Consider the following 55217-nt stretch of genomic DNA (forward strand, 5'->3'; position numbering starts at 1 on the left):
CGTCCTGCGAGGCATGCCGTGCCCAGGCGCCTGCAAGCAGCAGCAGCCCGAGGAGGATGGGTGTGTAGATCGGGATGACGGACATGCGTCCTCGTTCGCGCTGTCGCATGGATCAGCGGGTCCTTGCTTCTGGGTTGGGAATGGGGGCGCGCGGCCGGCGTCAGTCCGTGAGCGTCATCGCGATGAGCCGCTCTCGCAGCCCCGCCGCATCCGGAACGGCGGCGCCGTCTTCCCGCATGAGGTGGGCGAGCCAAGCCCCGTCGGCGGCCATGCGCACGATCTCAAGGATCGGCGCGTCGTCGGTCGCCCGGTGACGCGCCAACCGCGTCGTGAACCAATCCGCCCACATGCGGAGCACGGTTGGCTCCGCCAGAGCGGACACGTAGAGGGCCGCCGCCGGGTTCCCCTGGCCTTGGGGCAGGTCGTCGAAGGTCGCTCTGACGTAGGCTCGGGTGAAGCTGCCGCGTGGCCACGGATCCTCGGCGATGGCCGCGTCGATGTCGGCGTCGAGCTTCTCCACCAGATCGGCGAAGAGGCCCTCGACCAGGGCCTGCTTGCTCGGGAAATGATGGAAGAGACCGCCCTTGGTGACGCCGGATGCCTCGGCGACGGCCTGGACCGTGATGCCGGCCGGTCCATGCTCCAAGGCCAGCCGCATGGCGCAATCGAGGAGCGTGCGACGGACCAGTTCGGGATCCTTCTTGCGTTGGGAGGCGGTCTTCATGGCCGGTGCCCCGTCACGGTGGAGAACGCCTGCATCACCACGATGCCGCCGACGATCATGCCGATGCCGACCAGCGCCGGCAGGTCGAGGACCTGCTTGAACAGCGTGCTGCCGACGACCGCGGTGAGCACGACGCCGACGCCGCTCCAGAGGGCGTAGACGACGCCGAGGGGCATGGTCTTCAGCGCGTGCGTGAGGAAGTAGAAGGCGGCGGCGTAGAACGCCGCCATGGCGAGGGTGGGCACGAGCCTCGTGAACTGCTCGGACAACTGCAGCAGGGTCGTGCCGGCGACCTCGCAGGCGATGGCGAGGACGAGGGCGACGTAGGCGACGGTGGGACTGGGCATGCTCGCACGCTCGAATCTGTCCTCACAACATACCGACCAAAAGGTATGTTTCAAGCGTTTTTTGCGGGCCGATTATTGCGGTGCGCAGACTGGATGCGCTCACATGCGGCGAAGGGGTATCGCTGCCGTGGCGGCTTAACGCTAACTGGGAGTGGTGCTCGATCCCGACGCGGTGGCGCAGATTTGAAGGACGTTCAGACGAAGTCTGCAGCAACCGAACAGCGAGCTGGCGCCCTGATTGGGCGCTCCTGACGGTCGATCCTGTATCGAAAGATCTGGAGATAAGGCCTTCAACCTTGATCGACAGGATGTGCGCTTTTGGGCTTCTCAACTGAAGCGTTGAACATCCGAACGGGGCCGCTAACTGCTTTGTTATTCAAGGCTCGCGATCCTAGACTGCGGATTTCGCGCCCTTGTCCTGCATCCTCGTCACCAGGGCCACGATCTGTTTGGCGTTAGCCCTGTAACCTCCGTCGCCTTCGATCTGTCGGAAGCCGTGAGATTCTGCGGCCTCGATAATGTTGTTGGCGGCTTCAGTTCCGAGAGCAGGTGGCATCAGTGGAGTTCGTCCCTCATCTCGCGAGTGCCGGGCTTGGCGCAGCCCGTCGTAAATTTGCTCGATCAGGACGTGGCCACTCCAATCGTCGGCGATCTTGATGACAGCATCGCCGTGGTGGATCTCGAACAGGGGAGTCGGGGTATCAGCGCTTTTGCTCATACCCGCTGATGCCACAGCAGCCCTGCTGACGGGAAGCGTGACCTGCCCCTATGCGGTGGTCCGAGTTCAAAGTTAGTGCAGGGTCGGCCTCTGCTCTACGGGTAGCTTGGCCGACGGAGCCGGTCGGGCGAGCGCAGTCGGCCAAGCGGTCATGGCTGGCACGAACACTTCCGGCGCTGGTGGCTTGTAGCCAAGCGCACCGTGTGGGCGGATCGTGTTGTAGTGCCGACGCCAGCTTTCGATGATGATCTGCGCCTCCTTCAGGGTGTAGAAAATCTCGCCGTTCAGGAGTTCATCCCGCAATCGCGCGTTGAAGCTTTCGACAAAGCCGTTCTCCCACGGTGAGCCCGGCGCGATGTAGGTAGCCTTCGCGCCAATAGCCGCAATCCAGGACTGCACCGACTTGGCGATGAACTCGGGCCCGTTGTCGGAGCGAACGTGCTCGGGCACGCCGCGCAGGATAAACAGCTCCGAGAGCACGTCGATCACGTCAGCTCCCTTCAGCTTGCGCGCAACGCGGATCGCCAGACATTCGCGGGTGAACTCGTCGACGACGTTGAGCATCCGGAACTTGCGCCCGTCATGCGTGCGCGCCTCGACGAAGTCGTAGGCCCAGACGTGGTCGCGCCGCTCCGGTTTGAGCCGGATGCAGGATCCATCCCCGTCCCACAGCCGGCCCTTCTTCTGCTGCCGGCTGGGCACCTTGAGCCCTTCGCGCCGCCAGATCCGCTCAACCCGCTTGTCGTTGACCAACCACCCGGCCGCCTTCAGCAGCGCGCCGATCTTGCGGTAGCCGTAGCGCCCGTACCGGCGCGCCAGTTCCACGAGATCGGCGGTCAGCGCCGCCTCATCGTCTCTGCCCCGCGGCACCTTGCGCTGCGTCGAACGATGCTGGCCGAGCGCACGGCACGCGCGGCGCTCGGAGACGTCCAGGACGTCCATCACATGCTCAATGCAGGCGCGTCGGCGCGCGGGGCTGGTCAGTTTCCCCGGGCAGCCTCCTGCAGGATCAGCTTGTCGAGCGTGAGATCCGCGATCGCCTTCCGGAGCCGCTGGTTCTCGGTCTCCAGGTCCTTCATGCGCCGGACCTGGTCGCTCTTCAGGCCGCCGTACTCCTTGCGCCAGCGATAGTACGTCACCTCCGTCACGCCGATCGTGCGGATCGCGTCCCCAACGCTCTGGCCCTGCGAGACCAGCACATCCACCTGCCGCAGCTTGGCGACGACATCCTCCGGCTTGTGCCGCTTCGTTCCCATCTGTCCGTCCTCGTCCTGGCCCGAAAGCCATACCTCAGGGCGGACCACTTCATTGGGGGCGGATCACGGCGAAATCTCCGAAATTCCATTTCTTATAACATATTTGATGCCTTTGGAACGGAACCTCCAAATATGTGTCGGGATGGGTCGCGCGACTTCAAGTGTTTCTGCCTGGAAACATCAACAGTCTAAATTTGGGTGATCGGCGAGAAATATTGCGCCTCACCACATCGACCGGTTCCGGCCGCAGTGACCTCTCGTCGGCACTCGTCTGTCACGGTGAGTCGCGACAGGATCAGATGCGAGACGCGGGTCGATGGTACCTCGAACCTTCCGCGACGGCGGGGATGCTAGAGACTGACCGAGCAGGACGACGCCAACGGTTCTCTCTCGGTGAGCTGTGTCCGAGTTCGTGCCCGTTGGAAGAAGTCCGACGTCGCGGCGTAGGCTGTCCGCTTACATGCCTTTGCCGCCTGCAAGCGGAACAGCTGAAAACCACCCCGAGCAGCCATTCCGCATGCGACCCACTATCGCCATAGGAACGGCACAACTGCCTTCTTGAAAGCGGTCGCTCGAACTCGCGGGATCAGGCCCTTCTACCCGCTTGGTGCCGAGATGCCTGAACGGCGAGCGGTTCGCTCGATCGCATCGGCAATAGCTCGATCCAAGGAGGGTGGCAGATCATGGCCCATCCCGGGGATCAGCATCATCTCCGCATCCGGGATCGAGGCCGCGGTGTCCTCGCCGCAGGCACGAGGAAAGATGGGATCGACAGTCCCGTGAACAACGAGGGTCGGCGCCGTGATCGCGGCGAGCCGTGACCGGCGGTCGCCAGCCACCCCGACCGCTGCGAGCTGGCGTCCGAACCCACCCGGCGCACGGCCTCGCCGAACTTCCTCCCGGAGGAGAGCGCGGCAGGCTTCTTCGTCGAATGGATGAGCCGTGCCCGCGATGCGCCGCGCGAAGGCAACACCGTGATCAAGGAAACCCGCCTCGTCCAATGCAGGATCGGGGGCGGGACGCATCATCATCGTCATGGCGGCGGGTTCGGCCGACGGCATCCCCGGATTGCCCGTGGCCGACATGATCGAGGTGAGCGAGAGAACACGAGACGGGTGTTCGCTCGCCAGGATCTGGGCGATCATGCCGCCCATCGAGCGGCCGACGATGTGGGCTTGGCGGATGGACAGGGCATCGAGCAGACCGAGCGCATCCGAGGCCATGTCATCGAGCGTGTAGGCGAGGTTCGGCCGCCGTCCCTCAGTGAGCGCAGAGGCCAAGGTCGCGAAGTCCATCGCGCCGTGCTCGGTGAAGTAGGTCGACCGTCCTGTGTCCCGGTTATCGAACCGCACGACGCGAAAGCCGCGCGCGCCCAACTCGCCGCAGAAGGGGTCGGTCCAGCGGATCATCTGCGAGCCGAGCCCAGCGATGAGAAGGATCGTCTCGGCCGCCTCGTCGCCGAAGCTGTGGTAGGCCAGGGTGATGCCGTTGGTCGCCACACGGCCAGACGAGTGTTCTGGGCTCATATCCGGATGGCCTGGAGACACTCCGCCCACTGAACGAGATGCTCTTTCATCACCCGGTCGCGGACATACCCGATCTCTTCAGCGTCCAACCGCTCGACGATTTCGAAGCTGAACGCCTCCGCTCCATGCGCAGTCCACGCGCTCTGGAGCGAGCGGTGCGTGTTCGTTCCCTGCCGGAGGGTGAACCAGAGGCGGTTCTGGATTTTGGATAGGTCGGGCGAGCTGCCGACCCAAACCGCACCGGACACCTTGCAGCGGACAGCGTAGATGCCGCTCTCGACTTCCCGTTTCTTGTAGGCGCTCACGGCGGCCTTTCGGTCTTCCGTTCCCATCTCGTGCCCTCACAGATTGGCGGAGACGCTACCGAACGCACCACGTTTACGCAATATCGCCCGGGTAAAATTGACGGCAAGGGCTCACAGCAGCTATGGCAGTCAGCATGGAGGTCTCATGCCAGAAGAACCGATGAGAACGTTCACCGTGTTCGCAGGCGTGCGGCGGCTCGCGAGCGGTCGCTTGATCGACGTGGCTCTCGCCGTGAAGGCGCGGGCGGCGGAAGAAGGCGGTCCGATCCTGACCTTCGACGACAGGTCGGGCTCCGTCATCGACCTCGATCTGCGTGGAACAGAGGCGGACATCACCGCACGGTTCGCCGAACTCGCGAATGCGGGAGACGCCACGAGCAACGTTGAGAGCCGACCGGATCCCGATGGTGCGCCAAGAAGCCGAGGTCGCCCGAAACTCGGGGTCATCGCCCGCGAGGTGACGCTGCTTCCCCGTCAGTGGGAGTGGCTTGCATCCCAGCCAGGAGGTGCATCGCAAGCATTGCGGCGCCTTGTCGACGAAGCGCGGCGGGCAGATGGTGGGCGGACCGGGATGAAGGCAGCGAGAGAGGCCGCCTATCGCTTCCTTTCGGCGTTGGCTGGCGATCTGCCTGGGTTTGAGGAGGTTATCCGGGCGCTTTTCGCCGGGGATACCGACGGCTTTGCAGAACGCATGACAGCATGGCCACCGGACATCCGAGACCATGCGCTGAAGCTCGCAGCCCTCACCTGAGCCAACGACCCGCGGCGGATGGCTGAGGTCCGCCCCGAGCAACGGCAGCTTTGCGAGACCGTCGTCGGAAAGCCGACATTCCGGAAACCACCCTGAGCGGCCAGTCTGTTAGCGACCCAACGCAGACATTCAGGTCGCCGTCCGCGCAACCCAAAAGCAGCCACTTCTTGGTGGTGTAGGGCGCAGCTTGATGGCGTGGCTCGCCCAAGAACAAAGACGAAGTCGCCGTCAGCGTCAGGCTACTGTGCGGGCTGTCCCGCGCGCACGCCCTGGCTTTCATCATATCGGACCCGGGCGCGTTGGATGCTGCCCTGGTTGGTGTTCGCCCAAGTTACGAGGGCCATAACTGGAGTGAACAGGGTCCGCCCCATATCCGTTAATTCATAATCCACGCGCGGCGGAATAGTCGCGAATAGTGTCCGTTTGACCAAACCGTCGCGTTCCAGTCCGCGCAAGGTGATCGTCAGCATCCGTTGCGAGATCCCGTCGATCCGACGCCGCAGCTCATTGAACCGAACCGGTCCATCCTTGAGCGTGGCGATGACATACAGGCTCCATTTATCGGCGACGAGATCGAGGATTTCGCGCACCACCCGGCAATCGTCACCTTCGCCGGGGGTAGGAAAATCGATGTCACTAAGTGTCATAGGAATGCCTTCTTGCGAGGGTCGGAGCGGGCACTTTAATAGGGTCGGTAACAATAAATTACCGTTCTGTTCGTGTCGGAGCAACGATGGCCTCCATACTCCTTGTCACGTCGAGCCCCCGTGGCGCCGATAGCCTCTCCACCCGCTTCGCGACCGAGATCGCCGAAGGCTTGATGGTTCGCACAGGCGGCACCCTCTCGATCCGCGATCTCGCGGCCGCCCCGCTGCCGCATATCGGACAGGCCTACATCCAAGGCCGCGTCGCGCCCCCCGAGGAGCGCACGCCCGAGCAGGCCGAGGCGGTCCGCCTTGCCCAGGAGCTTGTCGACGAGGTGAAGGCCGCCGACTTGATCGTCCTGGGCTCTGGCATGATCAATTTCGGCCCGCCGTCGCAGCTCAAGGCCTGGTTCGATCACATCACTTGGCCGGGCGTTACCTTCGGTTACGGCGAAGGCGGCAGGCCGCGAGGCTTCCTGACCGGCAAAAAGGTCTATCTCGTTGCCGCCGCAGGCGGCGTCTTCTCCGAAGGCGAATGGGCCCCCTTCGATTTCCAGACCGGATATCTGCGCCACCTGCTGGGCTTCATCGGACTGACCGACGTCGAACTCGTCCGGGTGGAAGGCACCGTCTTCGGGCCGGAGGCGGCCCGGGCCGCCATCGACGCCACCGCAGGCCGGGTCCGCTCGGTCCTGGAAACGCTGCATGCGTGATCTGAGTGGTACCCAGTCCCGTCGGCCCGATCAGGGTGATGCCATGACGCTGCCAATCGACCTTTACACCGAGGTCACTTGTCCCTGGTGCATCATCGGACACCATCGTCTCGACAAGGTCTTGGCGGAGCGCTTCCCCGCGCTCGACGTGGACATCCGTCAGCATCCGGTCCTCCTGCTTCCCGATGCGCCCGCGGAGGGCCTGCACATTTCCGACCTTCTCCGCTCGCGCTATGGCGTGACCGACCCGAAAGTGTCGTTCGCCCGGCCCGAGGAGGAGGCGCGGGCGTCCGGCCTCGACCTAGACCTGAGCCGCCAAGCCTGGACCTACAGGACGCAGGCGGCGCACGGGCTGATCCTCGCGGCGCGGGAACGCGGTACGCAGCACCGGCTCGCAGTCGCGATCACCGGTGCCCATTTCCTCGAGGCCAAGAACATCTCGGACGCCGATATCCTCGCCGATATCGCCGTGGCCTACGGGTTCGAGCGTCAGGAAGCCCGCGCGCTGGCGCTCGATCCCGCGCAGCACCGACGCGTCGAGCAGGAGGCGGCCCGGTCGGCAGCCGCCGGGGTCAGATCGGTCCCTCACTTTGTCTTCGGCGGCCGCTTCGCCGTGAGCGGGGGACGCAGTGAGGAGGAGATTGCCTTGGCCATCGATCAGGCCACTGGTGGGCTGCGACCAACCATTAGAGATCGTCCGTATGTTGATATCCCGTGAGCAAATGGATCGAGCGTCGTTCGACTGAATGAGCAAGATCTGCGCCTGTCGACGGTCGGAAGCGGCAGAAAATACAAGGTCCGCTTCTGTCCATTGCTGCTCGGAAGCGGACCGGCGGAAACCCACCTAAAGCAGCCAATTCAGGTGGTTCAATTAGGGGTGGGCATCATGATCGGAGTGGCGCCGGAGCCGTGGTCGGGATAGGCGGATCCTGTTGGCTTGGAAGACCTAACAGGACCCGCCACCTAGAACGCTCTTCGATTACGGCTTGTTGGCTGGAGCCGGGTTTGTCGTCGTTGCCGGAGGCGCAGGGTTTGCCGGCGCCGTGCTGGCAGGAGGCGGAGGCGGCGCAGGATTCTCGGCCTTCTTCTCGTCTTTGCAGGCCGAGAGCGCGAGCAGGCCGACGAGCGGCAGCAGATAGCGAATACGCATGAGCGATCCTCCTGTTTGGCCAGTGTAGGCGATGAGGAACGTCACCCGACCGGTGTTCGATCCAGCGCGCAGCGATCCCGGCCACGAATCTAGAACCGGTTCAGCATCGGTATTGTCGCGGTCAGCGACGGCCATCCGTCGGATCTCGTTGTCGGGTAAGACCATTCAGAGCCGATTTTTCGGCCCGGGCCGATCATAGCAGGCTGGCAGGTCGGAACGACCCGTAGCGGTTATCGGATAAGACCTCTTCTGGTCGGGAACAGTTGCGGCGAGGACGCCCGCTTCCTCAGGTCTTTGCGCGAAGGTGGACCGTCGCGACACCACACAATGGAGACCGTCGGTATCGAGGCCAACATCCTGACGTAGACCGTCCGGCATACCGCGCACCGACCCACTCTCTCGACGCACCGCGGGTCCGGGGACGGATCGCGGGCGTCCCCCGACGGGCCGCACGGCCCACCATCCCCCCTTACGTCCGATGTCGCGCGCCCCGGGGACGGGTCAGCGCCGGCGCGGCCGTGCATCCGAACCGGATCACGCCCCATGACCCAGCATGTCGACGTCCTCGCCCTCCTCAAGGAGGCGCAGTCCAAACCGCTCACCGACCCGATCCTGGCCCAGCTCGGGATCGACCTGCAGAAGTCGACCTTCGCGCAGGGCACCTCGCCCATCTCCGGCCTGACCTTCTACGACCTCGAGCTCGGGGCGAAGTCGCTCTACCCGGTGCTCGCGCCCCTGCGGAACGCGATCCCGCGCGTCTCCGGCAAGGGCGGGATCCAGGCGGCGTGGCGGGCGATCACCGGCATCAACGTCTCCGGGATGCTGGCCCGGTCCGTGGACAAGATCGTCCCGCAGGTGATCGGGCCGAAGGCCTGAGGCCCCGGCGGGACCGGCGCCGTGACGGACGGCACCTCACACCCGGCTCACGGAGCGCGCCCGCAGGCCCGGGCGGCGAGCCGCGGCGCGCGCGGGAGGGATGCGATGGCCGACCACCTGCCCGAGTGGATCGGGCGCCTGATCGAGCGCGTGGAGGCGACCGGACGTCAGATGGACGCGCTCGGGGGCAAGCCCGACCGGATGGACGAGAAGCTGGAGGGCGTGGCCTACCGGCGCGACATCGAGCACTTCGTGGCGCGCGACGAGATCGAGCGGCGGATCGACAAGGCGGTCGACGGCGCGAAGGCGGAGGCGGCCAAGGGACTCGCGGAGGTGGCCGGCCAGGTGCGGGACCTGCGCAAGATCGGCTGGGGCCTGGCCTCGGCGGCGCTGCTGGCCTTCGGGGGGATCGTGCTGGCCAAGGTCGGGCTGGCGGGGCGCTGAGCCGGATCGGCGACTGGAACCGCGCCACCATCCTGCGCGTAGAACGCGCCTCGACATTCCCCCGGCGAGATCACCTCGAACCGCCCGGCTTCGGCCGCAGCGGTTCTTTCGTGCCCGGCGCACCGCTGCAGCACTCGGCTTTCACGCTGACCGAATCCTCTCATGGATTCACTAAGCCCCGCCGGCACTGCCGCGCGGGGCTTTTTCGCATCCTGCTCTGCTCCTCAGATGCGCTCTAATTGCAGGTCAACTTCCGGCCTTCGGCCATCCCGACCTTGCGGTAGTGTTCCAGACCGGACTTGATCGCTCGGCCGATGACCGCCCGTCGTACGTCCGGATTGCAGCGCAGATACTCTTCCTCGTTGAAAGCGTAGTCGCCACGCCCGCCCCGCGAGCCTCGATCATAGTCGCGATCGTAGTCGCGGCGGTCACGGTCGCCGTAGCCGCGATCTCCGTAGCCTCGGTCACGGGGGCCGTAGTCGCCGCGATCGTAGCCGTAGTCGCGTCCGCCGTAGGGCTGTGCCGAGGCCGGGGTCACTCCGCTCAGTAGCGCTAGGCCAAGGACGGTCGCTGAGATCGCCTTCATGTCGTGCTCTCCGTTATTGAGGGGCGTGAACGCTTTCAACGGTGGGTGGTTCGATTTGCCCGGGCGGGTGCCGCGCCGTCGCTCCCTGCATCACTACTGTCAGGGGGCTTTCCTTTCCCTAGGTCTGGCCAACCCTCAGTGCCAGGTTTGGCTGAACTTTCCCCCTTTCGGTGCCTGCCCCGAGATGCCCGCCCGGTCCGCCGGCGCGGGCTTTTTCATGGGCGATCGCGCGCTTTGCAAACGGGACTCGTCAGGTCTATGGCCGAGACAATCTCAGGTCGTGGGCAGGTGCATGGATCATTGTCCTTCAGATCGCCGGCCCTACGCCCTTGTTACCGACGATGACGCCCTCGTCCGCATGACCGCCCTCGACATCTTGGAGGATGCGGGCTTCCGCACCTTCGAGGCCGAGAATGCCGAAGATGCCCTCGTGGTGCTTCGGGAACATCACGCCTCGATCGTCGTCCTCTTCACCGACGTGAACATGCCCGGTCCGATGGATGGCTTCGGGCTCGCGCGCGAGACCGCCCGGGACTGGCCGCACGTGAGCATCCTGGTCGCTTCAGGCCGCCATAAGCCCGGTCCCGGCGAGATGCCGGAAGGGGCGCACTTCGTCGGCAAACCCTTTAGCGCGGAGGTGGTGTACGACAGGCTCAAGCAGATGCTCCCCGACGGTCAGAAGCCCGACCCTCTGAAGGGATGATCACCGATGCCGGCCTCGGGCCTTCTTGTCCCGAGTACCGGTCACCATGACGAACCGTTAGCGCGGCCTCGGGTTTGCGGCGCAGGGGGCCTGACCACGGAGGCGTGAGTGTCACGCTATTTCATCAGCACCGCCAACGGCCACGAAGTCGAAGACGACGAGGGCGTCGAGCTATCCAGCCACGTGGCATTGCGCGCCATGCTCGGGAAGACGCTGACGGCGATCCTCCACGACGAATGCGTGATCGACGGGTCGACCGAGTGCAGCGCCCGAGCCTACGACGAAGATGGCAAGCTCGTGATGCGGGCGCGGGCCACCATCGACATCACGGATCAGTAGGACGCCCCATTCACACTCTGGTGAGATCAGGCGCTTCCCCGCCCCGTGAGCAGATCGGGGCGGGGGAGCGCCGATTATGCCGAGAGCATCCTGTCAGGAAAGCCGCTGGGATGGCGGGCGGTGTCGCGGTGGAGTCAGCCGCCGGTAGCTCGATGCTCACCAGCTGGGGCTGGCCGCTCTGCATTTGAATGCGTCTGATTGCCGGCGCGCTGATGGTCAGCGACAGCAAGGTCGTCGGCGTCGAGCCCGACCGGATCGTGTTTGACCGCCTCGCCGGCTACCGGACGAAGGCCGGGCAGACCTGGGGGCCACCGGCCTGGGAGTTCGCGGCTCGGGTCAGCCGAAGCACCTGACGCGATTCGCCTTTCCGAACGTCATCCACACCGCTCCACCACGATCTCGCGTGCCTCGTCCGGCGGCGGTTGAAGCGCGTCCCCGCCTCAGGCTTGTTCCGCATTCGTTCGCGAGCGGAGAGCCACCAGAATGGGGCGCCTGGGCAATGTGGAGGCCGGTCGGGTCTACGTCGACTGCGCCTCCTGCAAGCGCTCGGGTCGCTACACCGTCGCGACCCTGCTCGAGCAGTACGGACCCGACATCTCGACGGTCGACCTGTTGCGCCACCTGACGGCCTCGTGCCGCTACCAGCGCGCACCTGGGGCACCGGCCGCGCGGAAATACGAGCGCCTCTGCCTCGCCGCGATCACGCTGCCCTCGTACCGGCGGACCAACGCTCCGGTGCCGCCGGGCATCCCCTACACGGTCGAGGTCTGGCGTGAGACGGGCGGCGGCATCGAGCTGCACCTCGCCACGATCTACCCGCTGTCCGTGGCGATCGCCGCGTTCGAGGCGGCGTGCCTGGAGTGGCCGACGCACATGATTACCCTGCGGGATCGCGCTCGGATCGTGCGGAAGCGGGAGCGGCCGCCGCGGAGTGCCACCGGGTGACGTTTCGGCGCAGCTCGCTGATCGCCAGCCTATCGGCTTCCAGGCGCACCAGCGCGCGGGCGGCGTGCATGGCGCGCGCCCGACCGGGGATCCCGGCACGCTCAGCGATCTTGGTAGCGGTCGACGGCTCGTGTGTGAGGGCTGCCAGAACGCGCGGCCGGATGTCCTGGCGCGGCCGGGCGCCTCGAGGCGATGGGACCTTCGGCATGCTGACGGGCTACCGCGAGCCGCCGTCCCCGACCAGCTGGAGGCTCGCGGCCAGGCGCCACAGCTCCCAGTTTTGGCTGAACCCGTAGTCCCGCCCGGTTTCGACCCAACCCGGCCATGCGGGCAGCCGTCAGCACTTCTCAAAAGCGGCCGCTCGTCAGAGCTCCGGCACTTTCGGCTCGGGTGGCAACTGGACCTTGGCCCTTCGTCCCGAAGCGGACGCTGAATTTCCGGCCTGCGGCGGTCGCTGCCCGTTGTCCAAGCATGCGCCGAAGCAGACGTCGTCAGCGCTCGGCCCGCTCCAACAGGGCCGTAATCCTTCACATGGCTGGCCTGATCCTGCCCGCCCTTGAGCGGACATCGGGCGAGCTCGCAATAAGCCTAGTGCTCGCCTCCGCATCTTTGCCGATCGCCCGAGGGCACCAACGCCGTCGGCAAGTGCCGGCCGCCGAATCCTCACCTCGGTGATACCCGAGCTCACTTCCGTCCTCGCGCACATCGCCGCAACTCTCCACTGAACAATGAGTACGCGAATGGCGTTGATCTACGATCCCAAACTTGGGACGATTGAGGAAACCCCTATGCGCATCAAGATGTACGGCCTTGCGGCCACGCTTGCCGTTGCTCTGACCGGCACAGCCTATGCCCAGCAGCCAGCCGGTGGAGGGAGCGCTACGGGCAACATGAACAACCCGGGTTCTGTGAAGAGCGAGGGGCAAAAGGCGGCCGAAGAGACGACAGGTACCAGCACCCGCTCACCCGCAACTGGCGCCGCAGCGGTGCCCGGAACCGGCACCGCGCGTCCTGGCGTCGGTGCAGGCGGGAGCACCACCGCACCCGCACGGTAAAGACCGCGAGCTTACCCGCATCATATGGTCTGTAAGTTCCCGGCAGGGTCGCTTCCAAGGCGGCCCTGCTTACACCGCGCCGTCCTGCAGCAGTTGCATGCATCGCCGGTAGCCACTCGGGTCTTCTACCGACCCAACTCGGTCTGGCCAGTCGCATCGAACGCTTCTGGAAGGCGGACATGGTCGGGCTGGGCTACCGCTCGGTTCCGTCCTGCCCTGCCCTAGGTTGGCTGGAAAGGGAGGCCGACCAAGTGGAGCAGGATAGCAGCGAAGGTGACGGGCGGCCTCCCGCCCCGAGGCGGAAGTCCATTTCCAAACCTCTCGACCTCCTGAACTTCCTGCTGATCGACGTGAATGGGGCAATCAAGCCCTACCTCAACGTCTACCTCTACGTGCATCGCGGGTGGGACGACGCCTCGGTCGGACTGGTCAGCACGGTGTCGGGCATCGTCGGCATCGTCGCGCAGACGCCCATCGGGACCGCCATCGACGCGGTGCGGGACAAGCGCGTCATCCTGCTCGGCGCCCTGGTCGCGCTCTCGCTGGCTACCCTCCTCGTCGCGCTCTTCCCGCAGTTCTGGCCCGTCCTCGCGGCGTCCTGCGTGCTGGCCGCCGTTGGGGGCATGCTGAGCCCAGCCATCGCGACGCTCACGCTCGGCCTGTTCCCGGCCGACAGGATCGCCCGCCGCTTCGGCCGCAACGCGGCCCTGGAGCGGTCCGGGAACGTCGCCATCGCCGTGCTGATCGGGCTCGTCGGCTGGCTGTTCCCGGACCGGGCGGTGTTCCTCCTAGTCCCGGCCTGCGCCATCGTCTCGGCCGCGGCGCTCTACTCCATCCCGCGCGGTGCCATCGACGCGCGCCGGGCCCGCGGCGGCGGCGAGGGTGATGGGGAGAAAGCCCCGGCCGGCTGGCGGACCCTGCTGACCTGCCGGCCGCTCATGATCTTCGCGGCCTGCGTAGGGCTTTTCCATTTCGCCAACGCGCCGCTGCTGACCCTCGTCGCGCAGGAGATCGGGCAGGCGCGCCCTGACTGGTCGTCGGTCATCGTCTCCGTCTGCATCGTCGGCGCGCAGGCGGTGATGGTGCCGATGGGGCTCATCGTCGGCCGCCGGGCCGAGCGCTGGGGCCGCAAGCCCTTGCTCGTGATCGGTTTCGCCGCGCTGCCCGTGCGGGCCTTGCTCTACCTGGTCTGGCGCGACCCGTACTGGCTCATCGCGGTCCAGTGCCTCGACGGCGTCGGCGCCGGCCTGCTCAGTGCGATGAAGCCCCTGGTGATGGCCGATATCACCCGCGGGACCGGCCGCTACAACGCCGCCCACGGCCTGATCGGGACCGTGCAGGGCGCGGGCGCATCGCTGTCGTTCGTCATCGCCGGAACCTTAGTCCAGCAGGCGGGGTTCGATGCCGCCTATCTCGCGTGCGCTGCCGCGGCAGCGGTCGCGCTCGGGGTGCTCGTGACGCTGATGCCGGAGACCGCCCCTGGGCGGCCTCGGAGCGGCCCGGGTGCGTGGCTGCGGGCGGTACGGCCCGGCGTGGCGTGAGGAGGGACGGTGAAACACCTGATGTCCGGCGGGGGGCGTGAGCGGTTCATCGCGCCGCTGGCCGTGCTCCTGTCCCTCGCCCTGCCCGCCGCCGGCGGGACGCTGCACAGCACCTACATCGACCCGCCGGCGATGGCGCTTCAGCGCGTGCTGCCGCCCCCGCCAGAAGCCGGTTCGGAAGCGGCCAAGGCGGACATGCAGACCGTGGAAGCCGCCGTCCGAGCTCGCACACCCACCGACGAGCGCCGCATCACCGCGAACCTGCCCTGCACCCTCGACCGCTTCGGCGGGGTTCTCGGCCCGGCCTTCACCGCGGAGACGATGCCGGTCACCGCGGCACTGATCGAGCGCGTGTTCCAGGACGGCGAACTCGCCGTGCTGGCGGCCAAAGCCGCCATCGCCCGGCCGCGCCCCTACACGCTGAAGCCGGACCTCGCCACGTTCGGGCATCGCTCCGACAGCACGTCCTACCCGAGCGGGCACGCCACGTTCGGGTATCTCGCGGCCACGGTGCTGTCGCGCCTCGTGCCCGAGAAGCGCCAGGCGCTGTTCGCGTTCGCCGCGTCCTACGGGGAGAACCGCATGATCGCCGGCACCCATTTCCCGAGCGACCTCGAAGCCGGGAAGATCGCTGCGGCCGTCATCGCCGAGGCGCTGTTCCACGATCCTCGCTTCGAACGGGATCTCGCCCGGGCGACCGCGGAAATCGCGGCCCAGGGCAGCGCCCCTGGTCGTTGAGGCGAAGGCTACCTCAGGCAGGATCACGAAGGCGGGAGGCGGGCACGTTGGTGATGTCCGCTCCAGTGCATTCGCCTCCTAGAGGGGAACGGCGAAAAACCACCCTTTGCGGACGGTGCAGAGCTTTCGGATTAGAGCGCCAGAGGACCGCAGTGCGGGCGCTGGAGGTCTTCGCCGATCGGCGGCGCCGGCGGCCCGCAGCGCCGTCACCGCCTTCATGATCGGGGCGACGCCGTCGTCCATGCCGCTATCCCAGCGCGATCAGCATCCAGGTGCGCGCCTTCGCCATAAAGTCGACGTCCCCGGCTAGGGGTTCGGACGCAATCCCGCGGTCGATGATCGCGCGCGCGCCCGTGCCGCTCATTCCAATTCCCTGAGCGAAGCCGCTCAACCGCTCCATCAAGCGTTCGACGGTCGCCGCGCGGTCGGCGTCGGGATCGTGCCCACTCATTCCTTCACCGGATGGGCCAGCAGGATCGCGGTCCAGGCCATGGCTCACTCTCAACCCGAAATGAACAGCATCATCATGCGAGCCGCGGCGGCGATCTGCTCGACGGAGGCCTCCGGCATGTCGGCAACCGCCTTCTCGACGACGCTGCGCGCGATCCCCTCATACAGCCCTACGCCGAGCGCAAAGGTGCTGAGCCGAGCCAACACGCTGTCAGCGATCGTCTTCCGCTTCTGATCGGGCACGTCGCTCATTTCGGCACCGGAAAACCCACGATGGCGGCGGTCTTCACCATCGTGCGGCGAAGGCCGGGTGTGGTCGATTCGTCGGCCTGCAGCTTCTTCGCCTGCGGGTGCATCTCAATGGCCTTGGCCAAGTCGACAGTGTGCCCGGAGGTGAAGGCGACCGGCTTCGCGGCCTCGTCCTTCAGGTAGGCGGCCGTGGCCGCTTCGATCTCCTCATCCGTTACCTCGGCCTTGCGGCGCAGGTCGCCGACGGAAGGGATCTCTTTAGCCATTTGGGATTGTGCCGACCCTTGTGCGCCGGAAAAACACCTTCTGTTCCGGTGTGTCCGTTATGTCCTGGTCCAGAAGGTGCTGTTTTGCTTGGAAAATTTGGCTGGGGCGCCAGGATTCGAACCTGGGAATGGCGGTACCAAAAACCGCTGCCTTACCACTTGGCGACGCCCCAAGGTGAGCGGTCGCTGTCTAGACGCCGCGCCCGCCCCTGGCAAGCGGCGGATCGCGGCTGTCCGGCCCCCGCCCGCCGCGGCTCAGCGGCGCTCGGGAGCGCCGTCGATCCGGCGGGGCAGGCCCAGCGGGTTGGCGGCCTGAAGGGCCGCCGGCAGCAGGGCGTCGGGGACGTCCTGATAGCTGACAGGCCGCAGGAATCGGTCGATCGCGAGGCTGCCCACCGAGGTCGTGCGCCCGTCCGAGGTCGCCGGGTAGGGACCGCCATGCACCATGGCGTGCGCCACCTCCACGCCGGTCCCGAACCCGTCCACCAGGATCCGGCCGACGCGGCGCTCCAGGAGCGGCAGCAGGTCCCGGGCGGCCGCGTGATCCTCCGGCGCGAGGTGCAGCGAGGCCGTGAGCTGACCCTCCAGACGCTCCAGGACCGCCCGCATCGCGGCGAAGTCCGCGCAGCGCACCACGAGCCCCGAGGCGCCGAACATCTCCTCCTGCAGCTCGGGATCCGCCAGGAACACGTCCGAGTCCGCGGCGAACAGGGTCGCCCGGCCCTGGGTCGCCCCGCCCTCCGCGCCCTCGGCGATGCGGGTGACGGCGGCGTGGCCGGCCACCCGCGCCACGGCCTCGCGGTACGCGCGCTGGATGCCGGGTGTCAGCATCGTCGCGGCCGGGCTCTCGCGCAGGGCCGCGCCGGCCGCCTCGAGGAAGGCGTCGAGACCCGGACCCGGCAGCGCCAGGATCAGGCCGGGATTGGTGCAGAACTGCCCGGCGCCGAGCGTCAGCGAGGCCGCGAATGCCTTGCCGATCGCGGCACCCCGCGCGGCGAGCGCGCCGGGGAACAGCAGCACCGGGTTGATGCTGCTCATCTCGGCGTAGACCGGGATCGGCGACGGGCGCCCGGCCGCGATCGCCATCAGGGCGGTGCCGCCCCGGCGCGAGCCCGTGAAGCCGACGGCCGCGATCCGGGGATCGGCCACCAGCCCCTGCCCGATCGACTGGCCGGCATCGAACAGCAGCGAGAAGGCCCCCTCCGGCAGGCCGCAGGACGCAACCGCCTTCTGGACGGCGCGGCCGACCAGTTCCGAGGTGCCGGGATGGGCGGGATGGGCCTTGACCACCACCGGGCAGCCCGCCGCCAGGGCCGAGGCGGTGTCGCCCCCCGCCACCGAGAAGGCCAGCGGGAAGTTCGAGGCGCCGAACACCGCCACCGGGCCGACGGCGATCCGGCGCAGGCGCAGGTCCGGCCGGGGCAGCGGCTTGCGGTCCGGAAGGGCCGGGTCGATCCGCGCCTCGACGTAGCTGCCCTCGCGGACGACGCCGGCGAACAGGCGCAGCTGGCCGACCGTCCGGGCGCGCTCGCCCTCGATCCGCGGCCGGGGCAGCCCCGTCTCGGCCATGCAGCGGGTGACGAGGTCGTCCCCGATCTCCAGGATGTTCGCGGCGATCGCCTCCAGGAAGCCGGCCCGCGCCTCCGGGTCGGTCTCCCGGTAGGTGTCGAAGGCGGCCTCGGCGAGCGCACAGGCCCGGTCAAGGTCGCTCCGGCTCGCGCCCGGGAAATCCGGCTCCAGGGCCTGTCCGGTGGCCGCCTCGACGGCCCGGAAGGCCGCCTCGGTGCCGCGCCGCGCCTCGGCGCCGATCAGGTTCTCGCCGCGCAGGGTCATGAGCTGCTCCTCTCGGTGGAGGTGCGGGCGGGCCGCACCGGGACGGCGCGCGTGCGGGCGGTCAGCCCCGCCGCGCCGCCAGGGCCTTCTCGCGGATGGCCGCGAGGGTCATGGTCGGGGTGAGCGCCTCGGGATCGACGAGGCAGTGGATCATCGCCGGCAGCCCGGAGGCGAGGCCGCGCTCGAAGGCGGGGGCGAACTCTTCGGTGCGCTCCACGCGCTCGCCGTGGCCGCCGCAGGTGCGGGCGAGCGCCGCGAAGTCGGGGTTGCGCAGCTCGGTCGCCGAGACGCGGCCGGGATACTCGCGCTCCTGGTGCATCCGGATCGTGCCGTACATGCCGTTGTCGAGCACGACCACCACGACGGCGATCCCGTACTGCACGGCGGTGGCGAATTCCTGCACGGTCATCATCACGTCGCCGTCGCCGGCCAGCGCCACGACGACCCGCTCCGGGTGGCTGCGCTTCGCCATCACGGCGGCGGGCAGGCCGTAGCCCATGGAGCCCGAGGTGGGCGCGAGCTGCGTGCCGAAGGCGCGGAACCGGTAGTAGCGGTGAACCCAGGTGGCGAAGTTGCCGGCGCCGTTGCAGATCACCGCGTCCGGCGGCAGCCGCTCGCGCAGCCACGTGATCGCTTCCCCGTACTGGAACGCGCCGGGCTTCGGCTCCGGGGTCTCGGACCACGCGCGGTAGGCGGCGTGGGCCTCGGCGGCGCGGCCGGCCCCGGTCGCCTCGAAATCCGGCAGGGCCGCGCAGAAGGTCTCGGGCGCCGCCTCGATCGCCAGCGCCGGCTGGTAGACCCGCCCGAGCTCCGCCGCGTCGGCGTGGACGTGGACCAGCGGCAGGCCGGGATTCGGGATGCCGAGGAGGCCGTAGGACTGCGCCGGCATCTCGGAGAGGCGCCCGCCCACCATCAGCAGCAGGTCGGCCTCCCTGATCCGGGCGAGCAGCGCCGGGTTAGGCCCGATCCCGAGCTCGCCCGCGAAGTTCGGGTGGTCGGCGGGGAAGAGCTGCGCCCGCCGGAACGAGACCGCCACCGGCAGATCGTGGCGCTCGGCCCAGGCGGCCAAAGTGGCGACGGCGCCCTGCGTCCAGCGGGAGCCGCCGAGCAGCACCACCGGCCGCCGCGCCTCCGCCAGCATCGCCCGCAGGCGCGCGATGTCGTCCCCGGACGGGGCCGGCGCGGCCGGGACGACGCGCGGCGCGTCGGCGACGGCGGCCTCGTCGTCGAGCATGTCCTCCGGCAGCGCGACCACGACGGGGCCCGGGCGGCCCTGCAGCGCGACCCGGAAGGCACGGGCGAGGATCTCCGGGATCCGCGCCGCGTCGTCGATCTCCACCGCCCACTTGGCGACGCCGCCGAACATCTGCCGGTAATCGACCTCCTGGAAGGCCTCGCGGTCCCGCATCCGCCGGGCGATCTGGCCGACGAACAGGATCATCGGCGTCGAATCCTGGCGGGCGATGTGCACGCCGGCGGAGGCGTTGGTGGCGCCGGGGCCCCGGGTCACGAAGCAGATGCCCGGGCGTCCGGTGAGCTTGCCGGCGGCCTCGGCCATGATCGCCGCGCCGCCCTCCTGCCGGCAGACGAGCACGTCGATGCCGCTGTCGCGCAGGGCATCGAGCACCGCGAGGTAGCTCTCCCCGGGGACGCAGGTCACGCGCTCGACACCCTGCGCCCGGAGCTGGTCGACGAGCACCTGCGCGCCGGTCCGTGGGGGCAATCCGCTCAAGCCGTTCCTCCCTGGCGCTCGGGCCGCATCCGGTGCGTGGCGCCGGGATCGACCGTGGATCCGCCCGCCGCTGAGATGCTTCTGATATCCCAGTTCCAGGATACGGGCGGGTTCGGGGCGGTCAACCTGTCAGACCAGGGGCCGCCGGTCGAGGGCCCGGCGGGTCATCCGGTCGAGAAAGTCGAACAGCGTCGCGATCCCGGCAAGGGCCGCGCCCGCGTCCCGCGCCGCGATGCGCGACACGATCGCCGCGTGGATCGCGGCGCAGTCCGGGAAGCTCGCGGTCGGCTCGTAGGTGTACCAGAACCGGCGCGACTGCGCGTGGAGCGCCGCCATGGTGCCGGTGAGCGTCGGGTTGTAGGCGGCCCCGACCAGGCCCTCGTGCAGGGCGCGCTTGTGCCGGAAATACGCCTCCCGATCGCGGGCCTCCGCGGTGCTGCGCAGCCCGGTGACGCGGTCCAGCAGCCGCGCCAGGTCGTCCTCGGTGCCGCGCGCGATGGCGCAGCGGGCCACGGTCTCGTCGAGGGGGCGCCGCACCTCCAGCAGCTCGAGGTGCTTGATGATGTCGACCCGGGTGACGAGGACGCCGCGGCGCGGATGGACCTCCACGAACCCGATCGTCTTGAGCCGCGCCAGCGCCTCGCGGACCGGGGTGCGGCCGAGGCCCAGCTCCGCGCCGAGCTCGCCCTCGGAGACCATGGCTCCGGGCGCGAGGCGGCGGCTGATGATCATCTGCTCGATGGCGTCGTAGGCGGTCTCGGCGAGCGAGCGCGGCCTCGGCGCGTCCGTCGGCGTCGCGCTCCCGCCGCCCGCAAATCCCAATTCGGCCAAGGGCTTCCCCGTCGATGTCCGACCGTGTCTGTCGCAACCTGCGCCGGTTGACAATGGCGCCGCGCGCCGTGTTACTCAAGATCTGGGATATCAGTCCGCGCGCAGCGCGGACGGGAGCCAAGGCCGGCGCAAGCGACGCGTGATTGTCACCGTTCGCGGGTGCCGAGACCGAGGCCCGGGGAGGAGAAGCGGATGTCCGGGTTGTCCCCTGAGACGCGCGCCAAGCTGAAGACCGTCAGCACGGCGACGCTGATGACCGCCCTCTACAAGCGCGGTTTCCGCAACCAGATGATCCAGGGCGTGCTGCCCCTGAAGGCAGGTGGCCCGACGATGGTCGGCGAGGCGTACACCCTGCGCTACATCCCGGCCCGGGAGGACCTGAACCCGATCACGGTGTTCCGGGGCCGCGCGCACCCGCAGCGCAAGGCCGTGGAGGAGTGCCCGCCCGGCGCCGTGATGGTGATCGACAGCCGCAAGGACGCGCGCGCGGCGTCCGCCGGCTCGATCCTGGCCACGCGGCTGATGGTGCGCGGCTGCGCCGGGCTGGTCACCGACGGGGGCTTCCGCGATGCCGACGAGATCGCCCGGCTCGAGATGCCGAGCTACCACGCGCGCCCGTCGGCACCGACGAACCTCACGATCCACCAGGCGATCGACATCAACGTGCCGATCGGCTGCGGAGACGCGCCCGTCTTTCCCGGGGACGTGATCGTCGGCGACGGCGACGGCGTCGCGGTGATCCCGGCCCACCTCGCCGACGCGGTCGCCGACGAGGCCGTCGAGATGACCGCCTACGAGGACTTCGTCACCGAGGAGGTCCGCAAGGGCCGCACAATCCTCGGCCTCTACCCTGCCACCGACGAGCAGAGCCTCGCCGATTTCGCCGCCTGGCGGACGCGGACCGGCCGCTGAGCGTGCCGTGCCGGCCCGCTCCGACCCGGCCCGCGATCGGCAATGGGCCGGGACGCGTCGGATTCGGCTCGGGGGGACGCCATGGCGGCAGGGTTGCGCGGGGGCGATGCGGCGCCGGAGATCGAGCGACGGACGATCGCCAAGGTGTCGCGGCGACTCCTGCCGCTGATCGTCGTGATCTACTTCGTCGCCTACATGGACCGGACGAATGTGGGCTTCGCCTCGTTCGGCCTGAACCGGGATTTCGGGTTCTCCGCCACGGTCTACGGATGGGCGGCCGGCATCTTCTTCCTCGGCTACGTCATCTTCGAAGTACCGAGCAACGTCCTCCTGGAGCGCGCCGGGGCGCGGCTCTGGATCGCCCGGATCATGGTCACCTGGGGGCTGGTGGCGGGCAGCATGGCCCTCATCACCGGCCCGGCGAGCTTCCTCGCCCTGCGCTTCCTGCTGGGCGTGGCCGAGGCCGGCTTCTTCCCCGGCGTGATTCTCTATTTCACCTACTGGTTCCCGAAACGGTACCGGGCCCGCGTGGTCGCCGCGCTGTTCCTGGCGGTCCCGGGCTCGAACGCCCTCACGGCCGTGATCTCGGGGGCGCTGCTCCAGCTCGACGGGGTGCTGGGCCTGCACGGCTGGCAATGGCTGTTCCTCCTCGAGGCGGCGCCCTCGACCCTGCTGGCCTTCGCGGTCCTGGGGCTGATGACCGACCGGCCCGAGCGGGCGGCGTGGCTCACGCCCGGGGAGCGGCTGTGGCTGGCGACGGAGATCGCGGCGGAGCGGGACGGGACGGTCCGGGTTCACGGGCACCTCACTCTCCGGCAGGTCCTGACCGACCGGCGGGTGCTCGCGCTCGGGGCGATCTACTTCAGCATCGGCACCGCCACCTACGGCATCACCTTCTTCATGCCGCCGATCCTGAAGAGCCTGCACCTCACCGACTGGGAGACGGGCGTCGCCACGGCCGTGCCCTACGCGGTCGGGACGCTGGGCATGATCGCCTGGAGCTGGTCGTCGGACCGGCGCAACGAGCGCCGCTGGCACTTCGTGATCGCCGCGCTGATCGCCGCACTCGGCCTCATCGCCTCCGGACCCATGCTCGGCAGTCTCTGGGCGCTCACGGCGATGTCGCTGGCCACGGTCGGGCTCTACGGGAGCAAGCCCGCCTTCTGGGCGATGCCGGGGGAGTTCCTGGCCGGCCCCGCGGCCGCCGGGGGGATCGCCCTGATCAACGCGATCGGCAATCTCGGCGGCTTCGTCGGCCCCTACGTCCTGGGCTGGCTCAAGGATTACACCGGCACCTACGAGTCCGGCCTTTACTTCCTGGCGGCTTGCGCGCTCGCCTCGGCGGCGATCACGGTCGTCGCGGCCCGGTCAGGCCGCGGCGAGCCGGGTCCGCGGGGCGGCGGCGCTGTCCGCCCGGCCGGACCGAACGCGTGAGATCGGAGACGGAGCGATGAGCGCGCGCAAGAAGAATCTGGACGACCTGCGCAGCCAGCGCTGGTTCGGCGCCACCGACCTGCGCAGCTTCGGCCACCGCTCGCGGATGCTCCAGATGGGCTACGAGCGGGCGGACTTCACCGGCAAGCCGATCGTCGGCATCATCAACACCTGGAGCGACATCAACCCCTGCCACCAGCATTTCCGCGAGCGCGTGGAGCACGTGAAGCGCGGCGTCTGGCAGGCGGGGGGCTTCCCGATCGAGCTGCCGGCGCTCTCGCTGTCGGAGAACTTCGTCAAGCCGACCACGATGCTCTACCGCAACCTCCTGGCCATGGAGGTGGAGGAGCTGCTGCGCCAGCATCCCGTGGACGGCGCGGTGCTGATGGGCGGATGCGACAAGACCACGCCCGGCACCGTGATGGGCGGCATCTCCATGAACCTGCCGATGGTCTTCCTGCCGGCGGGGCCCATGATGCGCGGGCATTTCGGCGGGACGATCCTGGGCTCGGGCTCCGACGTCTGGAAGTACTGGGCCGAGAAGGAGGCCGGCAACATCACCGCGCAGGAGTGGAACGACATGGAGGCGGGCATCGCCCGCTCCGCCGGCACCTGCATGACCATGGGCACGGCCTCGACCATGACGTCGATCACCGAGGCGCTAGGGCTGTCCCTGCCCGGCTCGGCCTCGATCCCGGCGGCCGACGCGGACCATCCGCGCATGGCCGGCGCCTGCGGCCGGCGGATCGTCGAGATGATCTGGGAGGACCTGAAGCCCTCCGACATCCTGGACCGGCGCTCCATCGACAACGCCCTGGTGGTCCACAACGCGCTCGCCGGCTCCACCAACGCGATGATCCACCTCGTGGCCATGGCGGGCCGGGCCGGCATCCCGGTCAAGCTCACCGAGTTCGACGAGTTCGCCCAGAAGGTGCCGGTGATCGCCAATCTCCGGCCCTCGGGGCAGTGGCTGATGGAGGATTTCCACATCGCCGGCGGCATCCGGGCGCTGATGGCGCGCCTGTCCCCCCTCCTCCACCTCGACGCCCGCTCGGTCACCGGCGGCACGATCGGCGACGGGCTCGCCGGCATGAAGGTCTTCAACGACGACGTGATCCGCCCGCTCGACCGGCCGATCGTGGCCTTGGGCGGGACCGCGATCCTGTACGGCAACCTCGCCCCCGACGGCTGCGTGATCAAGCCGCCGGCCGCGGACCCGCGCTTCCTGCAGCATTCCGGTCCCGCGCTGGTCTTCGACAGCTACGACGCGATGAGCGCGGCGGTGAACGACCTCGACCTCGACGTCACCCCCGACCACGTGATGGTCCTGCGCAATGCCGGCCCGATCGGCGGCCCCGGCATGCCGGAATGGGGCATGCTGCCGATCCCCAAGGTCCTGCTCCGGCAGGGCGTGCGCGACATGGTCCGCATCTCGGACGCACGGATGAGCGGCACGAGCTACGGCGCCTGCATCCTGCACGTGGCGCCGGAATCGGCCGCGGGCGGCCCGCTCGCGGCGGTGCGCGACGGCGACCGCATCACGGTGGACGTGCCCGGGCGGCGCATCCACCTGCACCTCGACGCGGCCGAGATCGCCGCCCGGGTGGAGGCCTTCGTGCCGCCGGACCGGGCCTATCCCCGGGGCTACAACCGGCTGTTCGCCCAGCACGTGCGGCAGGCGCACGAGGGCTGCGACTTCGACTTTCTGGAGGGCGCCGGCGGGATCCCGGAACCCGAGATTCACTGACCGGCCCGAGCCGCCGGCAACAGGCGGCGGGCCACATCACAGGGAGGAACCATGGTGATGATCGCACGCAGGGGCCTGCTCGCCGGAGCGGCCCTGCTCGGCGCCGCGCGGGCGGCCGGGGCCGGCTGGGAGCCGTCGCAGCGGGTGCCGGACCCGGCCGTCGAGATCCTCGATCCGGCCTTCGCCAAGTACCGGCTCGCCTCGGCGACGGTGGAGCGGGTCGCCACGGGCTTCCGCTGGGCCGAGGGGCCGGTCTGGTTCGGCGACATGGGATCGCTGCTGTTCAGCGACGTGGTCAACGACCGAATCATGAAGTGGGAGGAGGCGTCCGGCACGCTCTCGGTGTTCCGCAAGCCGTCGAACTACGCCAACGGCAACACCCGCGACCGGCAGGGCCGGCTGGTCACCTGCCAGCACAGGACCCGCAGCGTCACCCGGACCGAGCACGACGGCAGCATCACCACGCTGATGGACCGGTTCGACGGCAAGCCGCTGAACTCGCCCAACGACGTGGTCTGCCATTCCGACGGCGCGATCTGGTTCACCGACCCGGCCTTCGGGCCGAATCCGCACGAATCGATGGCCGCGCCGGAGCTTCCCGGCAACGTCTACCGGATCGATCCGAAGACGGGCCAAGCCAGCGTCGCGGTCGAGGGCGTGGCGGGGCCGAACGGGCTCTGCTTCTCGCCGGACGAGTCCAAGCTCTACCTCATCGAGGCGCGGGCGAAGCCGAACCGCCTGATCCGCGTCTACGACGTGGTCGAGAACGGCACCAAGGCCGCGAACGGCCGCGTCTTCTACGATGCCGGCACCGGCACGCCGGACGGGTTCCGCGTCGATGTCGACGGCAATCTCTGGTGCGGCTGGGGGATGAGCGAGGCCGAGGACGGGGTCATCGTGCTCTCCCCGCAGGCCAAGCTGATCGGCCGGATCCGCCTGCCGGAGCGCTGCGCCAACCTGTGCTTCGGCGGCCTCAACCGCAACCTGCTGCTGATGACGTCCACGCACTCGGTCTATTCACTGTACGTGAACACGCGGGGCGCGGGGACCTGCTGAGGTTGGATCGGCGGCTCGGGCCACCGTGCCGTCCCTGCGAGCGGAGCGAAGCAAGCCAGGGGCGCCACGCCGACCGATGTCGCGCTGGCCTGGGTCGCTTCGCCACGCTCGCGATGACGGCGGTACCCCGCCCCTACTCCGCCGCCTGCGGCAGGTACCGCGCCGGGTCGTAGTTCAGGATCGGCCCGAGCCAGCGCTCGACCTCGCGGACATCCATGCCCTTGCGGGCGGCGTAATCCTCGACCTGATCGCGCTCCACCTTGGCGACGCCGAAATAGTGCGCCTCCGGGTGGGCGATGTAGATCCCCGATACCGACGAACCCGGCCACATCGCGTAGGACTCGGTGAGCTTCACGCCGATCCGGCTCTCGGCCTTCAGGAGGTCGAACAGGGTGGTCTTCTCGGTGTGGTCGGGCTGGGCCGGATAGCCCGGGGCCGGGCGGATGCCGTCGTACTTCTCCAGCACCAGCTCCTCGGGCCCGTAGGCCTCGTCGGACGCGTAGCCCCAGAACTCCTTGCGCACCCGCTCGTGCATCCGCTCGGCGAAGGCCTCGGCGATGCGGTCGGCGAGCGCCTTCACGAGGATCGCCCGGTAATCGTCGTTGGCCCGCTCGAAGCGCTCGGCGATCCGCACTTCCTCCAGGCCCGCCGTGACCACGAAGCCGCCGATATAGTCGGCGATGCCGGTCTCGGCCGGGGCGACGAAGTCCGACAGGCAGGTGTTCGACCGCCCGTCGCGCTTCGAGAGCTGCTGGCGCAGGCCGTGGAAGGTGGCGAGCCGCTCTGACCGGCTCTCGCCGGTGTAGAGCGCGATGTCGTCACCGACGCTGTTGGCCGGCCAGAAGCCGATCACCGCCTTCGGGTTGAACCAGCGCTCCTCAACGATCTGCTTCAGCATCGCCTGCGCGTCCTCGTAGAGGGCGCGGGCGGCCGGGCCCTGCTCGGGATCGTCCAGGATCGCCGGGAAGCGGCCCTTGAACTCGTAGGTCTGCAGGAACGGCGTCCAGTCAATGTAGGGCACGAGGTCGGCGACCTCGTAGGAGCCGTAGACCCGGGTGCCGGTGAAGTTCGGCTTGGCCGGCTTGTAGGACGACCAGTCGATCTTGAAGGCGTTGGTCCGCGCCTTGGCGAGCGGCAGCCGCTGCTTGTCGGCCTCCGAGCGCTTGTGGGCGTCGGCGACCTTGGCGTACTCGGCCCGGACCTTCTCGATCGTCGGCCCACGAGTCTCCTTCGAGATCAGGCTCGACACCACGCCGACCGCGCGGCTCGCGTCGGTGACGTAGACCGCCTGACCCTTGGCGTAGGCCGGGTGGATCTTCACCGCCGTGTGGACGCGGCTCGTGGTGGCACCGCCGATCAGCAGCGGCACGTCGAGCCCCTCGCGCTCCATCTCGCCGGCCACGTGGACCATCTCGTCGAGCGACGGGGTGATCAGGCCCGACAGGCCGACGATGTCGACTTTCTCGGTCTTGGCGGTCTCCAGGATCTTGGCGGCCGGCACCATCACGCCGAGATCGATGATCTCGTAGTTGTTGCAGGCCAGCACGACGCCGACGATGTTCTTGCCGATATCGTGGACGTCGCCCTTAACGGTCGCCATCAGCACCTTGCCGGCGGCCTGGCGCTTGCCGTCGCCGCCGTTGGCGCGCTTCTCCTCCTCCATGAACGGCTCGAGATAGGCGACCGCCTGCTTCATCACGCGGGCTGACTTCACCACCTGCGGCAGGAACATCTTGCCGGAGCCGAACAGGTCGCCGACCACGTTCATGCCGGCCATCAGCGGGCCCTCGATGACGTGGAGCGGGCGCTCGGCTGAGGCCCGCGCCTCCTCGGTGTCGGCCACGATGTACTCGGTGATGCCGTTGACCAGCGCGTGCTCGATCCGCTTCTCGACCGGAGCCTCGCGCCAGGTCAGGTCGGCGGTCTTGGCCTGGGCCGATGCGCCGGTCTTGAAGCGCTCGGCGGCCTCCAGCAGGCGCTCGGTGGAATCCTCGCGGCGGTTGAGGACGACGTCCTCGCACAGCTCGCGCAGCTCCGCCGGGATTTCGTCGTAGACGGCGAGCTGGCCGGCATTGACGATGCCCATGTCCATGCCGGCCTTGATGCAGTGGAACAGGAACACCGCGTGCATGGCCTCGCGCACCGGCTCGTTGCCGCGGAAGGCGAAGCTGAGGTTCGAGACGCCGCCCGAGATGTGGGCGTGCGGCAGGGTCTCGCGGATCGTGCGGGTCGCCTCGATGAAGGCCACGCCGTACGGGTTGTGCTCCTCGATGCCCGTGGCGACCGCGAAGATGTTCGGATCGAAGATGATGTCCTCGGGCGGGAAGCCGACCTGCTCGGTCAGGATCCGGTAGGCCTTGGTGCAGATCTCGACCTTGCGCTCGTAGGAATCCGCCTGCCCCTGCTCGTCGAAGGCCATCACCACCACGGCGGCCCCGTAGGAGCGGCAGACCTTGGCGGCCTCGATGAACTTCTCCTCGCCCTCCTTCATGGAGATCGAGTTCACGATCGGCTTGCCCTGGATGCACTTCAGCCCGGCCTCGATCACCTCGAACTTCGAGGAATCGACCATCACGGGAACGCGCGCGATGTCGGGCTCGGCGGCGACGAGGTTCAGGAACTCGACCATCGCCTTCTGGGAGTCGAGCAGGCCCTCGTCCATGTTGACGTCGATCACCTGGGCGCCGGCCGCGACCTGATCGCGGGCGACGTCCAGCGCCGCCGCGTAATCACCGTTGGTGATGAGCTTGCGGAACTTGGCCGAGCCGGTGACGTTCGTGCGCTCGCCGACGTTCACGAAGGGGATTTCCGGCGTGAGCACGAAGGGCTCGAGGCCCGACAGCCGCATCAGGCGCGGCACCTCGGGGATCGGCCGCGGCGCCTTGCCGGCGACCGCCTCCGCGATGGCGCGGATGTGGTCCGGCGTGGTGCCGCAGCAGCCGCCGACCATGTTGACGAGGCCGGATTCGGCGAACTCGCCGACCAGCTTGCCCATCGCCTCCGGGCTCTCGTCGTAGAGGCCGAACTCGTTCGGCAGGCCGGCATTCGGGTAGGCGCAGACCAGCGTGTCGCAGATCCGCGACAGCTCGGCGATGTGGCCGCGCATTTCGCGGGCGCCGAGCGCGCAGTTGAGGCCGAAGGTCAGCGGCTCGGAGTGCCGCAGCGAGTGCCAGAAGGCCGCCGGGGTCTGGCCCGACAGGGTGCGGCCCGAGAGATCGGTGATCGTGCCGGAGATCTGGATCGGCAGGCGGATGCCGGTCTCGTCGAAGACCTGCCACGCCGCCGCCACCGCGGCCTTGGCGTTCAGCGTGTCGAAGATCGTCTCGATCAGGATCAGCTCGGCGCCGCCGTCGATCAGGCCGCGGACCTGCTCCACGTAGGCCTGCTTGACCTGATCGAAGGTCACCGCCCGGAAGCCCGGGTTGTTCACGTCGGGCGAGATCGACAGGGTGCGGTTCGTCGGCCCGATGGCGCCGGCCACGAAGCGGCGGCGGCCGTCCTTCTGCTCGGCGAGCTTGGCGGCCTCCCGGGCGAGCCTTGCGCCCTCGACGTTCAGCTCGTGGATGATCGATTCCATGCCGTAATCGGCTTGGGCGATGGTGGTGCCCGAGAAGGTGTTGGTCTCGCAGACGTCGGCGCCGGCCAGGAAGTAGTCGAGGTGGATCTGCCGGATCGCGTCGGGCTGGGTCAGGATCAGCAGGTCGTTGTTGCCCTTCTGATCGTGGCCGTGATCCTTGAACCGGTCACCGCGAAAGTCCTCTTCCGAGTACTTGAGCCGCTGGATCACGGTGCCCATCGCCCCGTCGAGGACGAGGATCTTCTCCGCCGCGCGCTGGCGCAGGGCCTTGGCGATCTCGGTGCCGTCGACGGGGGCAAAATCGGTCATCGTGCGTCCTGTCAGATCACCTCATCCCGAGGTGCCGGAGCGAAGCGGAGGCCTCGCAGGAGGCCTCCAGATGTCGTGGCGATCCCTGGAACCCTCCTTCGAGGCCGCTTACGCGGCACCTCAGGATGAGGTGGAGGGTGGGATGGATTAGTGTTTCGGGTCGGTTGCGGTCAGCCCGCCTTCTCCAGAGCGGCGAGTCGCTTCTCGATCGCTTCGAGCCGCTCCTCGACTTCCGCGGCAGCGTAACGGTCCAGGACCGATTCGCCGTTCACGGCTTCACGCAGATTGTCGAACCGGCCTTCCAACCTGTCGAAGCGCGCATTGACCGCTTCGGACTGCTGACGGACGTCAGCAAAGTTCGTCTGCATCTCGGTCCTAATCTCCCGGAGGAGCGGAACAATCATATCCTGCGGTTCAGCCATTGCAGTCACCCCCAGTCGCGCCCGCACCGGGCGCAACTGAAATCTAAGCCGCCGCCTTCGCGGCCGCCAGCTTCGGCGCCTGGGCGCGCAGGCCGAGCAGGTGGCAGATCGCGTAGACCAGATCCGACCGGTTCATCGAGTAGAAGTGGAAGTCGTTGACGCCCTCGTCCACGAGGTCGAGCACCTGCTCGGCCGCTACCGCGGCGGCCACGAGCCGGCGGGTCTCCACGTCGGTCTCCAGTCCCTCGAACCGGGCGGCCAGCCAGTAGGGCACCGAGGCGCCGGTGCGGCGGGCGAAATTCGCCGCCTGCTTGAAGTTCTGCACCGGCAGGATGCCCGGGATGATCGGGATGGTGATCCCGGCGGCCCGGACCTTCTCCAGGTAGCGCAGGTAGATCTCGTTCTCGAAGAAGAACTGGGTGATCGCCTGATCGGCCCCGGCGTCGACCTTGGCCTTCAGGGCGTCGATGTCGGCGTCGAGGGACGCCGCCTCGGGGTGCTTCTCGGGATAGGCCGAGACCGAGACCTTGAAGTCGCCGATCCGCTTGATCCCCTCGACCAGCTCGGCGGTCGAGGCGTAGCCCTCCGGATGCGGCCGGTAGGCGTGGCCGACGCCCTCCGCCGGGTCGCCACGCAGAGCCACGATGTGGCGCACGCCCGCGTCCCAGTAGGACTGGACCACGGCGTCGATCTCCTCGCGGGAGGCGTCCACGCAGGTGAGGTGGGCGGCGGGCTTCAGGCCGGTCTCGCGGACCATCCGGGCGACCGTGTTGTGGGTGCGCTCGCGGGTCGAGCCGCCGGCGCCGTAGGTCACCGAGACGAAGCTCGGCTGGAGCGGCGCGAGGCGCTCGATGGAGGCCCAGAGGATCTTCTCCATCTCGTCGGTCTTCGGCGGGAAGAACTCGATCGAGACGCGGATCGGGTGGTAGCCGTCGCGGCTGGCGCGGTGGGTGGAGCGGCGCATCGGGGTCTCGTCCTCTATGTCGGTCGGTTCAGACGAAGTCTGCGGAGGTTCACTGTCTCAGGCGACGGCGCGCTGAGGCTGTTCTGTCTCGGTGTCGGCCAGGCCGTCCTGAGCCAGCCCGTCCTGGGCCAGCCAGAGGGTGACGGTGAGCTGGCCGGACTCGCGCGGTGCCAGATCGCGGGTGGCGACCGTGGCGAGGCCGGCTTCGGCGAGCCACCCGGAGACCTGCTCGGCCGAGAACCCGAGGCGCCGGTGGGCCTGGCCCGTGCGAAGGAATTCCAGATCGTGCGGCGCGAAATCCACCACCAGCAGGCGGCCGCCGGGCGCCACGAGGCGCGCGGCACCGCGGAGCGCCCGGGCCGGGTCGTCGAGATAGTGCAGCACCTGATGGACCACGACGAGGTCGAAGCTCGCCCGCGCGAAGGGCGGCGCGTGGATGTCGCCCTGCCGCAGATCCACCCGCGCGAGGCCCTGGCGCTCCAGGTTGGCCCGGGCGACGGACAGCATGGCGTGGCTCGAATCGAGCCCGGTAGCGCGGCCGGCCCGGGGCGCCAGCAGGCCGAGCATCCGGCCGGTGCCGGTGCCGAGGTCGATCAGGCTGCCGATCCGGCGGTCGCCCAAGGCGTCGAGCACCGCGGCCTCCACGATCGCCTCGGGCACGTGCAGGGACCGCAGCTCGTCCCATTTGGGCGCGAGGCGCGCGAAGAACGTTGTGGCCGCCTCGGCCCGCTGCGCCCGGACGGCGTCGAGCCGCGCGCGGTCCTCCGACAGGGGCGGGGCGGTCCGGTCGAGCCCGGACAGGAGCGGGTCCGCCAAGCCGGCGCGGGCGTCGGACAGCCGGAAGAACGCCCAGGCCCCCTCGCGGTGGCGCTCGACCAGCCCGGCCTCCACCAGGAGCTTGAGATGGCGGGAGATCCGCGGCTGCGACTGACCGAGGATGTCGGTGAGGTCGGAGACCGAGAGCTCCCCCTCGGCGAGCAGCGCCAGGATGCGCAGGCGCGTCTCCTCCGCGGCGGCACGCAGGACGCCCAGGGCTTCCGGAAAGGGGATCGACCCCGCCTCTTGCCTGCGCTCGATAGACATAAAGATATGTTTATGTCCGTTTCGGCGCGGGCGCAAGCGCGATCTTGAGACGGTCGAGACGTCTCGAACCGGCTTTGCCGAGCCGATGAGACCGTAGCGCGGCGGCCGCGTTGACGGCAGGGTGGATCGCGGGCGCGGCCGGCGCGCCCGGGAGGCGCGCATCATGTCGGAGAGCCCGTTCCCGCAGATCACGCTGGTCCGCCACGGCGAGACGGCCTGGAGCCGGTCCGGTCAGCATACCGGGCGCAGCGACATTCCGCTGACCCCGGAGGGCGAGGAAGCGGCGCGCGCGCTCGCCCCTCGCTTGGCGGCACGCGCCTACGCGGCGGTCTGGTCGAGCCCGTCGAGCCGGGCGGCCACGACCTGCGCGCTGGCGGGCTTCGGCGATGGCCGCACGATCGATCCGGATCTCGCGGAATGGGATTACGGCGCCTACGAGGGCCGGACCACGCAGGCGATCCTCGCCGAGCGGCCGGATTGGCGGCTGTTCCGCGACGGCTGCCCCGAGGGCGAGACGGCAGCGGACGTGGGCGCCCGGGCGGACCGGATCATCGGTCGGGCCCGGGCCCGGGACGCCGACCTGATCGTGTTCTCCAGCGCGCATCTCCTGCGGGTGCTCGCCGCGCGCTGGATCGGCCTGCCGCCGCAGGGCGGCGCGCTCCTGGTCCTCGGCACCGCCAGCGTCTCGGTGCTCGGCTATGAGCACGACCGCACCGAGCCCGTGCTGCGCGCCTGGAACGGCTAGGCGCCGGCGCTACCGCAGCCAGTACCCGTCCGGCGCCAGCGCCTCGGGCATCGGCTCGCCGAGGGCGTGGTGGACGATGCGGTCCACGGCGCGGACCATGGCGTCGAGGGGCAGGTCGTTGGGCTCCGTGCCGAACGGCTCCTCGAGCTCGTCGCCGAGGGCGTCGAGGCCGAAGAACGTGTAGGCCACGAGCGCCACCACGATCGGGGTTGCCCAGCCCAGGGAGCCGGTGAGGCCCACCGGCAGGAGCAGGCAGTAGAGCCATGCCGTCCGGTACACGAGGAGCGTGTAGGCGAAGGGTAGCGGCGTGTTGGCGAGGCGCTCACAGGCGGTGTGCACGCCCGACAGGGCCTCGATCCGGGCCTCGAGGAGGCCGAACTGGATGTCGCTGAGCCGGCCCGCGCGCGTCAGCGCGGCGAGGTCGCGGGTGATGGCGGCCAGGACCGAGTCGGTGGGGTTCGGGCCGGACAGGTCCGACCCGGGGCTCGTCCGGTCGATGGCGGCGGCCTCGTCCAAGTCGCGCAGGCGGGCGTGGAGCCCGTGCGCGAAGGCCGACAGGCGCCGGAGCTGGAGCGCGGCCTCCCGCTCGGGCAGCAGGGCCGGGAGGGCGCGGGCGAGGTTGCGCACCTCGCCGATCAGGTTGCCCCAGTGCTTCCGGGCCTCCCACCAGCGCTCGTAGCAGGCATTGTTGCGGAAGCTCAGGAAGATCGAGAGGGCGAGGCCGACCACGGTGAACGGCGTGACCCCCGCGGTGACCGGGAACAGCGCGGGCCACCGCGACTCCGCCCACACCACCGCGCAGGAGACCGCGACGATCCCCGCGAGCTTGGGCGCCACTCGCGGCAGGATCGAGCCGCGCAGGGTGAACAGCAGGGTCAGCAGGTTGGGCCGGGTGCGGACGATCATCGAGGTTTCTGGATGCGACGCTGCCGTCCTGCCCTGCCCGCACCCGGCCCCGCAAGCGGCGTCTCTGTGAGCTGGTCCGTTTGATCGACCGCGGGGACGGCCTCAGACGCCCTCCGCCTCCCACAACCACGCCGCCCCGCGCACGCCCGAGGCGTCTCCGTGCAGGCTCGCCCGCACCGGCGTGTCGAAGGCGTCGGAGAAGACATGGGGGGCGATCGCCGCCGGCAGGCCCGCGATCAGCTCCGGGACGCGCGACAGGCCGCCGCCGATCACGATCACGTCCGGATCGAGGAGGTTCACCACCTGGGCGGCCGCGCGCCCGAGCCGTTCGAGATGGGCGGCGAGCGTCGCCCGCGCCGCCGGGCTTCCGGCCCGGGCTTCGGCGACGACCGCCTCGGCGGCGAGGCTGCCGCCGTGCCGCCGCGCGTGGTCCGCCGCCAGCCCGGGACCGGACAGCCAGGTCTCGACGCAGCCCCGGCGGCCGCAATAGCAGGCGGGACCCGGTCGCTCGTCGTCCCGGGGCGCCGGCAGGGGGCCGTGGCCCCACTCGCCCGCGATGCCGTTGCGGCCCGTGAGCACCCGACCGTCGAGCGCGATGCCGGACCCGACGCCGGTGCCCAGGATCACCGCCCAGACCACGCGGACCCCGGCGCCGGCGCCGTCGATCGCCTCCGACACCGCCAGGCAATTGGCGTCGTTCTCGATCCGGAGCGGGCGCTCCAGGCGCTCGCCGAGATCGGCCGCGAAGGGATGTCCGTTGAGCCAGTGCGAGTTGGCGTTGCGCACGCGGCCCGTCGCCGGCGACAGGCTCCCCGGCATGCCGATGCCGACGGTGCAGGGCGCGCCGGCCTCGGCTTCGAGACGCAGGACCAGATCGGCCACGGCCTCGACGGTGGCCCGGTAGGTGCCGCGCGGGGCGGGTATCCGGGCCTCGGCCAGGGTCGAACCGTCCGGACCGAGCACGATCCCGGCGATCTTGGTGCCGCCGAGATCGATGCCGAGGCGCGGGCGACCTTCGTTCTCCGCCGGGGGCGATCCCATCACTCGGCGGCGGCGACCTTGCCGTCGGTGCCCATCGGCTGCGGCGACTCGTCGGTGATGTGGGTGCCGATGGCGACCGGGTGGGCCATCACCTCGTTGAGCTTGGCCACGTCGAGCTCGCCTTCCCAGCGGCTGACCACCACGCAGGCGACGCCGTTGCCCACGAGGTTGGTGAGCGCGCGGCACTCCGACATGAACTTGTCGATGCCGAGCACGAGGGTCATGGCGGCGACCGGGACCGGGCTGTTGGGGATCGCCGAGAGCGTCGCCGCCAGGGTGATGAAGCCCGCTCCGGTGACGCCCGAGGCGCCCTTCGAGGTCAGCATCGCGACCAGGATGATGGTCGCGTACTGGCTGATCGACAGGTCCACGCCCACGGCCTGCGCCAGGAACAGCGTGGCCAGCGTCATGTAGATGTTGGTGCCGTCGAGGTTGAACGAGTAGCCGGTCGGCACCACGAGGCCGACCACCGAGTCCGAGGCGCCGAGCCGGCGCATCTTGGTCATGAGCTGCGGCAGCACCGTCTCGGAGGACGACGTGCCGACCACGATCAGCAGCTCGTCCTTGATGTAGGCGAGGAAGCGCAGGATCGAGAAGCCCGCGACCCGGGCGATCGTCCCGAGCACCACCAGCACGAACAGGATCGCCGTGATGTAGAAGGTGCCGACGAGCCACGCGAGGTCGTAGACCTTCTGAATGCCGTACTCGCCGATCGTGAACGCCATGGCGCCGAAGGCGCCGATGGGGGCGAGCTTCACGACGATGCCGATGATCCGGAAGAAGATCTGGCCGGCCGTGTCGATCGCGTGGTTCACCGAGGCCGCCCGCTCGCCGAGATTCGTCACCACGACGCCGGTGAGGATCGAGATCAGCAGCACCTGCAGCAGGTCGCCGGTGGCGAAGGGGTCGAGGAAGCTCTTCGGGATGATTGCCAGGATGTGGGCGACGGTGGAGTCGGCCGCCGCCTTGTTGGCGTAGGTCGCGACTTTGCTGGCGTCGAGCTTCGACGGGTCGGCGTTGAAGCCCGCACCGGGCCGGATCACCTCGCCGACGATGACGCCGATCAGCAGCGCGACGGTGGACACAACCTCGAAGTAGACCAGCGCCTTCAGGCCGACGCGGCCGACCTTCTTCAGGTCGCCGATCGACGCGATGCCGTGGACGATCGTGCAGAAGATGATCGGCGCGATCATCATCTTGATCAGGCCGATGAAGGCGTCGCCGAGCCACTTCATCGACTTGCCGGTGGCCGGGTCGTACCAGCCGAGCAGCACGCCGAGCGCGATAGCGATCAGGACCTGGATGTAGAGCACCTTATACCAGGGCTCGCGGGGCGCTGCGGCGGGAGCCGTCGCCTGGATTGCCTGTGCCATGTCCATCCCGTGCGACGACCGCGCACCCTCCCGATTTGCCGGCACGCTAGCGATTATCATCCGGCGTCTCAACGGTTGCACGCTTATCCGCCGCGAACCATCCGTGACAAAAACCCCTCGCTCCCGGGCGAGAGGACTACGCTCGTCTGGCAAATACCCGGGCCCGGAATGGCGCAACGCGGACGTGCGCGCCGGCGCGCGAGGGTGGCGACAGGGGCCGCAGGTGGATCCGGACAGCGACGGCCCGCGCAAGCAGACGGGCCGCAGCGCGGTCTGCGCTGCGGCCCGTCCGTGTCTCGCGTCGTTGCGCCGCGGCGCGGCGCCGAAGCTCAGGTCTGCTGCTGGGTCCGGCGCGGGCGGACGGTCCAGCGCTCGAACATCGAGGCGGGATCCTCGCTCTTCCCGTCCTTGGTCTCGGCGGCGGGATCGGGCTGCTGGTGGATCGCCGCGCCGAGCGCCTGCGACAGGCTCTCGATGACGTCGTCGATGCGGGCATCCCCGTGCAGGGTGTCGCCGGTGCCGGCCTGCGGCGCGGGCGTATCGGCGGCCGGCGCGGCGTGCGCGGCCGCTTCCGGCGCGGGTTCCGGTTGCGGCTCGGGCTCGGGGTGATGCTCGGGGGCGGGCTCCGGCTGCGGCGGACGGCCCGGCGGACGGGCCCGGCTCGGCCGCGCGTCACGGGTTCAGAACCTTGAGCGCGGCCTCGTGCAGCCGCGGGTCGCCCGCCGCGATCACGCAGCCGCCGCCGGCGGCGGGGCCGCCGTCCCAGGACGTGACCCGCCCCCCCGCGCCCTCGACGATCGGGATCAGCGCGACGATGTCGTAGGGCTTCAGCCCGGCCTCGACCACGAGGTCGATCTGGCCGGCCGCCAGCATGCAGTAGGCGTAGCAGTCCGCGCCGTAGCGGGACATCCGCACCTGGCCTTCAAGCGCCCGGAAGCGCTCGGCCTCGTCTCCGGCCGCGAACAGTCGGGGATCCGTGGTCGCCAGGATCGCCTGACCGAGCTCCCCGCATCGGCGGCTGCGCAGGGTCCGCTCGCCCGCCGGCGCGCGGAGCTTCGCGCTGCGCCCATCCCCGGTGAACCGCTCGGCGAGGTAGGGCTGGTGCATCATCCCGCGCACCGGCACGCCGTTGCGGGTCAGGCCGATCAGGGTTCCCCAGGTCGGCAGGCCGCCGATGAAGGCGCGGGTGCCGTCGATCGGGTCGAGGACCCAGACGCACTCGGCGTCGGTGCGCTCCGCGCCGAACTCCTCTCCGAGGATGCCGTGGCTCGGGAAGGTCTGGCCGATCATCGCCCGGAGGACGACCTCGGCGGCCCGGTCGGCCTCGGTGACCGGATCGAACGGCGCCCCGCCGCGGGCCTTGTCGTCCAGGCCGAACTGGGCGCGGAAGAACGGCAGGATCGCCTTCCCGGACGCGTCCGCGAGGTCGTCCATGAACCGGCCGAGTTCGACGACGCTCATCCGTTCCGTCCCCTGTTCCGTCCGAAGGCCGTTCGGCCAGCCGGCCTGTCCCGACGAAACCGGGCCGCGACCCCGCCCGTCAAGTCCCCCGCGCGCGCAGCCGCGGCTCATGCCCCGGCCGGCGCGGGCAGACGCGATGCCTCGCCCCCGGTCTCCGGAGCGCCGTGAGCTTCGCCGTTCGATCCGCCGTCCGGTGCGGCTTCGCCGCCCGCATCCTCCTGCGCGGCCGCGAGAATGGCCTCGACGGCCTCGCGCAGCGATCCCACCTGCGCGTCGGCCTCGGCGGCGCGCCCCGGTCCGCCGCCGAGGCGGCTCGCCCCGGAATCCTGGGCGAGCCACAGGCCGAGCAGGATCGGGACGCCGGGCATCCGGCCCTTCAGCCGGCGGATGAGGCGGCGCAGATGCGTCGGCTCGCCGTCGAGCGCCAGGGAGATCACGCAGGCCGTGCGCGCCGGACCCGGCTCGAAGCGCCCGATCCGCGCGGAGGCCGTCTCGGCGAATGGGACCGTGCGGACGCCGAGGCCGCGCTTCTCCAGGATCTGCGCCAGGATCGCGGCCGCGGCCTCGTCCAGGAAGCCGCGGCCGGCGACACACAGGACCGCGCCCGTCCGGGTCCAGGCCTCCGAGAGCGCCTCCGGGGGCGGCCCCATCGGCACCGCGCTGCAGGCGCTCTCCTCGCCGTCACCGGACGTGCTCGCGACGGCGTCGCTCCGCTCGGAGAGGTCGGCGATCAGCTCGGCGAGCGCGGCGCGCATCGCCCCCTTCTGCTGCGCGGTCAGCACGCCCCGGGCGGCGTCGCGCGCGGCAAGTTCGAGCGCCTTCAGGACCACCTCGTCGTAGTAGGACGAGAGCGAGCATTGCTGCAGGATCAGCTCGGCATGACCCAGCACCTCCTCGGAATCGCCCGCGAGGATCCGCTGGTAGAAGTTCTGGACAGGCGTCAGCGCCGGCCGGTCACCGAACAGCACGTCCAGGAACTCCAGGTGCTCGACGTAGCGGCCGAGCACCACGAGGCAGGCGGTGAGCGGCGTCGACAGGATCAGGCCGACCGGTCCCCAGAGCCAGGTCCAGAACAGGGCGGAGACCAGGACCGCGAAGGGCGAGAGCCCGGTGGATTGCCCGTAGAAGATCGGCTCGAACACTTGGCCGGTCAGCGGCTCCAGGACGATGAACAGGATCGCCACCGCGATCATCATGTTCCAACCGGGATCGACCGCGGCGGCGAGCGCCATCGGCAGGATCGCCGACAGGACCGCCCCGAGATACGGCACGAAGCGCATCAGGGCCGCGAAGATCGCCCAGAGCACCGGGTTCGGCACGCCGATGACGTAGAGGCCGATGCCGATCACCACGCCGAAGGCGGCATTCAGGGCGAGCTGCACCACGAAGTAGCGGCTCAGCCGCTTGGCCGCGTCGTCGATCGCCACGGTGGTCCGGTGCAGGTCGCTCGATCCGGCCAGCCGGATCATGCGGTCGCGCAGGTCCTCGCGCTGCATCAGCACGAACAGCAGCACCACGAAGACGATGCCGACCGTGGCCAGGGGATGCATGACCGGCATGAGCACGGTCGAGAGCATCTCCAGGGAGCCCGGCGGACTCGTGGCGACCTCGACCAGGACGGGCTTCGGCGCGGCCGGGGCCTGCTCGGGGCCGGGCGACGGCTCTGACGGCGGCGGCGCGGCCGGCTGCGCCTCCGGGCTGCCGGCCTCCTTGGCGCCACCGTGGAGCGCCCGCCCGATATTGGCGACGTACTGCGTGACGTGGCCGACGGGCGAGTTCCGCAGCCCGTCGACCTTGCGCTCGATCGTGTCCCGGTAGCGGGGGACGTCGCCCGCGAGGTCGGCGGCCTGGATGCCGATCAGGGTGGCCAGGGCGGCCACGATGCCCACGGTCAGGAGCACGCTGACGCCCACCGCCACCAGTCGCGGCAGCCGCAGCCGCCGCAGCCGGTTCACCAGCGGCGTCAGCACGAAGGACAGGAGCAGCGCGATCGCGATCGGGATGAAGATCTCGCGGCCGAAATACAGGGCCGCGATGATGGTGGCCCCGACCACGACCGGCGACGCCATGGCGGCCCGCGGCGTCTCGGCCGCGGCGACGCGGGTCGGCCGCGGCGGGATCAGGGGATTCCCGGGCCGCGCCGCCGATTCGACCCCGACCGGGGTTTTGGTACCCATACGGTGATCCGCGTCCCGAACGCCACGCGCGGGCCCCCGCCGGGAGCACCGGAAGCCTCGCGGACGGGGAACGGCACGGGAAGCGAAAACGATCCCGCAGGTTTCGCCTGTCGGTTACGCCCCCGCGGCGCCCGCGCGCGCCACGTCGCCGGCATCCTTGAGTTCAGGCAGGGACCAGCACAGCCGCATCACCCGCTTGGCCTGCGCCTCCGGCAGCACGCCCGCCGCGAGGTCGGCGAACTTCGCCTCCAGCTGCGCGTCCGACATCGGCTTCTCGACGCTGCCGATGGCGTGCTCGATATGCCGGTGGAACGTCCGGCCGTCGTTCAGCGTGACGGTCATGTCGACCTGTGCGGGATCGATGCCGGGCGTGATCACCGGGACCACCTTCTGGCGCAGGGCCACCACCCGCGGGTCGTTCACCGCCCGGTCGCTGAACTGCTTCTCGCCGCCCGCACCTTCGACGAAGGCCACCGCGGCCGCGTGATAGATGCTGAATTTGCCCTCTAGGCCGGTCTTCGGCGCGGTCTTGCCGGTCAACTCCAGGACCAGCGGGTGGACCTTCAGGTCGACGCGCTGGATGTCCTCGGGCCTGACATGATCCGCGTCGCGGATCTGGATCGCCGCGTCGATCGTCGGGTGCATGACGATGCCGCAGGCGAAGGGCTTGTAGGTGTTGAGCTGCGCCTCGTAGCGGGTGCCGAGGCCGTCGGTGATCTCCGACCAGTCCTGCTTGGTGGAGATCGTGTTGGCCCAGCCGCGCTTGGCCTCGATCATCCCGTCCGACGAGGTGAAGCCCTTCGCGGCCAGGATCGCCGCGAACAGGCCGTTCGAGGCCGCGCGGCCCGGGTTGAAGCTCTTGTTCATCGAGCCGAAGGATTCGCGCAGGCCGACCGGCTGCGAGGCGGCGAGCCCCAAGGCGTAGACCATCTGCTGCTCGGTCAGCCCCATCAGCTTGCCGGCCGCCGCCGCGGCCCCGAACGACCCGCAGGTGCCGGTGATGTGCCAGCCCGCGTCGTAGTGGTTCGGATAGACCGCGTTGCCGATCCGGCACTCGGTCTCGATCCCGACCACCAGCGCGTCGAGGAAGTCCTTGCCCGAGACCGGCTTCATCGCCGCGTAGGCCAGGATCGCCGAGGCGACCGGGCCGGCCGGGTGGATGATCGTCTTGAGGTGGGTGTCGTCGAAGTCGAAGATGTGGCTCGACACGCCGTTGAGGAAGGCGGCGTTCATGATGTCGAACCGCTCGGTCCGGCCGAACAGCCCGGCCTGGGGCGGCCCCGAGAAGGGCTGCAGGGCCGAGACCGCCACGTCCACGGTCTCGTGGTGCGAGCCGCCGATCGCCACGCCCACCCAGTTGAGGAAGCTGCGCACGCCCTCGCGGCGGACGGGATCGGGCAGCGCGTCGTAGGAGGATCCCAGGATCCACTGAGCGAGGATCTTCGTGACGTGCGGCGGGGGCGCCTTCGCGGCCGGCTTCGTCGCCTCGGCCGCCCGCGCGCCCTGCAGGGCGGGCGTTGTCAGGGCAAGGCCCGCGGCCCCGATGAGCGAGCGGCGATTCATCGACATGGCGTTCTCCCGGACAGGGCCGCCCGAGGCGGCTCCGATTGCCGGACATGATAATGAATTCAATCGCGCGCCGTCAGCCTCTGTGTTTCAGCCGGCTTGGTCTGACACCCCGTCACACCAGGACCGGCAGCGCCTCCTGCGCGCCCACGCCGAAGACGCGCCGGTACCGGGCGACCTCGTCGGCCGGGCCCTGCGCCTTGGTGGGATTGTCGGAGAGCTTCACGGTCGGCCGGCCGTCGGCCTGCGTGACCTTGCAGACGATGGAGACCGGGTCGAGCTTGCCGTCCGGCAGGAGCCCGCGGAAATCGTTGGTGAGCAGCGTGCCCCAGCCGTAGCCGATGCGCATGCGCCCGTGGAACCGGGCGTGGATGCGCTCGATCTCGTCGATGTCGAGGCCGTCCGAGAAGATCGCGAGCTTCTCCCGCGGGTCGTGCCCGCGATCCTGCCAGAAGCGGATGACCTCCTCGCCGCCCTCGATCGGGTCCTTCGAGTCGATGCGGATCCCGGTCCAGTCGCTGACCCAGTCGGGGGCGTTCGCCAGGAACCCGGTGGTTCCGTAGGTATCGGGCAGGATCACCAGCAGGTTGCCGCCGTAATCCTCCTGCCAGTCGGCGAGCACCGCGTAGGGCGCGGCGGCGAGCGCCGCGTCGTCCTCGGCGAGCGCCGCGTAGACCATCGGCAATTCGTGGGCGTTCGTCCCCACCGGCTCGACCTCCTGCCGGGCCGCGATCAGGCAGTTGGAGGTGCCGAGGAACGCGCCGTCCAGGCCCTCCGCCATGGCCTGCACGCACCAGTCCTGCCACAGGAATCCGTGGCGCCGACGCGTGCCGAAATCCGCCACCGACAGGTCCGGCAGCTTCTGCAGCCGCTGGATCTTCTCCCAGACCCGGGTCATGGCCCGGGCGTAGAGCACCTGCAGGTCGAGCTTGCCGAGACCCCGCAGCACGGCCCGCGCCCGCAGCTCGTTGAGGATCGCCAGCGCCGGGACCTCCCACATGGTGGTCTCGATCCAGGGACCGTGGAAGGTCAGCTCGTACTGGCCGTCATGGACGGCGAGCTCGTATTCGGGGAGCCGGAAGTTCTCGAACCAGCTCACGAATTCGGGCCCGAGGATGCGCCCCTGGCCGCGGAACACGTTGCCGCGCAGCCACGTGACCTCGCCCTTGCTGAGGCGCAGGGTCCGGGCGTGGTCGAGCTGCTCGCGCAGCAGCCCGGCATCGACCTCGTCGGCGATCCGGATGCGCCGCGTGCGGTTGGTGATGCCGAAGGTGGTCTGGATGGCGGGGTGCCGGCGCAGGATCGTCTGCGCCATCAGGAGCTTGTAGAAATCGGTATCGAGCAGCGACCGCACGATCGGGTCGATGCGGAAGCTGTGATCGTAAACCCGCTTGGCCAGATCGAGCATTCGTGAGGCACTCTACCGCGCTGCGATGGCGCAGAGCGCATGCCGGGGCCGCGGCCGTCAAGGAGACGGGCGGCCTCCTCCCGGAGACCGCCCGCGAAAACGCCTGTCGTGACGACCGATCCTCAGGCGAGGTCGACCTTCTTGGTCTCGGTCTTCGGGCTCTCGCCGGTGAGCGAGGCCTTCACGTAGCCGTAGAGGTGCAGCATCGTGCTGTTCGGGCTGTCCCAGTACTCGCCCTTCTCCGGGTGGACGCGGATCAGCGCGACCTCGGGATCGTCCTTGCCGTTCGGGAACCAGGTCTTCAGGCTCTCATTCCACTTCTCGTTGATCTTCGCCTGGTCGCGGACGATCTCGGCCTTGCCGGCCACCGAGACGTAGTTCTGGCTCGACGGGTCGGAATAGGCGAGGTTCACCTGGTTGTCCTTGCTGATCTCGGCCGTCTTGGGCGAGTGCAGCTTGGTGAAGAACCACAGGTCGCCGTTCTCGTCGGCGTCGTTGTTCCACATCGGGCGGCTGTTGAGCGTGCCGTCGGAATCGACGGTGGTCATCATGGCGATCTTCACGTCCTTGATGAGCTCGAACAGCTTCTTCGCGCCCTCGTGGTCGCGGTGGTTGCCCTGATGCATGAAAGTGGTCTCCTACGCGTCGTTTCGGTCCCGGCGGGGGCTCCGGAGGGGGCCCCTGGCCGAAGGCTGCCCCGACAACGGATCAGTCTCCCGTTGGTTCAGCTTGCCCGTGCGGCGAGGAGGTTCGGATGCGACGTGTTCGGGGGATCGGCCGTGCGGCGGCGGCGCTGGCGCTCTGCAAGCTCGGTCTCGGCGCGCTCGGCCTCTGTGTGGTGCCGGCCGCCGCCGAGGTGCGCTTCGGCCCGGGCGTGCGCATCGGCGGCCACGACTTCTCGAACCGGCGCTACGGCAGCGTCCACATCGAGCGCGTGAAGCGCCTGCGCGGCCCGCTCGGCTGCCGCCGCCTGCGCCACGGCGTCTACCGGCGCGGCGACGGGACCGTGGTGCGCGGCCCCATGGAAGAGTGCAACCTCGTCGCCCGCCCGCACTGAACGAGGCGCCCGGGACGGCCGCGGGGACGCAGGCCGGCAGGGCCGGCGTCGATTGCGGGTCCTGGGTCTGGTGTTCTCGGCCCGCTCGGTTACATGCACTGGCATACCTGCTTGCCCCGCTGGAGGACATCTTGGCGATCACCCGCGACGACGTGCTGAAGGCGCTCGCCGGCATCACGGTCGATGCCGCCGGCACCACCCTGCCCGGCTCGGGACGGCTCTCCCAGGTCGTGGTCGATCCGAACAACCGGGTGATGTTCTCGATCCTGGTCAATCCCAGCGAGGCCGAGCGGTTCGAGCCGGTGCGGCGGCAGGCGGAGGGGCGCGTCCTGCAGATGCCGGGCGTCTCGGGCGTGTTCGCGAGCCTCACCTCCGAGCGCAACCAGAGCCACCCGGCCCAGAGCGGCGCCGCCTCGCGGCCCGTGAGCCCGCCGCCGGTCGCGCGGCCGCGGCCCGGCGCGCCGCCGAACCAGGGCCCGNTCCCAGGTCGTGGTCGATCCGAACAACCGGGTGTTGTTCTCGATCCTGGTCAATCCCAGCGAGGCCGAGCGGTTCGAGCCGGTGCGGCGGCAGGCGGAGGGGCGCGTCCTGCAGATGCCGGGCGTCTCGGGCGTGTTCGCGAGCCTCACCTCCGAGCGCAACCAGAGCCACCCGGCCCAGAGCGGCGCCGCCTCGCGGCCCGTGAGCCCGCCGCCGGTCGCGCCGCCGCGGCCCGGCGCGCCGCCGAACCAGGGCCCGCAGATCGCGGGCGTGCGCCACATCGTGGCGGTCGCCTCCGGCAAGGGCGGCGTCGGCAAGTCCACCACCGCCTGCAACCTCGCCCTGGCGCTCCAGGCGCAGGGGCTGAAGGTCGGTCTCCTCGACGCCGACATCTACGGCCCGTCGGTGCCGAAGCTGTTCGGCCTCTCGGGCAAGCCCAACGTCGTCGACAACAAGGCCATGGAGCCGATGATCGGCTACGGCCTCAAGGTCATGTCGATCGGCTTCCTGATCGAGCCCGAGACCGCCATGATCTGGCGCGGGCCGATGGTCCAGTCGGCCATCACCCAGATGCTGCGCGACGTGCTCTGGGGCGAGCTCGACGTGCTCCTGGTCGACATGCCGCCCGGTACCGGCGACGCGCAGCTCACCATGGCGCAGGCGACGCCGCTCTCGGGCGCCGTGATCGTCTCGACCCCGCAGGATCTCGCGCTGATCGACGCGCGGCGCGGCGTGACCATGTTCAAGAAGGTCGCGGTGCCGATCCTCGGCGTGATCGAGAACATGGCGACCTTCGTCTGCCCGAATTGCGGCCACGCCTCGCACATCTTCGGCCATGGCGGCGCGCGGGTCGAGGCGCAGCGCCTCGGCGTGCCGTTCCTCGGCGAGGTGCCGCTCGACATGACGATCCGCGAGACCTCGGATTCCGGCCAGCCGGTGGTGGCGACCGATCCGGACGGGCCGCACGCCAAGGTCTATCGGGACATCGCCGCGCAGCTCTGGGCGAACCTGTCCGGCGCGCCGGCCGGGCGGTCGGCGCCGAAGATCGTCTTCGAGTGAAGCCGTGCCCCCGCCGGCCGCCTCTCCGCCGGTCCTGGGCCTGATCCTGGCCGGCGGGCAGGCGCGGCGCATGGGCGGCGGCGACAAGCCGCTGCTGCGGCTCGGCGGGCGCACCCTGCTGGAACGGGTGGGCGAACGGCTGGGGCCGCAATGCGGGGCGGGACTGGCGCTCAGCGCCAACGGCGACCCGGCACGGTTCGCCGGCTTTCCCGGGCCGATCCTGCCGGACCCCGTGCCGGATCAGCCGGGACCGCTCGCCGGCATCCTCGCCGGGCTGGAGCACGCCGCCGCGCGGGGTATCCCGCGGGTGGTGAGCGTGTCGGGCGACGCGCCGTTCCTGCCTGAGGATCTGGTGGCCCGGCTCCAGGCCGCGGGATCGGAGGTCGGCATCGCCCTCGCGGCCTCGGGCACGCGGCAGCACTTCACGATCGCCCTCTGGCCGACGGCCCTGCGCGACGACCTGCGCCACTATCTGGAGCGGGGCGAGCGGCGCGTCGGCGCCTTCATCGACCGCCACAGGCCGGCGGCGGCGTCTTGGCCGGTGGAGCCGGTGGACCCGTTCCTCAACCTCAACACGCCGGAGGATCTGGCGGCGGCGGAAGTCGCTCTGCTGAGATCGGAAGCCAGCGGTCGGGGTGGCGGGCGATCAGCGGGCGCGTGAGCCGCATTAGGCCTCGTCCTCGCCCTCATCCTGCAGTGCCGGAGCGCGGCGGAGGTCCCGAAGGAGGACTCCTTCGAGGGCCGCCGACGCGGGCGCCTCAGGATGAGGGCGCGGTTCGGAGGTGCCGCGTCGCCCGCAGGCGTCGGGCGACGCGGCGATCCGGTGACGATCAGGCGGCGCCGACGGTCGCCTTCACGATCTTGTCCGGCGAGCGCGGCGGCTCGCCCTTGTTGATCGTGTCGACCACGTCCATGCCTTCCACGACCTTGCCCCACACCGTGTACTGCTTGTCGAGGAAGCGGGCGTCGTCGAAGCAGATGAAGAACTGCGAGTTCGCCGAGTGCGGGAAGTTCGTCCGCGCCATCGAGCAGGTGCCGCGCACGTGAGGCTCGGCGTTGAACTCGGCCTTCAGGTCCGGCAGGTCCGAGCCGCCCGAGCCGGTGCCCGTCGGGTCGCCCGTCTGGGCCATGAACCCGTCGATCACCCGGTGGAACGGCACGCCGTCGTAGAAGCCCTGTGCGGCGAGCGTCTTGATTCGCTCGACATGGCCCGGGGCGAGGTCGGGGCGCAGCGCGATCACGACGCGGCCCTTGGTGGTCTCCAGCACGATGGTCTCGTTGTCGGCCATGGTCTTTCCTTCCGGTTGGGGGAACTGTATCGGCGCGCGCCGGATCCGGCCAGCGCCGGTGTCGGGTTCGCCGGCGCTCAGGCCGGCGGGCGGTAGACGAAGCGGAGCGCGACCGGTCGGCCCGCGATCGCCCGGCCCAGACCCGGCGTGATGTGGGCCGGGGTGCAGCGGGCCAGGGCGTCGAGGGTGCCGCGCACCAGGAGGGTCCGCCGATCGCCCGCCACGCCCGCCGCGTAGGTGACGCGGGGCGGGCCGATCAGGCTGCCGTCGCGCCGCAGCGCGAGCCGCAGGGTGATCTCGATGTCGTCGGCCCCACCGCTCGGGCGGCCGAGGCCGCCCGGCGCCTGCCAGCAGGCGGCGAGCGCCGGATAGAGCTCGGCCAGGGTGTCGGCGGGCTTGGTCGCCATCCGGGCGACCGGCACCGGGACCGTCCCGCGCAGGGTCTGGGGCAGGCTCAGCGGGTAGCCGCCCCCCGGGCCGTAGGCGTAGCCGTAGAAGGGCACGCCGTCATAGGCCGCGGCGGCCGCCGGGATCAGGCTCAGCAGGAGGATCGAGGCGGCGCGACGGCCCGGCATGCGGCCGCTACTTGGCCTTCTCGGCGAGCGTCATGCTGACGATCTTGTCGGGATCCTGCACGGCGCCGCCCGGCGCGCCGGGGGCGGCCTTCTTGATCTTGTCGAGGACGTCGAGCCCGTCGGTGACGTTGCCGACGATCGTGTACTGGCCGTTCAGGAACGACGCGTCGCCGAGGCAGATGAAGAACTGCGAGTTGGCCGAGTTCGGGTCCTGCGAGCGGGCCATGCCCACGGTGCCGCGGCGGAACTGGGCCGCCTGCGTGAACTCGGCCGGGATGTTCGGCAGGCTGGAGCCGCCGGTGCCGTTGCCCTTCGGGTCGCCGGTCTGGGCCATGAAGCCGTCGATGACGCGGTGGAACTTCAGGCCGTTGTAGAAGCCCTGCGAGACCAGCGTCTTGATCTGCTTGACGTGCTTGGGCGCCAGGTCCGGCCGCAGCTCGATGGTGATCCGCCCGTCCTTGGTCTGGAGGTAGACCGTATTGGCGTCGGCGGCCAGGGCCGCCTGGGCCGTGCCGAGCGTGAGGGCGAGCGCGAGGAGGGCGTGGCGTCGGTTCATCGGAGTCCTTCCAGGGTCGGGCTGGTCTCAGGAATGGGCGGCGAAGCGCTGCCGGAGGCGCGCGGCCACGGCCGCGGGCACGAAGGGCGAGACGTCGCCCCCCATGCCGGCGATCTGGCGCACCAGCGTCGCGGTGATCGGGCGGGCCTGCGTCGAGGCGGGCAGGAACACGGTCTGCACCTCGGGCGCCATGGCGCCGTTCATGCCGGCGAGCTGCATCTCGTAGTCGAGATCCGTGCCGTCCCGCAGGCCGCGGATGAAGATCGCGGCGCCGCAGCGCCGGGCGGCCGAGACGGCGAGGTCGTTGAACGTGACGATCTCCAGCGCCGCGCCTTCGGCCTCGGCCACCGGCCCGCAGGTCTCGGTGAGCAGGGCGGCGCGCTCCTCGGCGGAGAACAGCGGCGCCTTGCCGGGATGCACGCCGATGGCGATCACGAGGCGGTCCACCAGCCGGCAGGCTTGGCGGACCACGTCGAGATGGCCGTTCGTGACCGGATCGAACGAGCCGGCGTAGAGGGCAGTGCGGGTCATTGCGACCCGACCTAGTGCATTTTCGCGCCGGACGGAACCTCGGGCGGAACCCGCATCCGACCGGCCGAGGCCTCACACCTCCTCGGTGCCACTCTCCGCGCCGCCTTCCGCGGCACCCTCGTCCTCGCCCTCGATGTGCTCCACCGAGACGACCTTCTCGTCCTTGGCGGTGTTGAACACCGTCACGCCCTGCGAGGCGCGGCCGACGATGCGGATGTCGTCCACCGGCACGCGGATCAGCTGGCCCCCGTTCGTGACCAGCATGATCTGGTCCGAGGCCTCCACCGGGAAGGACGCGATGAGGCTGCCGTTGCGGGCGTTGACCCGCATCGCCGTGATGCCCTTCCCGCCGCGCCCCGAGGTCCGGTACTCGAACGACGAGGAGCGCTTGCCGAAGCCCCGCTCCGACAGGGTCAGCACGTACTGCTCGGCCGCCCCCATCTCGTTGTAGCGGTCCAGCGAGATCGCCGCCGCCTCGGCGCCGTCCTCGGCCTCGGCCTCGCCGTTCTCCTCGGCCTCGCCGGTCACGGCGCGGCGCATCTTCAGGTAGCCGGCGCGCTCCTCAGCGGTGGCGTCGAAGGCGTTCAGGATGGTCATCGAGATGACCCGGTCGTCCTTGGCGAGCAGGATGCCGCGCACGCCGGTCGAGTCGCGGCCCTTGAAGACGCGCACGTCCTCGACGGGGAAGCGGATGCACTGGCCCATGGCGGTGGTGAGCAGCACGTTCTGGTCCGGCCGGCAGATCTCGACATGGACGATGTGGTCGCCCGGATCGAGCTTCATGGCGATCTTGCCGTTGCGGTTCACCGTGGTGAAGTCCGACAGCTTGTTGCGCCGGACGTTGCCGCTCGCGGTCGCGAACATCACGTCGAGCGTCTCCCAGGACGCCTCGTCCTCGGGCAGCGGCATGATCGTGGTGATGCGCTCGGAGGTGTCCTGCAATTGCAGGATGTTCACCAGCGCCTTGCCGCGGGCATTCGGGGCGGCCATCGGCAGGCGCCAGACCTTCTCCTTGTAGGCCTGGCCCTGGCTGGAGAAGAACAGCACCGGCGTGTGGGTGTTGGCCACGAACAGGCGGGTGACGAAATCCTCGTCGCGGGTCGCCATGCCGGAGCGGCCCTTGCCGCCGCGGCGCTGGGCCCGGTAGGTCGAGAGCGGCACGCGCTTGACGTAGCCGGCGTGCGACACGGTCACCACCATGTCCTCGCGGGCGATCAGGTCCTCGTCCTCGACGCTGCCGTCGAAGTCGACGATCTCGGTCCGTCGCGGCGTGGCGAATTGCTCGCGGACCTCCACCAGCTCCTGCTTCACGATCGTCTGGATGCGGACGCGCGAGCGCAGGATGTCGAGGTAGTCGGCGATCTCGTCCGCGAGCGTCTTCAGCTCGTCGCCGACCTCGTCGCGGCCGAGAGCCGTGAGGCGCTGCAGCCGCAGGTCGAGGATGGCGCGGGCCTGGGTCTCGGACAGGCGGTAGGTCCCGTCCTCGGCGACCCGGTGGCGCGGGTCGTCCACCAGCGCGATCAGCGGCGCGATGTCGTGGGCCGGCCAGTCGCGGCCCATCAGGGCCTCGCGGGCCGAGTTCGGGTCCGGCGAGGTCCGGATCAGGCGGATCACCTCGTCGATATTGGCGACCGCGATCGCGAGGCCGCACAAGACGTGCGCCCGCTCGCGGGCCTTGCCGAGGAGGAACTTGGTCCGGCGGGAGACGACCTCCTCGCGGAAGTCGACGAAGGCCTGGAGCAGGTCCTTCAGGTTCATCAGCTCGGGGCGGCCGCCGTTCAGCGCCACCATGTTGCAGCCGAAGGACGATTGCAGCGGCGTGAACCGGTAGAGCTGGTTCAGCACCACGTCGGCCATGGCGTCGCGCTTGATCTCGACGACGATGCGCATGCCCGTCCGGTCGGATTCGTCGCGCAGGTCGGAGATGCCCTCGACGCGCTTCTCCTTCACCAGCTCGGCGATCTTCTCGACGAGCGTCGCCTTGTTCACCTGATAGGGGATCTCGGTGAAGATCAGCGCCTCGCGCTCCTTGCGAAGCTCCTCGACATGCGACTTGGCGCGCATGATTACTGAGCCCCGGCCCGTGGCGTAGGCCTGCCGGGTGCCGGCGCGGCCGAGGATCATGCCGCCGGTGGGGAAGTCCGGGCCGGGCACGATCTCGGTGAGCTGCTCGATGGTGAGCCCCGGATCGTCGATCAGCGCCACGCAGGCGTCGATCAGCTCGCCGAGATTGTGCGGCGGGATGTTGGTGGCCATGCCGACCGCGATGCCGCCGGCACCGTTGACCAGCAGGTTCGGGAAGCGGGCCGGGAGGACAGTCGGCTCCTCGCGCGACTCGTCGTAGTTCGGTCCGAAATCGACGGTGTTCTTGTCGATGTCGGTCAGGAGCGCCGTGGCGGGCTTGGCCAGACGCGATTCGGTGTAGCGCATGGCGGCCGGCGGATCGCCGTCCACCGAGCCGAAATTGCCCTGCCCGTCGATGAGCATCAGGCGCATGGAGAAGTCCTGCGCCATCCGCACGAGGGCGTCGTAGATCGATTGGTCGCCGTGCGGGTGGTAGAGACCGATCACGTCGCCGACGATGCGCGCCGACTTGACGTATTTCCGCTCGGGCAGGTGCCCGGATTCGAAGGCGGAGTAGAGGATGCGCCGGTGCACCGGCTTGAGACCGTCGCGGGCGTCGGGAAGCGCCCGGCTCACGATCACGCTCATCGCGTAATCGAGGTAGGAGCGGCGCATCTCGTCGGTGATGGAGACGGGGCGGATGTCGCTGGCGGGCGGGGCGGCGCCAGTCGGATCGTTCTCGGCCAAGTCGATTTCCGTTCTGAGGCCCGGACGGGCGGTGCTCGCGGCGGCCAGGCGGCGCGCGATGCGCCGGAACGGCCTTACGGAAGAGCAGTGATATCAGACGGTTAAATAAGGTTTTCCGAGGCCGCCCGCAAGGTCGCAGCGCGGTCGCCGACGGGGGCGTCGGGAGGCCCGCGTCCCGGCCGGATCGAGCCGGGACGCGGGCCGGTCTGCTCAGTAGAACGTCAGGTGGCGATGGCCCACGGCGCGGCCGCGGAGCGCGTGGTGCCGGTAGCCGTGATGGCGGTGGCCGTAGTGGCGGCGTAATCCGTGATGGCGATGCCAATGGTGCCGACGCCAGTGATGGCGATGGTGCCAGTGGCGGCGGTGATGCCAGTGGTGGCGCCGGTGCCAGTGGCGGCGGTAATGCCAGCGGGCCTGCTGCACCGCGGGGGCGGGCGCCGCGGCCTCGGCGCTCGCCGGGACCGGANGGGACCGGAAGGGGCGCCGCGCGCGCGGGCGCGCTCGCCAGCCCGCCGAGCAGCGCGGCGAGGAGGACCAGGATTGGCCAAGGTCGCATCGTTTCTCTCCCGTGTGAGCACCCGTCCGAGTCCAGCGGATCCGGGTTGGCACGTGGCTCGCGCCGTCGCCTGAAACGGCCAAGGTCGGCAAACGGTTCGATCCGTTCTGACTGCGCGGACGCGCGCCCTTGCGTGCGGCCGGAAAACGCCCAGTTTCCGGACAGGCGCATCCGGGCCGTCCCCCGCCCGACTTCTTGACGAGCCGCGTAGGAATCCCATGGCGTTCGCGTTCCCCGACTCCTTCCGCGCCCTCCTCCCGCGCCGCTTCCGGGACCGCCGCCCGCGGGTCGCCGTGGTCCGGCTGTCGGGCACGATCGGGGCGGTCTCGCCGATCCGGCCGGGCCTCTCGATCGGCGGCGTGGCGGGTAGCCTGGAGCGCGCCTTCGGGATGCCGGGGGTCAAGGCGGTGGCCCTCGTGATCAACTCGCCCGGCGGCTCGCCGGCGCAGTCGCACCTGATCCACCGCCGGATCCGGGCGCTGGCCGAGGAGAAGGGCGTGCCCGTGATCGCCTTCGTGGAGGATGTCGCGGCCTCCGGCGGCTACATGATCGCCTGCGCGGCCGACGAGATCGTCGCCGACCCGACCTCGATCGTCGGCTCGATCGGCGTGGTCTCGGCCGGGTTCGGCTTCCACGGCCTGCTGGAGAAGCTCGGCGTCGAGCGCCGGGTGCACACGCAGGGCGAGGCGAAGTCGATGCTCGACCCGTTCCGCCCCGAGGACCCCGCCGACGTGGAGCGCCTGAAGCGTATCCAGGCCGACGTGCAGGACCTGTTCACAGGCCTCGTCACGGCCCGGCGCCCGGGCCTGTCGAACTCCGAGAACCTGTTTACGGGTGCGGTCTGGACCGGACGGCAGGCGCTGCCCCTGGGCCTCGTCGACGCGCTCGGCGACGTGCGCACCGCGATGCGCGCGCGCTTCGGCGACAAGGTCGACCTGCGCCTCGTCGCCGAGGCGCGCGGCGGCCTCCTCTCCCGCCTGCTGCGCCGAGGCGGCGCGCCGGGCGGGATCGACCTGGCCGAGGGGGCGATGGCCGCGTTCGCGGAGCGCGCGGCCTTCGCCCGCTACGGTCTCTGAGACGGGGTCAGAGACCCGCTACCGTCCGGCACGCCGGGCGGAGACGCGGGCGAGCGCCGCGAGATCCTTCTCGCCGTCGCCGTGGCTGATCGCCTCGATCAGACCGTCGCGCAGCACGCTCGCGAAGGGCATCGGCACCCCGGCCCCCTCGGCCGCCTGGAGGGCGAGCCGCACGTCCTTGGCGCCGAGCTTGAGGATGAAGCCCGGCGGCTCGTAGCGGTTCTGCGCGATCGAGGCGCCGTAGCCCTTGTAGACCGGCGAGGCGAACAGCGTGTTGGTCATCAGGTCGAGGAAGTCGGCGCCCGGGACGCCGTGCCCCTCCGTGAGGGCGCAGGCCTCGGCCATGGCCTCGATGGCCGAGATCAGCATGAAGTTGCCGGCGAGCTTGACGGCATTCGCCCGCGTCGGGTCGTCGCCGAAGCGCCAGGTCTTGGCACCCATGGCGTCGAGGAGCGGGCCCGCGCGGTCGATCAGGGCCGCCTCCCCCGCCGCCACGATGTTGAGCTTGCCGGCCTCCGCGACGTCCGGCCGCCCGAAGACCGGCGCCGAGATGTAGGGGACGCCGGCCCGGCCGTGCACGGCGGCGAGCTGCCGGGCCAGGGCCACCGAGATCGTGCTCATCCCGATATGCAGGCCCGGGCGCTCCGCCCGGTCGAGGAGGCCGCCGGCGACGATCACGGCCTCGAGGGCCGCGTCGTCGGCCAGCATGGTCACGACGGCGTCGCCCGCGAAGGCCTCGGCGGCGCTCGGAACCGGCGTGACGCCGTCGATGCCGCGCGCGGCCTCCGGCGAGCGGTTCCAGGCGCGGACTGCGTGGCCCGCCCGCGCGAGATTGGCGGCCATGGCGCGACCCATCCGCCCCATCCCGATGAATCCGACGTCCATGCCCTGCTCCTCGACGCGCTCTGCCGTCTGCCAACCTGGGAAACCCCGCCCGGCGGTCAACGGCACCCGGCCGGATTTGCGCCGCTCGCCGACCGTGGCAAGCTCGATCCATGCTGCAGAATCGCATCACCGACATTCGCGGCCTGCGGGTCGGCCACGCCACCGACCTGCGGCTCGCCAGCGGCGTGACCGCGATCCTGTTCGACGAGCCGGCCGTCGCCTCCGTCGACGTGCGCGGCGGCGGGCCGGGGACCCGCGAGACCGACCTGCTCGATCCCGAGCGCACCGTGGAGCGGGTCGACGCCTTCGTCCTCTCCGGGGGCTCGGCCTTCGGCCTCGATGCGGGGGCCGGCGTGGCGGCGTGGCTGGCCGAGGCCGGGCGCGGCTTCCTGGTCGGCACCATGCGGGTGCCGATCGTCCCCGGAGCGGTCCTGTTCGATCTTCTCAACGGCGGCGACAAGGAATGGGGCCGCTATCCGCCCTATCGCGAGCTTGGCTACGCGGCGGCCGCGGCCGCGGCCGCGGATTTCGCCCTTGGCTCCGTCGGGGCCGGGACCGGCGCGCGCACCGGCCGGCTCAAGGGCGGGATCGGATCCGCCTCGGCGGGCGTGCCGGGGACGGGCTTCCGAGTCGGGGCCCTCGCCGCCGTGAACGCCTTCGGCAACGCGACGATCGGCGACGGACCGCATTTCTGGGCCGCGCCCTTCGAGGAGGGCGACGAGTTCGGTGGCCTGGGCACGCCGGTCCGTGTGCCGCCGGAGGCCCTGGCCTTCCCGGCCCGGGCGCTGCCGGGCGCCGCCACGACGCTGGCCGTGGTGGCGACCGACGCGGCGCTGACCAAGGCGCAGTGCCGGCGCCTCGCGGTGGCGGCGCAGGACGGCCTCGCCCGCGCCCTCGTGCCGGCGCACACGCCGCTCGACGGTGACCTGATCTTCGCCGCGGCGACCGGCGCGCTGCCCCTCGCCGATCCTGTGGTGGACCTCGCCCGCCTCGGCGACGTCGCCGCGCGGGTCACGGCGCGGGCGGTGGGCGGTGGCGCGCGGCGTGTTCTCCGCGACGGGCCTGCCCGGACACGCCGCGTCGGCGCCCCTGGCCGGATCGGGGCTTCCGCCGGCCTGGCGCGACCTGTTCGGCGGCTGATCGGCCCGCACCGGAACGTCGCCGCGGAAGCGGGTCGCCGGCCGCGCCCGGCGCGCCGTCTTGCCGGTGGGGGCCGGACGAAGCCGAAGTCGCCGCCCTCATGCGGGTCCGGTGTCGCCGCCCGGTCGTCACGCGCGGCCTTCCCGGAGCTTGGGCGGCGGCGGGCAGGGAGCCGTCAGCGCAGGGGCGAGCGCCCCTGGGGCAGCGCGATGGTCGAGGTCGCCTCCGCGATCTGATCCGGGCCTCCCCTCGGCGGCCAGATACCCGCGTCGTAGGCGTGGGACCGCAATCCGGCCCGC

General features: G+C 70.0%; 54 protein-coding genes, 1 tRNA gene and 2 pseudogenes (1 of these 57 cut by a window edge). 22 read left to right on the forward strand and 35 right to left on the reverse strand.

All coding sequences use genetic code 11. The features are described 5' to 3' along the window. Positions 1-160: 160 nt before the first annotated feature. From MOTC310_RS03320 to MOTC310_RS03345, 6 genes are all read right to left on the reverse strand, one after another. On the reverse strand, positions 161-724 hold the full coding sequence (locus tag MOTC310_RS03320) for a TetR/AcrR family transcriptional regulator (protein WP_331300788.1): 564 nt from the start codon (positions 722-724) through the stop codon (positions 161-163). Beyond that, the gene (locus MOTC310_RS03325; protein ID WP_331300789.1) at positions 721-1071 is read right to left on the reverse strand and encodes a DMT family transporter; all 351 of its coding nucleotides are present in this window, start codon (positions 1069-1071) and stop codon (positions 721-723) included. The genes MOTC310_RS03320 and MOTC310_RS03325 overlap by 4 nt, the downstream gene beginning before the upstream one ends. A 391-nt stretch (positions 1072-1462) precedes the next feature. After that, complete coding sequence (locus MOTC310_RS03330; RefSeq protein ID WP_331300790.1) at positions 1463-1789, reverse strand: hypothetical protein; 327 nt, start codon at positions 1787-1789, stop codon at positions 1463-1465. Positions 1790-1861: 72 nt separating this feature from the next. Then, positions 1862-3045, reverse strand: a protein-coding gene (locus MOTC310_RS03335) for an IS3 family transposase (protein ID WP_331300791.1) whose coding sequence is annotated in 2 segments (ribosomal slippage) — positions 1862-2781 and positions 2781-3045 — 1185 coding nt in all. Because the reading frame shifts where the segments join, the coding sequence is not laid out codon by codon here. A gap of 596 nt (positions 3046-3641) precedes the next feature. After that, on the reverse strand, positions 3642-4544 hold the full coding sequence (locus MOTC310_RS03340) for an alpha/beta fold hydrolase (RefSeq protein ID WP_331300792.1): 903 nt from the start codon (positions 4542-4544) through the stop codon (positions 3642-3644). A gap of 23 nt (positions 4545-4567) precedes the next feature. After that, positions 4568-4903, reverse strand: coding sequence for a GIY-YIG nuclease family protein (locus MOTC310_RS03345; protein ID WP_331300793.1), 336 nt, complete (start codon positions 4901-4903; stop codon positions 4568-4570). Positions 4904-5021: 118 nt separating this feature from the next. Here MOTC310_RS03345 and MOTC310_RS03350 point away from each other — a divergent pair, with 118 nt between their 5' ends. Further along, the gene (locus MOTC310_RS03350) at positions 5022-5627 is read left to right on the forward strand and encodes a DUF2239 family protein (protein WP_331300794.1); all 606 of its coding nucleotides are present in this window, start codon (positions 5022-5024) and stop codon (positions 5625-5627) included. 239 nt (positions 5628-5866) lie between these two features. Here MOTC310_RS03350 and MOTC310_RS03355 read toward each other — a convergent pair whose 3' ends face one another. After that, a complete protein-coding gene (locus MOTC310_RS03355) occupies positions 5867-6274 on the reverse strand; it encodes a winged helix-turn-helix transcriptional regulator (RefSeq protein ID WP_091982053.1) in 408 nt (135 codons plus the stop codon). An 86-nt stretch (positions 6275-6360) separates the two neighbouring features. Between MOTC310_RS03355 and MOTC310_RS03360 the strand changes: the two genes are divergently transcribed. After that, entirely contained in the window at positions 6361-6984 is a 624-nt protein-coding gene (locus tag MOTC310_RS03360) for an FMN-dependent NADH-azoreductase (protein WP_331300795.1), read from the forward strand. Beyond that, positions 6977-7702, forward strand: coding sequence for a DsbA family oxidoreductase (locus MOTC310_RS03365; protein WP_419539852.1), 726 nt, complete (start codon positions 6977-6979; stop codon positions 7700-7702). The genes MOTC310_RS03360 and MOTC310_RS03365 overlap by 8 nt, the downstream gene beginning before the upstream one ends. Before the next feature lie 261 nt (positions 7703-7963). Here the strand turns inward: MOTC310_RS03365 and MOTC310_RS03370 are convergent, their stop codons facing one another. After that, positions 7964-8269: a hypothetical protein gene (locus MOTC310_RS03370; protein WP_331294565.1), complete on the reverse strand. Its 306-nt coding sequence runs from the start codon at positions 8267-8269 to the stop codon at positions 7964-7966. 408 nt (positions 8270-8677) lie between these two features. On the opposite strand from MOTC310_RS03370, the gene MOTC310_RS03375 reads away from it, so the two are divergent. Further along, positions 8678-9010: a hypothetical protein gene (locus MOTC310_RS03375; RefSeq protein WP_331300796.1), complete on the forward strand. Its 333-nt coding sequence runs from the start codon at positions 8678-8680 to the stop codon at positions 9008-9010. Positions 9011-9115: 105 nt separating this feature from the next. Next, a complete protein-coding gene (locus tag MOTC310_RS03380; RefSeq protein WP_331300797.1) occupies positions 9116-9454 on the forward strand; it encodes a hypothetical protein in 339 nt (112 codons plus the stop codon). Between the two features lie 235 nt (positions 9455-9689). On the opposite strand, the gene MOTC310_RS03385 is transcribed toward MOTC310_RS03380, so the two are convergent. Next, on the reverse strand, positions 9690-10040 hold the full coding sequence (locus tag MOTC310_RS03385) for a hypothetical protein (protein ID WP_331300798.1): 351 nt from the start codon (positions 10038-10040) through the stop codon (positions 9690-9692). Between the two features lie 292 nt (positions 10041-10332). Between MOTC310_RS03385 and MOTC310_RS03390 the strand changes: the two genes are divergently transcribed. The 7 genes from MOTC310_RS03390 (at position 10333) to MOTC310_RS03420 (ending at position 15361) form a co-directional block, all read left to right on the forward strand. Next, complete coding sequence (locus MOTC310_RS03390; RefSeq protein ID WP_331294569.1) at positions 10333-10743, forward strand: response regulator; 411 nt, start codon at positions 10333-10335, stop codon at positions 10741-10743. A gap of 108 nt (positions 10744-10851) precedes the next feature. Then, on the forward strand, positions 10852-11082 hold the full coding sequence (locus tag MOTC310_RS03395) for a DUF6894 family protein (RefSeq protein WP_331300799.1): 231 nt from the start codon (positions 10852-10854) through the stop codon (positions 11080-11082). 188 nt (positions 11083-11270) lie between these two features. Then, a complete protein-coding gene (locus MOTC310_RS03400; protein WP_331300800.1) occupies positions 11271-11435 on the forward strand; it encodes a hypothetical protein in 165 nt (54 codons plus the stop codon). Positions 11436-11565: 130 nt separating this feature from the next. After that, positions 11566-12027 (forward strand): hypothetical protein, encoded by a 462-nt coding sequence (locus tag MOTC310_RS03405; protein ID WP_331294572.1) that lies wholly within the window; start codon positions 11566-11568, stop codon positions 12025-12027. Between the two features lie 740 nt (positions 12028-12767). Beyond that, positions 12768-13082 carry a hypothetical protein gene (locus tag MOTC310_RS03410; protein ID WP_331300801.1) on the forward strand — a complete coding sequence of 105 codons (315 nt, stop codon included), beginning with the start codon at positions 12768-12770 and terminating at the stop codon, positions 13080-13082. A gap of 251 nt (positions 13083-13333) precedes the next feature. Then, positions 13334-14623, forward strand: a complete 1290-nt coding sequence (locus MOTC310_RS03415; protein ID WP_331300802.1) for an MFS transporter — start codon at positions 13334-13336, stop codon at positions 14621-14623. Positions 14624-14632: 9 nt separating this feature from the next. Continuing rightward, entirely contained in the window at positions 14633-15361 is a 729-nt protein-coding gene (locus MOTC310_RS03420) for a phosphatase PAP2 family protein (protein ID WP_331300803.1), read from the forward strand. 247 nt (positions 15362-15608) lie between these two features. On the opposite strand, the gene MOTC310_RS03425 is transcribed toward MOTC310_RS03420, so the two are convergent. From MOTC310_RS03425 to MOTC310_RS03455, 7 genes are all read right to left on the reverse strand, one after another. Next, positions 15609-15812, reverse strand: coding sequence for a hypothetical protein (locus MOTC310_RS03425; protein ID WP_331300804.1), 204 nt, complete (start codon positions 15810-15812; stop codon positions 15609-15611). Between the two features lie 50 nt (positions 15813-15862). Then, positions 15863-16063, reverse strand: a complete 201-nt coding sequence (locus tag MOTC310_RS03430) for a hypothetical protein (RefSeq protein ID WP_331300805.1) — start codon at positions 16061-16063, stop codon at positions 15863-15865. After that, positions 16060-16326 (reverse strand): hypothetical protein, encoded by a 267-nt coding sequence (locus MOTC310_RS03435; RefSeq protein WP_331300806.1) that lies wholly within the window; start codon positions 16324-16326, stop codon positions 16060-16062. The genes MOTC310_RS03430 and MOTC310_RS03435 overlap by 4 nt, the downstream gene beginning before the upstream one ends. 98 nt (positions 16327-16424) lie before the next feature. Next, positions 16425-16499: transfer RNA gene (locus MOTC310_RS03440), tRNA-Gln, on the reverse strand. An 82-nt stretch (positions 16500-16581) separates the two neighbouring features. Beyond that, positions 16582-18159 (reverse strand): aldehyde dehydrogenase (NADP(+)), encoded by a 1578-nt coding sequence (locus MOTC310_RS03445; protein WP_331300807.1) that lies wholly within the window; start codon positions 18157-18159, stop codon positions 16582-16584. Positions 18160-18220: 61 nt separating this feature from the next. After that, complete coding sequence (locus tag MOTC310_RS03450) at positions 18221-19891, reverse strand: thiamine pyrophosphate-binding protein (RefSeq protein WP_331300808.1); 1671 nt, start codon at positions 19889-19891, stop codon at positions 18221-18223. Between the two features lie 129 nt (positions 19892-20020). Further along, a complete protein-coding gene (locus MOTC310_RS03455; RefSeq protein WP_331300809.1) occupies positions 20021-20722 on the reverse strand; it encodes a GntR family transcriptional regulator in 702 nt (233 codons plus the stop codon). Positions 20723-20914: 192 nt separating this feature from the next. Here MOTC310_RS03455 and MOTC310_RS03460 point away from each other — a divergent pair, with 192 nt between their 5' ends. From MOTC310_RS03460 to MOTC310_RS03475, 4 genes are all read left to right on the forward strand, one after another. Further along, a complete protein-coding gene (locus MOTC310_RS03460) occupies positions 20915-21634 on the forward strand; it encodes a ribonuclease activity regulator RraA (protein WP_331300810.1) in 720 nt (239 codons plus the stop codon). Positions 21635-21715: 81 nt separating this feature from the next. Further along, positions 21716-23068: an MFS transporter gene (locus MOTC310_RS03465; RefSeq protein ID WP_331300811.1), complete on the forward strand. Its 1353-nt coding sequence runs from the start codon at positions 21716-21718 to the stop codon at positions 23066-23068. Between the two features lie 16 nt (positions 23069-23084). Further along, positions 23085-24815, forward strand: a complete 1731-nt coding sequence (gene araD / locus MOTC310_RS03470; RefSeq protein WP_331300812.1) for an L-arabinonate dehydratase — start codon at positions 23085-23087, stop codon at positions 24813-24815. Positions 24816-24866: 51 nt separating this feature from the next. Continuing rightward, positions 24867-25871: an SMP-30/gluconolactonase/LRE family protein gene (locus MOTC310_RS03475; RefSeq protein ID WP_331300813.1), complete on the forward strand. Its 1005-nt coding sequence runs from the start codon at positions 24867-24869 to the stop codon at positions 25869-25871. A 133-nt stretch (positions 25872-26004) separates the two neighbouring features. Here MOTC310_RS03475 and metH read toward each other — a convergent pair whose 3' ends face one another. The 4 genes from metH to MOTC310_RS03495 form a co-directional block, all read right to left on the reverse strand. Continuing rightward, on the reverse strand, positions 26005-29757 hold the full coding sequence (gene metH, locus MOTC310_RS03480) for a methionine synthase (protein WP_331300814.1): 3753 nt from the start codon (positions 29755-29757) through the stop codon (positions 26005-26007). 170 nt (positions 29758-29927) lie between these two features. Beyond that, the gene (locus MOTC310_RS03485) at positions 29928-30125 is read right to left on the reverse strand and encodes a hypothetical protein (protein ID WP_331294588.1); all 198 of its coding nucleotides are present in this window, start codon (positions 30123-30125) and stop codon (positions 29928-29930) included. Positions 30126-30222: 97 nt separating this feature from the next. Further along, the gene (gene metF / locus MOTC310_RS03490; protein WP_331300815.1) at positions 30223-31143 is read right to left on the reverse strand and encodes a methylenetetrahydrofolate reductase [NAD(P)H]; all 921 of its coding nucleotides are present in this window, start codon (positions 31141-31143) and stop codon (positions 30223-30225) included. A 57-nt stretch (positions 31144-31200) separates the two neighbouring features. Then, positions 31201-32226 carry an ArsR/SmtB family transcription factor gene (locus tag MOTC310_RS03495; RefSeq protein WP_331300816.1) on the reverse strand — a complete coding sequence of 342 codons (1026 nt, stop codon included), beginning with the start codon at positions 32224-32226 and terminating at the stop codon, positions 31201-31203. 163 nt (positions 32227-32389) lie between these two features. Between MOTC310_RS03495 and MOTC310_RS03500 the strand changes: the two genes are divergently transcribed. Then, complete coding sequence (locus MOTC310_RS03500) at positions 32390-32971, forward strand: histidine phosphatase family protein (protein ID WP_331300817.1); 582 nt, start codon at positions 32390-32392, stop codon at positions 32969-32971. A gap of 9 nt (positions 32972-32980) precedes the next feature. Here MOTC310_RS03500 and MOTC310_RS03505 read toward each other — a convergent pair whose 3' ends face one another. The 8 genes from MOTC310_RS03505 to MOTC310_RS03545 all read right to left on the reverse strand — a co-directional run bounded on the left by MOTC310_RS03505 (position 32981) and on the right by MOTC310_RS03545 (position 43529). Continuing rightward, positions 32981-33877 carry a bestrophin family protein gene (locus tag MOTC310_RS03505; protein WP_331294592.1) on the reverse strand — a complete coding sequence of 299 codons (897 nt, stop codon included), beginning with the start codon at positions 33875-33877 and terminating at the stop codon, positions 32981-32983. A 102-nt stretch (positions 33878-33979) separates the two neighbouring features. Then, positions 33980-34918, reverse strand: a complete 939-nt coding sequence (locus tag MOTC310_RS03510; RefSeq protein WP_331300818.1) for an ROK family protein — start codon at positions 34916-34918, stop codon at positions 33980-33982. Then, the gene (locus tag MOTC310_RS03515) at positions 34918-36291 is read right to left on the reverse strand and encodes a dicarboxylate/amino acid:cation symporter (protein WP_331294594.1); all 1374 of its coding nucleotides are present in this window, start codon (positions 36289-36291) and stop codon (positions 34918-34920) included. Before MOTC310_RS03515 ends, MOTC310_RS03510 begins: the two co-directional genes overlap by 1 nt. 672 nt (positions 36292-36963) lie before the next feature. After that, positions 36964-37752 carry a histidinol-phosphatase gene (hisN, locus tag MOTC310_RS03525; protein WP_331300819.1) on the reverse strand — a complete coding sequence of 263 codons (789 nt, stop codon included), beginning with the start codon at positions 37750-37752 and terminating at the stop codon, positions 36964-36966. Between the two features lie 107 nt (positions 37753-37859). Then, positions 37860-39929 (reverse strand): AI-2E family transporter, encoded by a 2070-nt coding sequence (locus MOTC310_RS03530; protein ID WP_331300820.1) that lies wholly within the window; start codon positions 39927-39929, stop codon positions 37860-37862. A gap of 114 nt (positions 39930-40043) precedes the next feature. Then, entirely contained in the window at positions 40044-41498 is a 1455-nt protein-coding gene (locus MOTC310_RS03535) for an MmgE/PrpD family protein (RefSeq protein WP_331300821.1), read from the reverse strand. 112 nt (positions 41499-41610) lie between these two features. Then, positions 41611-42903 carry a nicotinate phosphoribosyltransferase gene (gene pncB / locus MOTC310_RS03540; protein WP_331300822.1) on the reverse strand — a complete coding sequence of 431 codons (1293 nt, stop codon included), beginning with the start codon at positions 42901-42903 and terminating at the stop codon, positions 41611-41613. 122 nt (positions 42904-43025) lie between these two features. Continuing rightward, positions 43026-43529, reverse strand: a complete 504-nt coding sequence (locus MOTC310_RS03545; protein WP_331294607.1) for a pyridoxamine 5'-phosphate oxidase family protein — start codon at positions 43527-43529, stop codon at positions 43026-43028. A 128-nt stretch (positions 43530-43657) separates the two neighbouring features. Here MOTC310_RS03545 and MOTC310_RS03550 point away from each other — a divergent pair, with 128 nt between their 5' ends. The 3 genes and pseudogenes from MOTC310_RS03550 to mobA all read left to right on the forward strand — a co-directional run bounded on the left by MOTC310_RS03550 (position 43658) and on the right by mobA (position 46160). Beyond that, positions 43658-43960 (forward strand): hypothetical protein, encoded by a 303-nt coding sequence (locus tag MOTC310_RS03550; protein ID WP_331300823.1) that lies wholly within the window; start codon positions 43658-43660, stop codon positions 43958-43960. A gap of 480 nt (positions 43961-44440) precedes the next feature. Then, positions 44441-45499, forward strand: a pseudogene (apbC, locus tag MOTC310_RS03560) (iron-sulfur cluster carrier protein ApbC); the annotation flags it as partial. 4 nt (positions 45500-45503) lie between these two features. Then, on the forward strand, positions 45504-46160 hold the full coding sequence (gene mobA, locus MOTC310_RS03565) for a molybdenum cofactor guanylyltransferase MobA (RefSeq protein WP_331300824.1): 657 nt from the start codon (positions 45504-45506) through the stop codon (positions 46158-46160). 169 nt (positions 46161-46329) lie between these two features. Here mobA and MOTC310_RS03570 read toward each other — a convergent pair whose 3' ends face one another. From MOTC310_RS03570 to gyrA, 5 genes are all read right to left on the reverse strand, one after another. After that, positions 46330-46788 (reverse strand): peptidylprolyl isomerase, encoded by a 459-nt coding sequence (locus MOTC310_RS03570; protein WP_043352288.1) that lies wholly within the window; start codon positions 46786-46788, stop codon positions 46330-46332. A gap of 77 nt (positions 46789-46865) precedes the next feature. Then, the gene (locus MOTC310_RS03575) at positions 46866-47363 is read right to left on the reverse strand and encodes a hypothetical protein (RefSeq protein ID WP_331294613.1); all 498 of its coding nucleotides are present in this window, start codon (positions 47361-47363) and stop codon (positions 46866-46868) included. Between the two features lie 7 nt (positions 47364-47370). Next, positions 47371-47919, reverse strand: a complete 549-nt coding sequence (locus MOTC310_RS03580) for a peptidylprolyl isomerase (RefSeq protein ID WP_331300825.1) — start codon at positions 47917-47919, stop codon at positions 47371-47373. 27 nt (positions 47920-47946) lie between these two features. After that, complete coding sequence (gene coaD, locus MOTC310_RS03585) at positions 47947-48450, reverse strand: pantetheine-phosphate adenylyltransferase (RefSeq protein WP_331294611.1); 504 nt, start codon at positions 48448-48450, stop codon at positions 47947-47949. 72 nt (positions 48451-48522) lie between these two features. After that, complete coding sequence (gene gyrA / locus MOTC310_RS03590; RefSeq protein ID WP_331300826.1) at positions 48523-51261, reverse strand: DNA gyrase subunit A; 2739 nt, start codon at positions 51259-51261, stop codon at positions 48523-48525. Between the two features lie 774 nt (positions 51262-52035). On the opposite strand from gyrA, the gene MOTC310_RS03595 reads away from it, so the two are divergent. Further along, positions 52036-52893, forward strand: a complete 858-nt coding sequence (locus tag MOTC310_RS03595; protein WP_331294609.1) for a S49 family peptidase — start codon at positions 52036-52038, stop codon at positions 52891-52893. Positions 52894-52911: 18 nt separating this feature from the next. Here MOTC310_RS03595 and MOTC310_RS03600 read toward each other — a convergent pair whose 3' ends face one another. Further along, the gene (locus tag MOTC310_RS03600; protein ID WP_331301458.1) at positions 52912-53838 is read right to left on the reverse strand and encodes an NAD(P)-dependent oxidoreductase; all 927 of its coding nucleotides are present in this window, start codon (positions 53836-53838) and stop codon (positions 52912-52914) included. A gap of 50 nt (positions 53839-53888) precedes the next feature. On the opposite strand from MOTC310_RS03600, the pseudogene MOTC310_RS03605 reads away from it, so the two are divergent. Continuing rightward, positions 53889-54918, forward strand: a pseudogene (locus tag MOTC310_RS03605) (P1 family peptidase). A gap of 175 nt (positions 54919-55093) precedes the next feature. On the opposite strand, the gene MOTC310_RS03610 reads toward MOTC310_RS03605, so the two are convergent. Continuing rightward, positions 55094-55217 carry the end of an NIPSNAP family protein gene (locus MOTC310_RS03610; protein WP_331300827.1) on the reverse strand. 491 nt of this gene lie beyond the right edge of the window, so the window shows 124 of its 615 coding nt (coding positions 492-615); its start codon lies beyond the right edge, outside the window; it ends in the stop codon at positions 55094-55096.

Origin of the sequence: Methylobacterium oryzae (assembly GCF_036441375.1) — a bacterium.
GTDB classification, from domain to species: Bacteria; Pseudomonadota; Alphaproteobacteria; order Rhizobiales; family Beijerinckiaceae; genus Methylobacterium; species Methylobacterium oryzae_A.

Coding starts and splice junctions, on each gene's coding strand:
- metF (WP_331300815.1), bottom strand. CDS start 31,143: ATGCGCCGCTCCACCCACCGCGCCAGCCGCGACGGCTACCACCCGATC.
- MOTC310_RS03370 (WP_331294565.1), bottom strand. CDS start 8,269: ATGGCCGTCGCTGACCGCGACAATACCGATGCTGAACCGGTTCTAGAT.
- MOTC310_RS03465 (WP_331300811.1), top strand. CDS start 21,716: ATGGCGGCAGGGTTGCGCGGGGGCGATGCGGCGCCGGAGATCGAGCGA.
- MOTC310_RS03425 (WP_331300804.1), bottom strand. CDS start 15,812: ATGAGTGGGCACGATCCCGACGCCGACCGCGCGGCGACCGTCGAACGC.
- araD (WP_331300812.1), top strand. CDS start 23,085: ATGAGCGCGCGCAAGAAGAATCTGGACGACCTGCGCAGCCAGCGCTGG.
- MOTC310_RS03400 (WP_331300800.1), top strand. CDS start 11,271: ATGCGTCTGATTGCCGGCGCGCTGATGGTCAGCGACAGCAAGGTCGTC.
- MOTC310_RS03355 (WP_091982053.1), bottom strand. CDS start 6,274: ATGACACTTAGTGACATCGATTTTCCTACCCCCGGCGAAGGTGACGAT.
- MOTC310_RS03435 (WP_331300806.1), bottom strand. CDS start 16,326: ATGGCTAAAGAGATCCCTTCCGTCGGCGACCTGCGCCGCAAGGCCGAG.
- MOTC310_RS03505 (WP_331294592.1), bottom strand. CDS start 33,877: ATGATCGTCCGCACCCGGCCCAACCTGCTGACCCTGCTGTTCACCCTG.
- MOTC310_RS03385 (WP_331300798.1), bottom strand. CDS start 10,040: ATGAAGGCGATCTCAGCGACCGTCCTTGGCCTAGCGCTACTGAGCGGA.
- MOTC310_RS03570 (WP_043352288.1), bottom strand. CDS start 46,788: ATGGCCGACAACGAGACCATCGTGCTGGAGACCACCAAGGGCCGCGTC.
- MOTC310_RS03485 (WP_331294588.1), bottom strand. CDS start 30,125: ATGCAGACGAACTTTGCTGACGTCCGTCAGCAGTCCGAAGCGGTCAAT.
- MOTC310_RS03410 (WP_331300801.1), top strand. CDS start 12,768: ATGGCGTTGATCTACGATCCCAAACTTGGGACGATTGAGGAAACCCCT.
- MOTC310_RS03460 (WP_331300810.1), top strand. CDS start 20,915: ATGTCCGGGTTGTCCCCTGAGACGCGCGCCAAGCTGAAGACCGTCAGC.
- coaD (WP_331294611.1), bottom strand. CDS start 48,450: ATGACCCGCACTGCCCTCTACGCCGGCTCGTTCGATCCGGTCACGAAC.
- MOTC310_RS03550 (WP_331300823.1), top strand. CDS start 43,658: ATGCGACGTGTTCGGGGGATCGGCCGTGCGGCGGCGGCGCTGGCGCTC.
- MOTC310_RS03325 (WP_331300789.1), bottom strand. CDS start 1,071: ATGCCCAGTCCCACCGTCGCCTACGTCGCCCTCGTCCTCGCCATCGCC.
- MOTC310_RS03365 (WP_419539852.1), top strand. CDS start 6,977: ATGCGTGATCTGAGTGGTACCCAGTCCCGTCGGCCCGATCAGGGTGAT.
- MOTC310_RS03360 (WP_331300795.1), top strand. CDS start 6,361: ATGGCCTCCATACTCCTTGTCACGTCGAGCCCCCGTGGCGCCGATAGC.
- MOTC310_RS03575 (WP_331294613.1), bottom strand. CDS start 47,363: ATGCCGGGCCGTCGCGCCGCCTCGATCCTCCTGCTGAGCCTGATCCCG.
- MOTC310_RS03580 (WP_331300825.1), bottom strand. CDS start 47,919: ATGAACCGACGCCACGCCCTCCTCGCGCTCGCCCTCACGCTCGGCACG.
- hisN (WP_331300819.1), bottom strand. CDS start 37,752: ATGAGCGTCGTCGAACTCGGCCGGTTCATGGACGACCTCGCGGACGCG.
- MOTC310_RS03430 (WP_331300805.1), bottom strand. CDS start 16,063: ATGAGCGACGTGCCCGATCAGAAGCGGAAGACGATCGCTGACAGCGTG.
- MOTC310_RS03530 (WP_331300820.1), bottom strand. CDS start 39,929: ATGGGTACCAAAACCCCGGTCGGGGTCGAATCGGCGGCGCGGCCCGGG.
- MOTC310_RS03475 (WP_331300813.1), top strand. CDS start 24,867: ATGGTGATGATCGCACGCAGGGGCCTGCTCGCCGGAGCGGCCCTGCTC.
- MOTC310_RS03320 (WP_331300788.1), bottom strand. CDS start 724: ATGAAGACCGCCTCCCAACGCAAGAAGGATCCCGAACTGGTCCGTCGC.
- MOTC310_RS03330 (WP_331300790.1), bottom strand. CDS start 1,789: ATGAGCAAAAGCGCTGATACCCCGACTCCCCTGTTCGAGATCCACCAC.
- MOTC310_RS03445 (WP_331300807.1), bottom strand. CDS start 18,159: ATGACCCTGCGCGGCGAGAACCTGATCGGCGCCGAGGCGCGGCGCGGC.
- MOTC310_RS03345 (WP_331300793.1), bottom strand. CDS start 4,903: ATGGGAACGGAAGACCGAAAGGCCGCCGTGAGCGCCTACAAGAAACGG.
- MOTC310_RS03595 (WP_331294609.1), top strand. CDS start 52,036: ATGGCGTTCGCGTTCCCCGACTCCTTCCGCGCCCTCCTCCCGCGCCGC.
- MOTC310_RS03375 (WP_331300796.1), top strand. CDS start 8,678: ATGACCCAGCATGTCGACGTCCTCGCCCTCCTCAAGGAGGCGCAGTCC.
- metH (WP_331300814.1), bottom strand. CDS start 29,757: ATGACCGATTTTGCCCCCGTCGACGGCACCGAGATCGCCAAGGCCCTG.
- MOTC310_RS03495 (WP_331300816.1), bottom strand. CDS start 32,226: ATGTCTATCGAGCGCAGGCAAGAGGCGGGGTCGATCCCCTTTCCGGAA.
- MOTC310_RS03510 (WP_331300818.1), bottom strand. CDS start 34,918: ATGGGATCGCCCCCGGCGGAGAACGAAGGTCGCCCGCGCCTCGGCATC.
- MOTC310_RS03515 (WP_331294594.1), bottom strand. CDS start 36,291: ATGGCACAGGCAATCCAGGCGACGGCTCCCGCCGCAGCGCCCCGCGAG.
- MOTC310_RS03380 (WP_331300797.1), top strand. CDS start 9,116: ATGGCCGACCACCTGCCCGAGTGGATCGGGCGCCTGATCGAGCGCGTG.
- pncB (WP_331300822.1), bottom strand. CDS start 42,903: ATGCTCGATCTGGCCAAGCGGGTTTACGATCACAGCTTCCGCATCGAC.
- MOTC310_RS03350 (WP_331300794.1), top strand. CDS start 5,022: ATGCCAGAAGAACCGATGAGAACGTTCACCGTGTTCGCAGGCGTGCGG.
- MOTC310_RS03535 (WP_331300821.1), bottom strand. CDS start 41,498: ATGTCGATGAATCGCCGCTCGCTCATCGGGGCCGCGGGCCTTGCCCTG.
- MOTC310_RS03500 (WP_331300817.1), top strand. CDS start 32,390: ATGTCGGAGAGCCCGTTCCCGCAGATCACGCTGGTCCGCCACGGCGAG.
- MOTC310_RS03405 (WP_331294572.1), top strand. CDS start 11,566: ATGGGGCGCCTGGGCAATGTGGAGGCCGGTCGGGTCTACGTCGACTGC.
- MOTC310_RS03545 (WP_331294607.1), bottom strand. CDS start 43,529: ATGCATCAGGGCAACCACCGCGACCACGAGGGCGCGAAGAAGCTGTTC.
- MOTC310_RS03390 (WP_331294569.1), top strand. CDS start 10,333: ATGGATCATTGTCCTTCAGATCGCCGGCCCTACGCCCTTGTTACCGAC.